This window comes from Fervidobacterium nodosum Rt17-B1, from assembly GCF_000017545.1.
GTDB classification, from domain to species: Bacteria; Thermotogota; Thermotogae; order Thermotogales; family Fervidobacteriaceae; genus Fervidobacterium; species Fervidobacterium nodosum.
Window position 1 is genome coordinate 1268771 of the sequence record NC_009718.1, and the last position, 57671, is coordinate 1326441.

Consider the following 57671-nt stretch of genomic DNA (forward strand, 5'->3'; position numbering starts at 1 on the left):
ATTAAAATTATCTTTGTACGATAACACTATTTTTGGTTCCACAAATGACCCAATTGAAACTTACAAAATTGATAGTGGTAAAAACGGTATAGAGATAGAATATTCTTCTTTCAAATTTGTGCTTTTTAACAATTTTGATTTGATGTACGTTTCCTCAAATTTATCAGATTACTACATTGTTATAGGTAAGCGGGGTAAGATCTTTGATACAGCATTATCTTATTCATCAAAGTTTTTAAATAACGATTTAAAAGCTGAAGTTGCCGTAAAAGATATAGCAAATTTTGACGTAAAAAATGCACTCTTATTTGGCCAACTTGCAGACGGAAGTTACAATTGGGGGATAACATATAAATTCATAGGTTCTGACGAAAAGCAGAATGCTGTAAATTTGTGGTATAAGTTCGGGAACATACCTTCATTCAATACATATTTAAATACTCAATTTGGAATAGATAATCTTACACAAGATTTACTAAGCAATGCAGAAGTTGGGATTGATGTTAATTTGAATCAGTTCAATTTAAGCTTGAAAAAGATGAATTTAACAACCTTTTCTGGATTAATGCCAACTCAGTGGGGAGAGTTTTCAATATCCTTTGGCACGAAATTTTCTTTAGCTGAATTTAACGGAAGCTTGAAATATACTTTTGGTAAACCAATTCATAGTTCTGTCAACACTATAGGTGAAATATTCTATGGTGAGATTGGGAGGAACCTTGGAAATATTTCACTCTTTGCAAAGTACCAGAAGATTATAGGTTACTATGAAGAGAAAGATTTTCTTTACTCCGAAGTTAAGTTTACTGGTTTTTCTTTGGGTGAAGTCAAATTCTGGATCGGTAATGGTGAATTTGATAAGAATAACCCATTTACCCCTATTCTTGGCGTAGAATTGAATCTCTGGTGGTAAATCCATATTTAATTATTAGCAAAATAATCAGGAGGTGCTGTGGATGAAAGGTTATAAGCTACTCATAGTTTTAGTTATTTCAGTTTTGCTAATATCTGTTACTTCAATCTTTGCGGGTGTAAAGTTTGTAAATGGCAAAGTTGTCTTTACTTTCAAAGCCGAAGCCAACGTTGTATATCTGGCAGGTAACTTTAACAATTGGAATCCAACCGCTTGGCCTATGAAACTTACCGATGGTGTTTGGACTTACGAAGTTGAACTTAAACCTGGTAGTTATCAGTATAAATACGTAATAGATGGCAAAACTTGGAAAGAAGATCCTGAAGCTCCTGCGTATGTGGACGACGGGTTTGGTGGAAAAAATGGAGCATTCACATTGACAGCTGATGGAAAAATCCTTGGTGAACAAGGTACACAACAATCCCAAGGCAAGAAATACGAATTGAATGAAAAACGAGAGAACACAATATTCGTTGACCCAGATGGATACGTTGTGATAAGGATAAATGCACCAGGTGCCAAGCATGTTTTCATAGCAGGTTCATTCAATAATTGGAACGATAAAGATACCGAATGTTATTATGTCGATGCTGGTTGGTGGGAAGCAGTTTTAGAATTGTCACCTGGAATTTACGAATATAAGTTTATAATCGATGGAAATTGGACAGTAGATCCAAATGCGTTTGGGTATACAGATGATGGTTTTGGTGGAAAAAATGCTGTCCTCGAAGTTGCGAAAGAAGGCGGAAAATTAATCGTTAGAGCTCCTCAAAATGCTACAAAATCTGAAGGAGCAAAGGAGGAAAAAACACAAGAGCAAGTAACTACAGCTGAAACAGTAAAACCAGGATTATCTATAGATGGAAATAAAGTTATCTTCGCCGTTAAAAAAGAAAATGCCCAAGAAGCTTATCTTGCAGGTTCATTCAACAGTTGGAATCCAAAAGCATTGAAAATGCAACTTGTAAACGGATACTGGGTTGCCAGCTTAGTATTACAACCAGGAACTTACGAGTATAAATACGTCTTTTTAATTGGTGGAAACTATGTATGGGAAGAAGATCCAAATGCACCAGGTTATAAATCAGACGGTTACGGCGGAAAAAATGGAATTTTCAAACTTGTCCAAAAAGATGGAAAGATTTCTATAGAAGAACTACAGCAAACAGCGGGTGGTTTACCCGTAAAAGGAGAATACAAATTCAAATACGAATTCAAAACCGACAGCACAAAATTCTTAGTTGGCAGTGCATTTTCTAATACACTAACATTATTATTCCAACCAAACGAGGAAATTTCTCTTGGAATTACTTACGATGGTGCAAATATATCAAATGCAAATGTCAAATTATACAAAGATAACTACGGTTTTGAATTATTCTACAAATCTCCTTTTGCTTATGTATCAGATGATTCGCTTTATTCAATTGGAAAAAATACAGGTGCTCTTTTTAAATACTCTCTTGGCGATTATTTACTTATAACAGGTGTGGGATACGAAAGTGGAAAACTCCCATGGATAGTAGGTATAGATGGCAAGATGTATAAATTATACGTGTCGCAAGACTATTTCTCAAGTGATGTAGCTATTGTTGGAGAAATTTCACTACCAGAGACATTCGGACTTTCAATTTGCGGAATGTACAGTTTGGATCAAACATTCTTTGTAAGTACCACATTTTCACTTAACGCATTTGGGATTTATGCATCATTTGATGGAACAAACATATACGGTAAGATAAGAACAACATTAGGAAAAGATACAATTTCACTAGATGGAAGATACGATATAAGTTATTCAAGTATAAATGTATCAGCAACCTACGCAACGGAAGGAATAGAATATTACATTGGTACAGACCTTTCAAATGTAGATGCAAAAGTAACATTTATTATGAAAGATAAAAAGTTATCACTTGGACTAAAAACTGATATTAGTGATTTCATTAATAGAACTTATTTATCTCTCTCCGGAGAAGTTAATTTCTAAATTATCAATCTAAACAAAAACTCCTCCCTAAGATTCTTTGGGAGGAGTTTTTTATTTTATTTATCTTTTCCTTGCTTTGCCACTGACGTATTCTATCTCAATTTTTATAACCCCAGTTGCTTTTCCAGAATCATTAATTTCCTTCTCTATCTTTTCCAAATTATTTGAATACTTCATGCCAAGAGTTCTCAGCACGGTTATTTTTTCTTCTCCTTCGATTAAGCTTGCTTTACCAAAAACAATAGCGCTTTGGTAAGCTGTACTAAGCTCATCTGGTAAAATTTCATAGTTTTTAACAACTGTAAAACAAACTTTTGGATGTTTTTTTATATTTTCTATCTTGTGGCCCTCAAGTGCACAGTGAATATATATAGCTTTACCGTCAAAAACATAGTTCACAGGAACTCCATAAGGGTATTCACCATTGTAAGTAGAAAGCACTCCATAATCAGCAGATTTTAAAATTTCATAAGCCTCTTCCTCGCTTAACTCTCTATCTTTTCTGCGCATACTCGGAAAATTTGGCGAATTATTCATCGTCTTTTCACTCCTTTTGTTTTTCTATACTTAAAAAAAGAAAGTCACTCCCTCGAATTAAGGAAGTGACTTTTCGATTGTATTATTATCTTCCGTTGTATTTCTTAATACCTTCACCAAGTATTTTTACAGCATCAGCTAATTTATCAGCTTCGAGTACATATGCTATCCTTATTTCACTCATTCCCGCACCGGGTGTCGCATAGAATCCGCTGAGTGGTGATACCATCGTTGTTTTTCCATCAACGTTGAATTCTTTGAGCATCCATATGATAAAATCTTCGGCATTTTCTACAGGCAATTTAGCTGATAGATAGAATGCACCTTCTGGTTTGTGAACAACAACACCTGGTATTTCTTTCATAGCATTGTATGTTGCATCTCTTCTTTTTTGGTATTCATCTCTTACCTCGTCTGTGTATTCCTTACCTAGCGTTAATAATCCAATAGCACCAAATTGCGTGGTTTCCGCAGGACAAAGTCTTGCTTGAGCGAATTTCAGAGCGTTTTTATAAAATTCTTTATTTTTTGTAACGAACGTACCAATTCTTGCGCCACAGGCACTGTAACGTTTTGAAATACTATCAACCATTATCAATTGTTCTTCTATGCCTTCGAAATGGAATGCGGAGATGTGCTTTCTACCATCGAATGTAAATTCCCTATAAACCTCATCAGAAATAATAACAAGATTGTGTTTTTTTGCAAAATCAACAATCTGTTTCATTTCCTCATAAGTATAAACCGTACCTGTTGGATTTGATGGATTAGAGAATAATATCGCCCTTGTCTTAGGTGAAACTACTTTTTCAAACGCCTCCATAGGTGGAAGTCTGTATCCATCTTCCGGATGAGCTGTAACTGGCACAAGTTTGATGTTCAAATATGAGGCAAATCCCATGTAATTTGCATAAAACGGCTCTATAGTTATAACCTCATCACCTGGGTCACAGACAACACCGAGCGCAAACATTATAGCTTCGCTACCACCATTTGTAACCATTATTTCATCAGGGGTTACGTTAATGTTGTGTTGAGCATAGTATTTAGAGAAAGCTTCCCTCAACTCGAGTAAACCTTGAGAATGTGTATATGCAACCACTTCTGGCTTGAATTTTTCTATATATTCGTACCATACCTTTGGAGTCTTTATATCTGGTTGCCCAATGTTCAAATAATAAATTTTAATACCACGTTTCTTTGCTTCATCTGCGTACGGAACAAGTCTTCTAATAGGACTCGCTGGTGTTTCAATAGCTCTTTTGGAAATCATTTCTGTATGCCTCCTTTTTAAATATAATTACTCAATTCAAAACTTATATGTACACTTCCTCTGTGCTTTCAACTTCACTTATATCTAATGGTTTATCATAAATTACCTCAAGATAAGCATAAGCTTCGGTGTACGAAATATCAAGTATGGTCACTCCCATATAAATGAGTTGTTGCATTTTCTTACCATATGAAGAAAAATCTATCTTCAATTTTTGCTTGTATGCTCTTTTTTTCACGACTATGCTTTTCATATCAACCGCTTTGTCAATAACTTCTTGAACTGCTTGTGAATAAGCATCTATTAAACCGCGCACGCCAAGTTTTACACCACCGAAATATCTAGTAACTACAACGGCTACGTTGAGAAGCTCATTTTTCCTGAGTGTATTAAGCATTGGTAACCCAGCTGTTCCGGAAGGCTCTCCCGCATCTGAAGAAAATTCCAATATATTACCATTTTCTATAACTCTGTAGGCAGGGCAGTTGTGCGTCGCATCTTTATATCTTTTAGATATTTCTGATATAAATTCTTTTGCTTTTCTTTCGTCTTCAACATATGAAAGCGTAGCGATAAATATAGAGCGTTCTATATTTATTTTGGTTTCAATTACTCCTTTAACAGTTTTGAATCTTTCAATGTCCATTTTCCCTCCATGTACACCTGCCCGTTGTCTAAATTGTAAAACTCCGCACTGAATGTATTATCCTTGACTTCTATTACCATCACACTTCTTGGAGTGTCACCTTTTGGAAGAGAAGTGCTTCCCGGATTAAGAATGTATTTTCCATCGATTTCTTCTATCTTTGATATATGTGTATGCCCATGAATAAGAAAATGGACATTTTTATCCTTAAGAAAATCCTTAACATCATTTTCTTCGAGTATCTCTCCATGAATGAGTAAAAGAGAGAAATCACCGAAATATTCCATAACCATCTTTGGCATTTCTTGAACCTCAAGCACTTTCAAATCAACATCCGCATCGCAATTCCCTCTTATGTATTTTATATCGTATTTTTTTAACATATCAATTAATGTCTTCGGATCATATGCATCAGGTAATTTATTTCGCGGACCATGATAAAGTACATCTCCAAGATGAAAAATATCGTCAAATTCATCAAGTTTAAAAAGCTTTTCAATATCTTCCCAAGCCTTAGCAGATCCGTGAGTATCACTAACAAACAAAAATTTCATACTTTCTTCCTCCCTGGGGTTTAAAAAATTTTCAGAAATGTTCAAATATATCAAAGTGTATCAAAACTATCCAAGATTATCTAAGAGATTCCTATACTTATTCACTGTTCTTCTTGAAATATTTATTCCAAGAGATTTTAAAAGTATCACCAACTGCTTATCTGTTAATTTGCTGTCTATTTTAAGTAATTCTTTTATCTCATTCATCACAAGTTTTGGGTTCAACAATCTTCCAAAGAATATTCTGAGTGGTAATACCCCTATCGGTGTGTTAACGTATTTTCTATTTACTGCTCGACTAACCGTTGAGACATGTAAACCTACCAAATTAGCAACGTATTTCATAGTCACTACGTGTGGATATTTTCGATAGCCTCTTAGAAATGGTTCATTTATCTTTCTAACAATCTCACATATTTTTCTTAACGTTTCTTCTCTCATTTCTATCGCTTTCATAACGACAGGATCTTTTACCTCAATCTTTCTAACTTCGACGTAATCAGGCATTATTGCAACATCCGGAAGGATGTAATTTTCTTCATCTTCTGAAGATAATTGATTAATCTCATCTGAAAATGCTTCGTAGATAGTATCTATTATCTCTCGTGCTTTCTCAACTGATACACCAAATTTTTGAGCAACTTCTTGCGCCGAAACTCTCAATTTTCCTTTGCTATCTATGTTGTATATAACATATTCAGCTATTTTTTCGTCTTCATCCTCTAATCCTAAAAAAGGAATCATCATCTCAAGTCGTTGATGCAAGTCCTCATGTATAGGATAATAACTATCTTCGATTTCAATGCTTATTTCCCTCTGTCCGTACTTTTCAAATAACAAATAAATAGGTGCTTCGAGCACCTCGATATAGATTTTTTCTTTAGGCTCTATAATAAATATTGGGGTGGGTAAAAAGGAAAAAATATAGCACTTATTCTGAATGCCTGCTATAATAAAAACTGTTTTATGACAAAAAAAACACTCAAAAAGAAAGGAGGCATCCAGAATAAGTGCTCAAATCTAATTATATCACTGAACTTTTAAAATCGAAAGATATTATTCTTCACCAAATGAATGAGAATGAAAGTGAAATAGAACTTCACATAAGTCAGGTACAAAAGCCCCACAAATGTCCTAAATGTGGTAATATTACAAGTAAGGTACATGATTATCACACACAGAAGGTAAAAGACGTACCTATAATGGGCAAGAAAACATATTTGATTATAAGAAAGAGAAGATATGTCTGCAAAGCATGTGGGAAGAAGTTTTTTGAACACATAAGTTTTTTAGGCAAATCTCAAAGGATGACAAATAGACTTGCAGCATATATTATAAGTCAACTTGGAAGTTTAACAAGTATGAAGGAGGTAGCAAAATACACAAATGTTTCAGTGACAACAGTTATGAGATTGTTTGATAAAGTAAATCCAGGTCAAACTGTAGATGAGTTTTCTTCTGAAGCAATATGTGTAGACGAGTTTAAAGGCAATGCAGGTGGAGCAAAATATCAATGTATATTTGTAGATCCTGTAAAAGGGCAAATAATCGAGATTTTGAAAGATAGAAAGCAAAATATTTTAATTGAGTATTTTAAGAGGCTGAAAGGTAGAGATAAAGTAAAATATTTTATCTGTGATATGTGGAGACCATTTGTAGAGGTAGCAAAAACATATTTTAAAAACGCTAAAATAGTGATAGACAAATTTCATTTTACCCGATACGTTTATTGGGCTTTAGAAAATGTGAGGAAAAGGGTACAAAAGGAATTAGGAAGTAATTTGAGGAGATATTTTAAGAGGAGTAGGAAGTTGTTATTGAAGAATTATGAAGAACTTGAGCCTGAGCAAAGAGAAGAATTAGAAGTAATGTTTTGGTATAGTCAAGATTTGAGGAAAGCCCATCAACTCAAAGAAGAATTTAAGAGAGTGTTAAAGAGCAGTAATTCTGAAGAAGCAAGACTCGTATTAAAAAAGTGGATAGAGAGAGCAGAGCAAAGTGGACTTTCTGAATTTATGAGATGTGTAAAGGTTTTTAGGAGCTGGTTTTCTGAGATAGTAAATGCATTTGATGTTCCATATACGAATAGTACGACAGAGGGTTTTAACAACAAGATAAAAGTATTAAAGAGGAATGGATTTGGATACAGGAATTTTGAAAGATTCAGGAAGAGGATTTTGTACAGTTGTGGTAGATAAGTTGAAAAAGTTGAATATTTAAAAACCCACTATATGAGTGGGCAAAAGTGGTATTAGTTTTTTTAGATTTGATTGCCTATAATATACATTAATAACATTTAATGTATGCTTGAAAAAGCTAAAAAGGTGGGCATTCAGAATACCCACCCCACTACTTGACAAAGAGCCTTTCTTTATTTGTTAGAATAAGTTTTTGCTCTATTTTAGGTTTTAAGCCATTGTCTTTAGACTTTTTGCTATCTGGCATGCTAAAAGTACGTTATTTTTGAGCAGTTCTATATTTGAAGTCAATGTTTTCCCATTACTTAGTTGTGCAATTCTTGAAAGAAGATAAGGAGTTACAGCTTTGCCTGTTATTCCTTTTTCAAAGCATTCACTCAATGCTTGCTTCATATACCCATCGACTTCCTGTTCTGATATGACAAATTCCTGTGGGATTGGATTTGCAACAAGTAACGCTCCTTCAATACCCAATGATTTTTTAGCTCTAAATATCTTTGCAATATCTTCAGGGCTATCAACACGATGCTCTAAGTTAAAGTCTGATAATCCTTCGTAAAAAATTGGAAACTTATTTGTTTTATACCCAACAACAGTTACCTGGAAAGTTTCAAGGAATTCTATAGTTTTTTTCACATCAAGGATGGATTTACACCCAGCGCTAACTACAATAACATCGCTTTTTGCCATCTCGGTAATATCTTGGGAAACGTCCCAGTCACCGATATGCACACCACCAATACCACCCGTTGCAAAAACATCAATTCCTGCAATTTTTGCAATTCTCATCGTAGCACTAACGGTAGTTGCAGCGCTCTTTTTCATACCGACTGCGTATGGGATTTCCCTTGTTCCGATCTTCAAGGGTTCGTCAGCTAGCATCTCGTTTATTTGTTCTTGAGACATTCCAACAATAATTTCACCTTTTAAAATGCCAATTGTTGCTGGGACCACTCCGTTTTCTAAAGCCATCTCCTCAAGCATTTTAGCTGTTTCCACGTTATGTGGATACGGTAAGCCATGCGCAATCACTGTACTTTCCAACGCAATTACTGGAATACCATCCTCAAGTGCCTTTTTCACTTTTTCTGAAATAATCATAGTAACACCTTCTCTAAATTCAATTTATTTAACTTTTAACGTGGAGATGAACTCTCCTAAATCTTCTATATTAACATAGATATCGTATTCTCCAACTGGAAGTTTTCCAAGTGAAATAGTTTTTGAAGGTGTCGTAAACGCTTGAGTTACCATATCTCCTTTACCCGGTCTATAGAATTTACCTGTAATCGTTATTTTACCACGTTTTCCAGTGATTGGAAATACGATATCTGGCTCATTCAACTCTAATCTATAACCACCTGTTGGGAAAGTACCAGCAATAATTTGGATGAATATTTCTTCGTCTTTCGAGGCAAAATCATTCTCGGAAATTTCTCTATATCCACTTCCCGCTCTTTGTAATACTTTCATTACTGCGCCTCCTAAATCTCCAGTTTGCACTGGGAGGATTATTTCTTCGCTCTTAGTTTTTTCCTCTGGAATGAGTTCATTGTTTATAAATATCTTCATACTACTTGGGCATAGTACAAATACTGGTTTTAGTCTAAAATATGACTTATCCTTTATACCTTGAAATTCGTAAACGTACTCTTTCTTATTTTTTTCATCCACAAGCCTCACTTTAAATTTGAAAACTCCACTGGTTACACTACTTGGTTGAAAATACCAAGCTTTAATTATGTAAGCTTTTGCTTCGTTATCGGAGAAAAGCTTTAAATACTGAATATTGAATGTTTTACTCCCCGTTGACTTAAAAAGTGAATCTGGCAATGAAGCATCTATTGGTTTAACTAAGATTTGAACTGTTTGAGCGAACGAAAGAACAATTAATACCGTAACAAATAAAAATCCAAACACCTTTTTCATAGTTTTCCCCTCCTTCTTCTTTCTTTCATTTCATACATAACCTTATCCGCCTGTGCATAAGCTTCATCAAAATTTGTGAAAGCCGCAAAACCGTAAGAAAAACCTAAACCCAGCTCATTTCTTGAAGCATTGTATATCCTTTCCATCATACCTTTAATATCTACTGATTTTGTTATTATACAAAACTCATCTCCGCCGAGCCTTATAAAATAATCTTCGCCACTTCTAATATTTTGCTTTACAATATCCGCAAAACGTTTTAATATTTTATCACCGTGGATGTGACCATAAATATCGTTAACCTCTTTAAAGTTATCTAAATCAAGTATAACAAGAATTCCTTCTGGTTTTATATACTCTATTATCTTACGATTGTACGCACCAGTTAACTTGTCAATAAGATTTTCTTGCTCTAAAATTCTTTTAATTTCCGATATATTTTTGAATTTCTTGATAGTTAACGTACCAATGTAAATTGAAAATACAATTCGACCATAAACTATCATTAACTCACCTGGTAGCTGATTAACCAGAACATACAAAGTTTGAAGTGCGGTTGTTGTAAGAAAGAGTATTGGAAAATAATATTCCTTCATTTGGTAACGAACTATCAAGAACAGTGTTAAAAAAACCATCAAAAACGAATAAAGCTCTACAAGGCTTACTAAATTATTATACATCGAAATTCTGTTAAAAGAAAAAATTGGAATAGTAAGTAAAATAGGAGTAAAAATTAAAACATTCTTCCAGAATAATTTAATTTCTCGCTTAACTAATGAATTTAATCCAAAATATATAAATGTTATACCAAACAACGGAGAAATTGTACTCAATTTTTCTAATATTAAATACATAAATTGACTACCAGAAGTTTCCCTGTAAATGAATTGTATAAGGGATAGAATTGTGAAAAAAATTGAATATCCAATGTTTAAATACAATTTCTTATCGGCAAAATCTAATAAAGAATAACTAAAAAGAAGTATATACACAATTATCATCGCGCTTCCCATTGCAATTAAAGCTATATTGTTCCTTAATAAAGTAATCCAATACGCTGTTTTTCTTGCTATATTTGCTTCGGTTATGTACGGATTATACGAAATGCCATATCCAACAGTTCCATAAATTACTAATTTCAATGTATTCTCTTCTTTCAAAACCTCTTTTGGTAATTCTTGAACAATCGCGCTAGGCCATAAATTACCACTTTTCGCGTCCCCAAAAGCATTTATAAATTTATCATTAACGTATATTTCTAACCTATTTACAATTGCTTTCTGAAAAACAATAGCCAAATCTTTTTTTAAGTTGTTTTCGTCAATTCTAAAATGTCCTGCAAGTTCTAACTTACCAGGATTATCAATTCTTTCATAAAACGGAATAGTATGGTTCCAGTTTGAGATTAATATACCTCTTGGCTTATTAAGTAAATGCATAAAAAAATCTAAGATGGCAAATATGGAAATACAAATTAATAAAACAATAAATAAAGGTAATACCAAACTAAATTTTTCCTTTATTTTCATAACTAAAATCACCCACCACATGAATAAGTTCGCAATATAAACAAAAATCAATAGAAAACTACTATTTAAATTATATCACTAAGCATGTTTAAGATGTAAAATTAACAAAATATTTACACAATTAAACTTTCTACTACAACAAATTGTATGAGAATTGAAAAATATTCAGAACAAACAAAAACAAAAACCCCCTGAATCGAAATGATTCAGGGGGTGAGGATTTAAGAAATCCTGGGCACTACCTACTCTCGCAAGCGGTCGCCCGCTTACTACCATCGGCCCACGGTGGCTTAGCGGCCAGGTTCGGAATGGTTCTGGGCGTTTCCCACCGTAGTATCGGCACCCAGGTCATTCAAAAGTGCATAGGGCTTAAAGGTGAAGGTTTCGGCCTATTAGTACCGGTTGGCTCCACGCCTCTCGGCGCTTCCACCACCAGCCTATCTAGGTCCTCTTCTCGGACCGGCCTTATGGAGGCCTCATCTCGGAGCGCGCTTCCCGCTTAGATGCTTTCAGCGGTTATCGCTCAGGAGCGTAGCTACCCAGCGTATGCACTTGGCAGTACAGCTGGTACACCAGTGGCTCCCTCACCCTGGTCCTCTCGTACAAAGGGCGACCCTCCTCAAGCCTCCTACGCCCGCAGCAGATAGGGACCGACCTGTCTCACGACGGTCTGAACCCAGCTCACGTACCCCTTTAATAGGCGAACAGCCTAACCCTTGGGACCTGCTTCAGCCCCAGGATGGGATGAGCCGACATCGAGGTGCCGAGCCTAGCCGTCGATGTGAACTCTCGGGCTAGACTAGCCTGTTATCCCCGGGGTAACTTTTGTCCGTTGATCGACGACCCTTCCACTCGGAGTCGCCGGGTCACTAGGACCGGGTTTCCCCTCTGCTCGACCCGTCGGTCTCGCAGTCAGCCCGGCTTTTGCCCTTGCACTCAACGGTGGATTTCCAACCCACCTGAGCCGAGCTTTGCGCGCCTCCGTTACTCTTTAGGAGGCGACCGCCCCAGTCAAACTGCCCACCTGGCACTGTCCCTCGCATGCTCTCCACATGCGTAGGTTAGAACTCCGCTGCAACGAGGGTGGTATCCCACCGCCGGCTCCACGTGCCCTGGCGAGCACGCTTCTTCGCCTCCCACCTATCCTGTACACGCCGCAACAGAGCACAATACCAGGTTACAGTAAAGCTCCACGGGGTCTTTCCGTCTAGCTGCGGGTACTGGGCATCTTCACCCAGACTGAAATTTCACCGGGTCCCCTGCCGAGACAGTGCCCCAGTCGTTACGCCATTCATGCAGGTCGGAACTTACCCGACAAGGAATTTCGCTACCTTAGGACCGTTATAGTTACGGCCGCCGTTTACCGGGGCTTCGGTTCGGAGCTTGCACCCCTCCCCTTAACCTTCCGGCACCGGGCAGGCGTCAGTCCCTATACTTCCTCTCATCGAGTTGGCAGAGACCTGTGTTTTTGGTAAACAGTCGCCAGGGCCATTTCTCTGCGACCACCTCGGCCTCCGTCAGTTTCCACCTCGCGGCTTCCCCTGACTTCAACCTACCGTGGCACCCCTTCTCCCGAAGTTACGGGGTCAATTTGCCGAGTTCCTTGGCAAGGGTTATCCCGCTCCCCTTAGCTTTTTCAGCCCGCCTACCTGTGTCGGTTTGCGGAACGGGCACCTGCTAACCACTACACGCGGCTTTTCTTGGCAGTGTGGCGTCAGCTCCGTTGACCCCTTTCGGAGTCTCCCCTTCACGGCTCAGCTCAGACTGCGGACTTACCTACAGCCCTCTTCGCCTAACCGCTTGGAGGGATTTGCCACTTATCCCCAGAGCTTAGCCTCCTGCGTCCCCGCTTGCAGTATCGGTTAGCCGGTGGTACCGGAATATTAACCGGTTTCCCATCGGATACCCCTTTCGGGTTTTCCTTAGGTCCCGACTTACCCTGGGCGGACGACCCTTCCCCAGGTACCCTTAGGCTTTCGGGGGGATGGATTCTCACCATCCTCTCGTATACTCATGCCTGGATTCTCACTTCCGCTTCGTCCAGTAGCTCTCTCGAGTCTACCTTCTCCCTACCGCGGAACGCTCCCCTACCAATCTACCTAACGGTAGATTCCGTGGCTTCGGGGGGTGGCTTCAGCCCCGCACATTTTCGGCGCAGTGCGGCTCGACCGGTGAGCTGTTACGCACTCTTTAAATGATGGCTGCTTCTAAGCCAACATCCCGGTTGTCTGGGCCACACCACATCCTTCCTCTTCACACTTAGCCACCTCTCCGGGCCCTTAGCCGACGGTCTGGGTTGTTCCCCTCTCGTCCGTGAAGCTTATCCCTCACGGGCTCACTCCCAGGATCTCGTGTGGCGGCATTCGGAGTTTGACAGGGTTCGCAGGTTACCCCACTAGCCCTACCAGCGCTCTACCTCCACCACAGAACTCCTGAGGCTGCACCTCAATGCATTTCGGGGAGAACCAGCTATCACCGAGTTCGGTTAGCTTTTCACTCCTACCCACAGGTCATCCGAGGATTTTTCACGATCCACCGGTTCGGACCTCCAGTGGGTTTTACCCCACCTTCATCCTGCCCATGGGTAGCTCACCCGGCTTCGGGTCTATCGCTACTGACTCGCGCCCTATTCGGACTCGCTTTCGCTCCGGCTCCGCCTTTATCGGCTTAACCTCGCCAGCAGCGATAACTCCCAGGCTCATTAATCAAAAGGCACATCGTCACCCTCGCGGGCTCCGACTTCTTGTAGGCATGCAGTTTCAGGTCTCTTTCACTCCCCTTCCGGGGGGCTTTTCACCTTTCCCTCACGGTACTGGTTGCGCTATCGGTCGGCGAGGAGTATTTAGCCTTGGAGGGTGGTCCCCCCTGATTCACGCGGGATTCCTCGAGTCCCGCGCTACTCGGGATCACAGTCACTCCTTCATCACTCATTTCGCCTACGGGACTGTCACCCTCTTCGGTCAGCCTTCCCAGACTGTTCAGCTATGAGTGATTACGGAGCGGACTCAGCCTAACTGTGTCCCACAACCCCAGCCTTTCGGCTGGTTTAGGCTCCTCCCCTTTCGATCGCCTCTACTCAGGGAATCTCGTTTGATTTCTTTTCCTCCGGGTACTGAGATGTTTCACTTCCCCGGGTCTCGCGCCTCTCGGCGTGCACGCTTTCACGTGCACAGGTTGCCCCATTCGGGTATCCCGGGATCAACGCTCGCTTGCAGCTCCCCCGGGCTTTTCGCAGCTTGCCACGCCCTTCTTCGCCTCTCGCCGCCTAGGCATCCACTGCATGCCCTTACTACCTTCACCTTCTTCCCTATGCACTTTTCAATGACCTGTCCCATTGGTGGAGACAAGGGGATTCGAACCCCTGACCCCCTGCTTGCAAAGCAGGTGCTCTCCCAGCTGAGCTATGTCCCCACCCATGGTGGGCTCGGGAGGAATCGAACCTCCGACCTCACGCTTATCAGGCGTGCGCTCTGACCTTCTGAGCTACGAGCCCAATCACTCAAATACGAATAGCAGCCACCTGTCTCTCCTTAGAAAGGAGGTGATCCAGGCGCACCTTCCGGTACACCTACCTTGTTACGACTTAGCCCCCCTCACCACGTTCACCCTCAACGGTATGCCTAAGCATTACCGTCTTCGGGTGCCCGCAACTCGGGTGGCTTGACGGGCGGTGTGTACAAGGCCCGGGAACGTATTCACCGCGGCGTGGCTGATCCGCGATTACTAGCGATTCCGGCTTCATGTGGGCGGGTTTCAGCCCACAATCTGAACTGGGGGACGGTTTGAGGGTTTTGCTCACCATCACTGGCTCGCTTCCCGCTGTCCGCCCCATTGTAGCGCGTGTGTCGCCCAGGACATAAGGGGCACGAGTATCTGACGTCATCCCCTCCTTCCTCCGGCTCGTCGCCGGCAGTCCCCTTAGAGTGCCCACCTTTCGTGCTGGCAACTAAGGGCAGGGGTTGCGCTCGTTGCGGGACTTAACCCAACACCTCACGGCACGAGCTGACGACGACCGTGCACCACCTGTGCTGGCTCACTACCTTACGGTAGCGTCCCTCACCTTTCGGCTCGGTACCACCAGCATGTCAAGCCCTGGTAAGGTTCTTGGCTTAGCTTCCAATTAAACCACACGCTCCACCGCTTGTGCGGGCCCCCGTCAATTCCTTTGAGTTTCACCCTTGCGGGCATACTCCCCAGGCGGCTCACTTATCGCGTTAGCTTCAGCACGGAGCCTTCCGGCCCCACACCTAGTGAGCATCGTTTACGGCTAGGACTACCCGGGTATCTAATCCGGTTCGCTCCCCTAGCTTTCGTGCCTCAGCGTCGGTTACGGCCCAGCAGACCGACTTCTCCACCGGCGTTCCTGCTGATATCTACGGATTTCACCCCTACACCAGCAGTTCCATCTGCCTCTGCCGCACCCAAGCCCTGCAGTTTCCAGCGCAATCCCACAGTTGAGCCGTGGTATTTAACGCCAGACACACAGGGCCACCTACGCACCCTTTACGCCCAGTGATTCCGGGTAACGCTCGCCCCCTACGTATTACCGCGGCTGCTGGCACGTAGTTAGCCGGGGCTTATTCGCTAGGTACCATCAGTACTTTTTCCCTAGCAAAAGGAGTTTACACCCCGAAGGGCTTCGTCCTCCACGCGGCGTCGCTGGATCAGGCTTTCGCCCATTGTCCAATATCCCCCACTGCTGCCTCCCGTAGGAGTAGGGCCCGTGTCTCAGTGCCCTTGTGGCCGACCATCCTCTCAGATCGGCTACCCGTCGTCGGCTTGGTAGGCCGTTACCCTACCAACTACCTGATGGGCCGCAGGCCGCTCCCCTGGCGCCTTCCGGCCTTTACTCTCCCGAGTCTATGGCGGATTACCTACAGTTTCCCGTAGCTATCCGCCTCCAGGGGGCACGTTCCTACGTGTTACGCACCCGTCCGCCGCTATGCAGCCTTCAACCGAAGTCTCCAGCTGCACCGCTCGACTTGCATGTGTTAGGCACGCCGCCAGCGTTCACCCTGAGCCAGGATCAAACCCTCCAAGCTAATCTTCAGGTTCAACCCTGCTCTTTATCTTTTTTTCGGTGGCTGCTATTCATATTTCAATGACCGGACTCTTTCCTTCACTTCATCGTGTCAATCTTTTATCGCGCGTTTCATACTTTACCACGTTCGCTTATTTTTGTCAAGGGGTATTTTTATTCGTTTTTTCATTTCGCTTTTTTCTCAAGCGTTTCTTAATTTACCACATTCACTTGTTTTTGTCAACTGACTTTTTTATTTTTTTGTTTTTCTTTTTCTTGCGCTTTGCTTTTTCGCAGCGCGAGTTTCATTCTACACCATCTTTTGTTAACTGTAAAGCCTTCTCGCGTAACAACTATACTCATTTATTTGTTACAAATTGCATTATATTTCCTACTACTCAGGCGTTTAATAAATCTTTAAAGCTTATGGATAAAAGAAAAATAAAATTTTACACACCTAAAAGTTTCAGAAAAAGATTAACGAATACGGGTACTAAAATTGAAACTACAAACCCATGGCCAAACGAAATAAGTGCTGTTTCTCTATCGCTATACATAGAAATAATTCCTAATAAGGTATCCATTGATGTAGCACCAGCAACGGATATAGTACCATATCTGCTTTTTTTCAAAGCAAACGGCGAAATGATTATAGCTATCAATTCCCTAAGTACATTCGCAAAGAAAGAAATGCTCCCAATATACGCACTGTATGTACTGGTAATTATAACCGCTGATAAGCTATACCAACCAAAGCCAGATGCCGCAAGAAGTGTTTCAAGCTTTTTCAGTGGTAAAAATAGCGAAAGTATAAATGCGAATATTAGAGTCCCCACTATTGTCGAAATTATTGTCATGAGTATACCTTTTAAAAATCTCTTCTCTATTTTTTCTTTACTTAAATCAAGACCAACTAAAAAAACAAGCGCATAAAGAATTATTTCAACCGCTTTACCATGTAATTCAAAATGAGTTAGTCTTCCTATAAAAAGACCTGATATAACTGATAAAATTAGGAATAAAGCACTCATTTTTTCCGCCCTGCCTTTTCAAAAAGTTTTTCGGAAATGTAACCAAATAAAAAGCTCCCGATACTTCCAAATAAAGCTATAAGAAATGCATAAAGAAATATCTCATCAATCTTTTTGAAAAGCTCATCGTTGGCACCTATCTCAAGACCTAATGAAAACAGCAAGAGCATAGTCAAAATTATAACGACTTTGAATTTGCTTATCCATTCAGTTTTGATGAATTTCCCTATAAAGAAACCTGCAAAGAATACTATCAAAACATACCATATCATTTTTCTCACCTTTTTCAGTTATTTTTTGAGCGCTTGTAACTATTCTGGATAGTCAATTTTTTCCCAAATTTTGCCAGTTTCAGTTATTGTACAAAACTAATTAAATTTTATCATTTTTGAACTGTTTTGAAAATATATTTTTTCATGATATAATATATACAAAAGTATACTTGGAGGGGTTGGTATGACGCTTGAAGAAAAATTGAGTATTCTTTCTGCTGCTGCAAAATATGATGTTTCATGCTCTTTTGGGGAAAGAAGAAAAAATTTTGTATATTACAGCGCAGCAAACGGTAAATACATTCCCATACTAAAGATATTACTTTCAAATGCGTGCATATATGACTGTGCGTACTGTATAAACAGAAAATCAAATAACATAAGACGAGCAACGTTTACAGTCGATGAGGTGGTAAAATTAACTCTAGATCTTTACAAAAGGAATTATATAGAAGGTCTTTTTTTGAGTTCGGCAATAATAAGGGACCCAAATTACACTATGGAACAAATGATTAAAGTTGCAAAAAAACTCAAGGAAGAAGAAAAATTTCCTGGATATATCCACTTAAAGATAATTCCTGGCGCAGATGAAAAATTGATTGAAAAAGCAGGAATGTTTGCAGACAGGGTAAGTATAAATGTTGAATTTTTGAAAAAAGAGGCGTTTTTCAATCTCACACCTGAAAAAAAACCGGAAGAAATACAAAGGCCTTTACATATTTCCTCAATTAAATATCTTCAATACGTTGAAGAAAAAAAGAGGCACCCACATGTAAATCCATATTCTCCTCTCGGACAAACAACACAAATAATAGTTGGTGCAACTAACGAATCAGATAAAAAAATAATAGAGTTTTCAAATAAGCTCTATAAAGTGTATAAACTTAAGAGGGTATACTATTCAGGATATGTTGCTATAAATAACGATGAAAGACTTCCTCAAAAGAGCGAAAATCCCTTAAGAGAACATAGACTATACCAAGCAGACTTTCTCATAAGATTTTACAATTACTCTATAGAAGAAATTTTTGATAATTCGGAAAATCTAGACTTAAATATTGATCCGAAAACGCTTTGGGCATTAAAACATCCAGAGCTCTTTCCAATAGATATATCAAGAGCAAAATTTGATGAATTAATAAGGATTCCAGGGATTGGTTTGAAATCTGCCAGAAAAATAATTGAACTAAGAAAGTACGGAACACTTAACCTTGATGCTCTAGAAAAAATAGGAGTTTCGCTAAAAAGAGCTAAAGACTTTATAACCGTTAAAGGTAAAACATTTAAGGATTTAAAAACTTATATGCCTTTGTTTGAATTTTCTCAAAATGAGTACGATTCGTAATTGTTTAATATTTATATTAAAAAAACCCGTTTCTAGTTCGCTACTACTAGAAACGGGGTTATTAAAAATTTGGCTTATAGTTATTAAGGATGGACTCTGTACAACGTTCTTGCAAATGGTATGGCTTCTCTTATGTGTTCTAAACTAGCAATCCATGCAATTGTCCTCTCAACACCAAGACCAAATCCACTGTGAGGAACACTTCCGAACTTTCGTAAGTCTAAGTACCAGTCGTATTTTTCAACAGGCAAATTGTTTTCTTTCAGTCTTTCAACCATAAGATCGTAATCGTGTATACGTTGCGATGCGCCTATAATTTCTCCATAGCCTTCCGGTGCCAATAAGTCATCGCACAACACAACTTCTGGGTTGTTAGGATCAGGTTGCATATAAAATGCTTTTGCTTGCCTTGGATAATGAGTTACAAATAATGGGCTGTCAAATTGTTTTGCCAACACCGTTTCTTCATCTCCTCCAAAATCATCGCCCCATTTTATATCAAAACCTTGCTTCTGAAGGAATTTAACAGCTTCCGTGTAAGTCATCCTTGGGAATGGCTTTTGGACTTTTTCAAGCTTTGATACATCTCTTCCAATTGCGACCAAATCGTCGTATACATTATTTAGAACGTACTGGACTATATAGTAAACAAGATCTTCCTGGAGTTTGACATTATCTTCATGTTCATAGTAAGCGACTTCTGCTTCGTTCATCCAAAATTCGATAAGATGTCTTCGCGTTTTGGACTTTTCTGCCCTGAATGTTGGGCCAAGGTTGAATACTTTACCCAAAGCCATACAAGCGGCCTCAAGATAAAGTTGACCAGTTTGTGTAAGATAAACTTTTCCATAATCGAAGTAATCTACTTCAAACAAATTACCAGCTGTTTCACCTATCGCGCCTGTAAATATAGGCGTATCAACTTGGACAAAATCCCTTTCCCAATAGAATTTCCTTATAGCTTTTATAACCGCATCCCTTATTCTCAGTATGTGGAATTGTCTTTTGGCTCTAAGCCATAGGTGTCTGTGTTCCATCAAGTATTCTATACTGTGATCTGGTTTTTGAATTGGGAAATCCTCAGTCGGTATTTGAACAGGAACAACTTCATTAGCAAGAATCTCAACACCATTAGGTGCTCTTTCATCACTTCTTACCTTACCACGAACAATTAAAGATGATTCTAGTCTAAGTTTATCTGCTTTCTCAAAATTTTCGTCACCAACTATTGATTTTTCAATTACTACTTGAACAAAGCCCGTTCCATCTCTCATTTCAACAAAAGTAATTTTTCCACTCGATCTTTTCCTTCTAACCCAACCTCTTAGCTCGATATCTTGACCTATATAATTCTTAAGATCCTTGATGTAAACCCATTCCATCTCATCAAACCTCCTTAACCAGCGCGGATTATAAATTAAAAACTAAATTGATTATACCATAATCAGATGACAAAATACACAGGGTTTTTAAAATTTTTGTGATATAATATTTTTTAGTTAAATGCTGAAATATCGAAAAATCAAGGAGGAACAATTTTTATGAGAAGATTTAATGTGATAGCGACTATTAGTCTATTAGTTATATTTACTATATCATCATTTTCTTTCACTACAAGAGAATTAACAAATTCTGAAATTGAGCAAATATTCAATATACTTTCAAAACTGAAAGGTACTCCATATGTCTGGGGTGGAACAAGCGAATCCGGAATAGACTGTAGCGGCCTCATCATATTTCTGCTTAATCAAATTGGTTTTAAAAAAATGATATACAAACAAACACTAGTATACGATGTGACAGCTGATAACTTTTACAAATATAACACCAAACCTATCCAAAACATAAAAGAGCTAAAAAAAGGGGATTTAATATTTTTTGATATGAACGAAGATAGTGTTTTCGACCACGTTGTTATATTCGAAATGATTGACCCATACGGTAAAATATGGGTATGGGACGCAGCCGAGATGCCAGATGGTATCCATCAAAATAAAGTCGATAGGCGCCCACTTTCTTTAATTAATGCAAGGAAATATGCTTTTGGAAGAATTATCGTAGCAATTGAATAAAGGCTAATTTGGAATTAAAGGCGATAAAATTATGGAAAAATTATATTACTATGTCAGGCGTATATTTGACAAAGCTATCAATTTCCTTAATTTAATAATCAAAAAGAAGAATCATCGAAAAGTTATAACACTTGCAATTATACATTTCGATGGTATGGATTTGAAAAGGCTTATAAATGAGTTTAGAGCTGAGTTAAAATCGGCAGATATAATCATCGGTAAAAACTTGAAATCAGCCGAATTGAAGAAAAATAGTATCCAATTAAAGGGCAAAAATTTTATTTTTCTAAATAAAGATTCAAAAGAAATGGAAGTATCAGGTCAAATGGTAGATTTTATTGATAACTTTGATGTAAAAAAATTACGCTCGTTTGAAAGACGTGGTGTAAAGGTTGTGACCGTAAATGATAAAAAAACTGCATGGATGATAAGCCAAATGTTCGCTTTTTATTGCGTAGTTCCTTCCGAACCATTCCAAGAGTGTGTGATAACTTCCCCTATCCCTCTCACGCGTAACTCCGACGGATACTATTTTACTAAGATTGCATATAGAAACCAAGTAACTTTAGTAGATTTGAATATCGAAATTCTAAATGATTTTAGAAATCCTCAACAACAAGAGTAACGAGTTGAAAACATTTCCACAAAACCACATAAAAAATGTATAGAAAACTTTCTTATTTTTCAATCCTTTCCTAATACGCCTCTATCTTTTCATTTGCTTTTCATTTTTTCTATTTTATATAAGTATGCTCAACATTGTAACATTTTTATTAATCGTAAATGGGTGGTAAAATTCTTGTATGAACTTTTGATGCTGTTAACTAGTAGTGATGATGGAAGCTAAAGCTGTAATCATCTCATTTTCGTTCTCATATAACTTGCATAGGTTCCTTACTACACAAAAACCATTTACATAGTACCGTATGTTGCTAAATTTCTTGAAGCTCCTTTTCGCTCTAACAAACATCTTAAATAACGAAAATTTCGATTCACATTCGTTGTTTTTACCTAGTCTTACTTCTCTGTGCTCAACATTATCAAAATTTAGTTTCACTGCTATCTCGTACGCTTTTAGTCCATCGGTTATTAACTCTATTTGTGTGTTTTGTTTTCTTTGACTAAAGTATTTATCTAACAATATCTTAACTTGTGACATATCACGATATCTTGATACATGCCAAGCTACTATTAAATTCGTACCATGCTCAACTAATAGCCACACATAGTACTTTTTGTCTCGAAATACAATAACTGTTTCATCACCGTGAACTTTAAATACATTCTCAAACTCAAAAAGCGAAATAACAGAAGATAACTTGATAATCCATTTGTAAATAGCAACATGAGAGACATTGATATTCAAGCAAGCTTTAATAGCACGAAGAGAAAGGTTGTATTTGAAGTACAAGATGAAAGCTTTGAGAATGATATAGATAGGGAAACGAAAGAATTTGAAGGGATGAAAGTTGAAAGGTACAGGCTGAGGAAGAGAAAGCGGAACAGAAGTTTTGAAGTTGCACTTTCTGCATCTGAAACGAACGAAATAACGGCGGATTTTGTAAATTTCCATGACATGGTTACAATGAACACAACGAGGGTAAGGGAAAGAGAAGAGTTTGTGTTTTTTGGTAAAAGAAAGTTTAAAGTAACGCTTGCAGTCTTTGCAAAAGAAGATTTGGTTTTTGAACTTATCATGACCGTTTTTGATGAAGTTAGAAGAGCCACAATGAGGGCATTTGAGTTGGACATTAACCATATCGGGATACCTCCTTATTGAGAGTATATTGGGGGGTGTCCCCTATTTAAGAAGATAATATGGTTTTTGAAATTTATCAATACCTTTGGTTAACAAAATCTAATAATCTTTGGGAGTGATTTTTATGGAAAATATCAGAAAAGCAAATGTTTCAGATTCTGATGTTGTCGCAACACTTATTTTGGAGACCGGGTTTCGATTTTTACCTCTGATTTTTGGACCACATGTTAAATTAATACTTGGAAGATTAATTAAAACTCCAGGAACAGTGTATTACTTAGATAACATATACGTTCTTGAATTAGACGAAAGTAAAGTTGTTGGAGTTATAGTTTGTTATCCTGGAGGGGTTATAAGAAAAAGAGCACTAAAGACCGCGGCGGTTTTATTTCAGTTAATGGGGTTCGAACTTATAAAACGTTTAGGAATTTTCAGATTAGTTTGGACGAGAAACAAAGTAAGCAAAAATGAATTTTACATATCTAACGTAGCTGTAGATAAAAACCATCGCGGTATGGGTTATGGTAAGAAGTTGATGCTTTACGCCGAAAAACTTGCACATGAAAATGGGTTTTCAAAAATCACATTAGATGTGGAAAATACAAATACGGCAGCGATAGATTTATATAAGCGAATCGGTTACGTTGGAAAAAGTGTCAAAAGGATAAATATAAAAGGGAATAAATTTGTTTTTGTAAGAATGGAAAAGAAATTATCGTAAAAAATACCGAAGAAAATTATTGCGAGGTGCTGTAATGAGCAAAGCATTTCAAACGATTGAAAAATGTCCAGGATGTGGCTCAAAAATTCAACACGATAAACCAGGAAAGCCTGGTTTTATACCAGCTGATGTTTATGAAAGACGCTTAAAAGAAGGAAAAGAAATACTTTGCCAAAGATGCTTTAAATTAAAACATTACGGTATGCTTGTTGGAGAAGTTGACGAAGATGAAATAATAGATTTTTTAAGAAAAACCGTTACAAAATTCCGTAATTTTATGTACGTTTTAGACATATTTGATTTCGAGGGAACTTATAGACCCGAGATTAATGAGATGATTAAAGATAAGAATGTAATCTACGTTGTAAATAAATTCGACATATTACCAAAATCCGTTAGCGGCGCACAGCTCAAAAAATGGTTAACAGATAGAATAAATAACGCAAATAGTGATAATATATTTATAACGAGCACAAAAAACGAATTCGGAATTAGTAAATTAAAAAAGTACCTTGAAAATCTCCGTGGCGAGATGTTAGTTTTAGGCGTAACAAACGTTGGAAAGTCTTCTTTGCTTAAAAAATTAACAAATTCGAAGGTAACAGTTTCGCCATATCCTGGGACAACCATAGGAATAGTAAAACATAAGTTGAAAAATTTGAAAGTTTACGATACCCCAGGTATAATTGTTAATGATAGAATGATAGATTTATTTGACGCAGAGTGCCAAGCAAAAATTCTTGCAAAAGGTGAAGTTAACAGAAAAACATTTAAACCTTATCCAGAAGAGGTTATTTTTATCGGTGGTCTGTGTAAGATAAGTGCCAAAATGAAAAATGAAGAAAGTCTGAGACCTATATTTCAAATATTTGCTCCAGAAAATGTATCATTCCACAAAACCAAGAACAAAAATTTCATAGATAACTTTCCAAAATACTTTGGAAAAGAACTTGTTCCACCATGCAAAAAGATGGATATAAGCGGTTTGAATTTTAAAAATTTAAGTATAGAAGTTAATGAAGGGTTTGAATTATCAATCCCCGGATTGTGTTGGATAAATATTAAGCGTGGGCCAGTTCAATTCGATGTGTACTTGCCAGAAAACGTTTCAGTATACATACGTCCTTCATTAATACAACCGAAAAGAAAATTTAAAAATAGTTAACATTAATATCCCATTAGATTTCAGAGAGGAGGAGTATCATATGAAAAAGAAGGAGATGCCCATTGTTGCAGGGGTAAGTAACAGACATGTTCACCTTTCAAGAGAAGATGTTGAAATTCTCTTTGGAAAAGATTATCAACTCACGCCAATAAAAGATTTAGGTCAACCAGGACAATTCGCATGTAAAGAAACAGTAATTATCGCTGGACCGAAAGGTACAATCGAAGGCGTAAGGGTCCTTGGACCAGAAAGAAAGGAAACACAGGTTGAAATTTCCCTTACTGACGCTTTTAAACTTGGTGTAATGCCGCCTGTCAGAGATAGTGGTGATTTAGAAGGCACCCCTGGAATAACAATTATTGGTCCAAAAGGTACCGTTGTTAAAAACAAGGGAGTTATAATCGCTAAAAGACACATACACATGCATACAAGCGATGCGGAAAAGTTTGGAGTAAAAGATAAGGATATAGTTAAGGTTATAGTCGAAAAGGGCGATAGAAAATTAATATTCGACGATGTACTTATAAGAGTTAGTGAAAAGTTTGCTCTCGAATTCCATGTTGATACGGATGAAGCGAATGCTGCTATGCTTAAAACAGGAGATTACGTTTATATCGTAGAAGAATAAATATATTTAAGTTTAATTATTTGCCTATGCCTTCGAGGTGATTTATCTGAAAGTGTACTATGAGTTTAAAGTTTATGAATTCGAGGAATCTTTTAGAGGATATGAATTATTGAAACGTCTGAATTTAAATAAAGAAGAACACTTAATTGTTGTAGATGGAGAGCTTTACACAGAAGATAGGGTTATAAAGAAGGATAAAGAAGTTAAAATCGTTAAAGTAACAAGCAGTGGATAATTCCATTCTAAAATAAAAATTCATCCAGGAGGTTTAGCAGTGGACATTTTTCTAACAACTATTGCAATTAGTTCTGCGTCTTTAAACATATTTTTGCTTTTTTGGATGAGAAAGAAGAATAAGAAAATAAAATACCTATCTTCTCAACTTCAAAAATTCAGAGATTTATCAACCAAGTTTAGAGATATAGTTGTACAGAGGGAAGAGTTATTCTACAAAAACATACATGAAGTATCTCTAAGTTTTGTCAATGATGTAGAAAACAGTTGTTTAGTTACGTTCGAAGGTGAAAATGGTAAGATCGTTTCATATAAAGGAAAAATTTTCAACCCATCTATAATTTCTTCTAAAAAAGTTAAAAAAACCGATTTCCCTTACTCTGCCGAAAGGGTTTATGTAACAGATAGAAAGAAATTTGCAGATATTTTCGATAATTCAACAAACTCAGATTCCAAAGTGTTGGTATCAGATATACATAGTTTATAGCAACGCATACTTATCTTTCAAACCAAGGAAGATTTCAAAAAGACATGATAATAACTATGATAAGAATCCTCGAGTACCACGATCCTTATACAAAAGGTCATTCAAAAAATGTCGCTAATTTAGCTTCTTTACTTGCGGAAAAATTAGGTTTGAGTGATGAGATAATTAAAAAAACTTATTGGGCTGCACTGGTTCATGATATTGGAAAAATTGTTATACCATCTTCTATACTAAATAAAGAAGGAAAGCTAACAATCGAGGAATTTGAAGTAATAAAAAAACATCCAGTTTATGGTCATGACTTTTTATCAACTTCTGATGAATTAAAAGAACTCGGAAAATATGTTTTACACCATCATGAAAGATGGGATGGAAAAGGATACCCCGCAGGTCTTTCGAAAGAAGATATACCATTGATATCCAGAATTATATCCGTTGTAGATGCTTGGGATGCTATGAGAAGTGATAGACCTTACAGAAAAGGTTTACCTGAAGAAATAGCAAAAAAAGAATTAATAGAACATTCTGGGGTTCAATTTGATCCAAATATTGTGAAAGCATTTTTGGAAATTGTATAAAGATAAATTGTAAGTTGTGAATGAAAGGGGGACAAGTAATGTTGAAGTTCACTGTCAGTAAATCGGAAATTGAAAAGAAAATCTCAATTGCTTCTTCAGCAATCGGTTCACGAACGGTTGATCCTATTCTCCAATGTTTACTTTTTAAACCATTAAATGGGCATATAAATATATACGCAACGGACTTGCAAACTTCTGTTATTTCTCAGGTTCAAGTTGGAGAATATGAAGGTAATGATGCTTTTGCAGTAGATGCTGAATTAGTTGATGATATTGTCCGAAATTTGCCAGAAGATGAGTTTATATTCGAATATAGCAATGGGAAATTGTTGGTTAGAAGCGGGAAGGCAAAATATAATATTACAACGGTTTCAGATATAGAAAGATTTCCTATAGTCGACACAGATGAAAGTGGAATAAAATTTTCCGTAGAAACTTCCATACTTGAGGAAATGTTGGATAAAGTCAGTTTTTGTGCTTCGAGCGAGAGCGCAATGAGGGCTTTGAATGGTGTGTATTGGGAAATTCACGGTGGATTTTTGAGGTTGGTAGCAAGTGATGGTTACAGATTAGGGTTAGCAGAGCAAAAATTAAACTTAGAAAACGAATTTGATTTTATAATCGCACTCAAAAGTATAAAAGAGTTGGAAAAGCTTTTATCCAGTACAACAGAACCGGTAATAAATATAACGTACGATCATTCTCTTGTATCATTTAACGCAGGTGATGTAACAACTATCGTTAGAACCGTTGAAGAAACATTCCCAGATTACAAACGCGTATTGCCAAAGGCGTTTAAGACCAGAGTGATTTTAAATTTAGATGATTTTTCAGAGGCACTAAAACGTGTAATGGTAATATCAAAGAGAGGAAACGAGAAAGTTCAACTAAAAATAACAGACGATTTAATGGAACTTACAAGCCAAAGTTCTGACTTTGGGGAGGCTGTTGAAAGTATTCCAATAACAAAAGATGGAGAAGATCTTATAGTTAACTTCAACCCCAAATTCCTAAATGAGCCGTTAAAGCATATCGATGAGAAAGAAATCGAATTTAACTTTGTTGACAATCTTAGCCCACTTCAGATAAATCCAAGAAATGTAGGAGGTTATATATACATTGTTCTACCGGTAAGAGCATAGTCTATTGATTTAAGAAGGTGAGAGCATTGAAAAAAGGGTTTACACTCATCGAATTGTTAATAGTTCTTTCAATAATCGCTGCACTGATGTCGGTAGCAACACCTGTAGGTATTAATGCTCTTGCCCAAGCAAAAGCAACAAATGTTGCTGGAAATTTTAGAACACTCTATCAAGCTGTTGTTCAAATGTTAATGTTAGAACAAAATCCACCCACAAGTGGTGATATATTAGATTATCTTGTAAAGAATAATTACATATCAACTAAACCGAATGGATTTGAAATAACTTATAAAGTTGAGAATGGTAAAGAATTTTATAGGATACGTTACATAAATTCAGACGTAGATGTGCTTAAGGTAAAATCCGTAAACACAATGATAAGCTTGGATGAATCCAATAAACTTATAATAGATATACCGAGAAAGTAAATAAAATTAAAGGGGATAAATAAAAACGTATGCTTAAATTAATAAACCTATCGAAAGAATTTCTGGATGAAAACGGACAAAAGAAAATAGCTTTAAAAAATATAAATGCCGAGTTTGATTATGGAAATGTTGTTGCTGTAATAGGCGAAAATGGTAGTGGTAAAAGTACACTATTAAATATTATTGCTACTTTTTTAAAACCATCAAATGGTTTGGTTCTTTTAAATGAAAAAAATATATTTGAAGATATTAAGAAGTACAGAGAAATGGTATCATACGTCTCTGAAAAAGGCACATTCATAACTGAACTTAGTGTTGAAGATAATCTCATTTATTTCAGTAAAATCTTTAAATCAAATGCAAATATTAAAGATATATTAGAAAGAGTTGGAATCACCCATATTTTGAAAAACAAACCAAGTAGTCTTTCAAAAGGACAGCGGCAAAGACTTTCTCTTGCAATTAGTATGTTGAAAAATCCAAAAATCGTTTTATTAGATGAACCGGCTGAAGGACTTGACGTAGAAACCAAAGAGGTTGTAAAATCTTTAGTTAGCGAGTATAAAAACACAGGTAAGTTGGTATTTTACGTCACACACGATGAAGATGAAATAGAAGATGTTTGTGACAAAATTCTTGTTTTAAAATCTGGTGAAAGCTTATTTTGCGGTAGCGTAGAAGATTTTTGGAGAGAATATGAAAAATTCTATAGAGTTACTTATATCTTTGGTGGAGAAAAGAGAACAAAGATAATGAACCTTCAAGAATTGAACAAAATTAGTGGTCAATTGAATATCGTTCATGTGCGCAATTTAGGCTTGAGAGAAATAATCAATTTGGATGAAAAAAATAATTAGAAGGGAGCTTCATAATGATTATTAAAGGAAAAATTTCAAAAATAAGGCCTCTTGAAATAGGTGATTCGAAAATACTCGTTGAATACCTAAATAATGAGGAAGTAAAAGAATACCTAAGTCTTGTCTTCCCAATTAACAACTTCTTGGAAGAAGAGTGGATAAAAAGAAACGCCATTTCACATAATAACTTGACATTCGCGATAGAAGCTGACAATAAAATTATTGGAACAGTTGGATTCAAGGATATAGATTGGATAGCCCGTAGTGCGGAATATGGCATAGCTATATATACACCGGAATATTGGAACAAAGGTATAGGCACCGAAGTTACACAATTGATGCTTAGATATGGTTTCGAATACTTAAATCTCAATCGAATTTGGTTGAGAGTTTTTGAAAATAATCCAAGAGCTCAAAGGGTCTATGAAAAATGTGGTTTTATCCAAGAAGGAAGGGAAAGACAAGGCAGATACTATAAAGGGCATTACTGGGACGTAATTCGTATGAGCATACTTGCTGAAGAGTATTGGAGAATAATGAGTGAGTATTAAGAGAATAAAACATAAATTCTTCTAGGAGGTGAAACTGTATGTTCTTTTTCGATCCAACGTTTATACTTTTAATTCCAGCTTTACTACTTGCATTGTGGGCACAAATTATGGTTCAGTCTAATTTTTCAAAATATTCTAACGTGCGTTCACGAATAGGTATGACTGGTTCTGAATTAGCAAGATTTATATTAGACTCCGCGGGCCTTTACGATGTAAGAATTGAAAGCATACCGGGGACGTTAACCGACCACTATGATCCAAGAACAAAGGTTGTAAGGTTATCACAATCAACTTACAATAGTTATTCTGTTGCTGCTTTAGGTGTTGTAGCCCACGAAATCGGGCACGCTATTCAACATGCGAATCACTACGTACCATTGGTTGTAAGAAATGCTATAGCCCCTGTCGCAAGTTTTTCATCAAATCTTGCTTGGATATTCTTCATAATTGGTATATTTACAGGTGCAATGGGGCTCGCGCAATTTGGAATACTTCTCTTCCTAGCGGTTGTATTATTTTCCATAATAACACTACCTGTTGAATTCAATGCAAGTAGTAGAGCTCTGAAAATTCTTGAGAGAAACCTGCTCATGTCAAAAGATGAGTTAAAGGGTGTTAAAGCTGTACTCTCGGCAGCAGCAATGACATATGTGGCAGATACACTAATGGCCATTATGCAGCTTATAAGAATGTTATTAATAGCTAGAAATAGAGATTGAAAGAAAGATAAAAACAAAAGACCGCTGAGATTTTCAGCGGTCTTTTGTTTTTGTTCATCTTGTTTTAAGAAACTTTACCAGTTCTTGCTTGTTTTTTTCGATGTCAATTTTCAACACCCATAAATTGGTGTTTTCACGTTCGATGAATTCAGTTGTTTCTTCAAAAAAACCACTGACTGGTATTCTGAATGTTTCAAGCTTATAATTTGTAATGTTTATTAGTGCAAGAGAAAGTAATTCCGAAGGTCTTATGTTTGTTTCAATATTTTCAAAAATTATTTCGATTAAATACATCTTTTTATCAATCGGCAAAGTCTTGACTTTTTCAAATATCTTTGACAACAAATACCTTTGACGTGACGTTCTTTCGAAATCACCATTTCCAGCATAACGAATTCTTGCGTAGGCAAGCGCTTGCCTTCCATTTAAACGATAAACTCCGGGTTCCTGTATTGTTTCAGCTGGTACTCCTCCGTTTACTCTATTAAGTTCCCTTGTGCTAATATTAAATTGTTCAACCTCGTAATCTTTTATTTCTACATCTACCCCACCAATTGAATCGACAATTTTTTCGAATGTTTTAAAATCAATAGAAACATATTTCGTTATACTCAGTCCAAGTATTTTGTTTAGGACTGTAATAGCCAATTTGGGTCCTCCAAGTGCGTATGCGCTATTCAATTTTTCCTTACCGTAATTCGGTATTTCAACGAGAATGTCTCTCATAACAGATACAATTTTTATCGTTTTATTTTTTTGATCTAAGGCAACAATCATTATAGTATCACTTCTTGGTATTTCGTAACCAATTCTTTTATCTACGCCAAAGACTGCGACCATTAACTGCTGTGAGTTACTAATTTTTCGTTTATCTATTTCAGAGGTTACCCCGTATATTTTACTATTTTGAGTATTTTGTACACCAACATCTTCTGGTGAAAAGGTATTTGTGAATTTTATCTTAGAGAACAGATAATTAAGATAGATAATACCAACCAAGGTCGCAACACCAACACTTATCAAGATACCTGTAAAAACTTTCCTCACTTACTCACCTCCAAATGATATTTTATCGTTGTTATTATAACATTAGTAATTAAAAAAGCGTAGGGAAATTTTTAAATCTCCCTACGCTTGGTTGCTTGTTAAATTTAAAACTTATTCAGCAGATGAGCCAGTTTGGCCTTGTGCTTGTTGTTTGTAGAGATATTCTCCAATTTTCATGCTCTCTCTTTGTAAATCATCGTAAAGCATTTTAATCTTCGCAATATCGTCTTTGTTTATAGCATCCCTAAGGTCTCTAATTATTTCTTCAAGTCTTGATTTCGTGTCAACTGGTATCTTGTCTTCGTTTTCTTTTATGATTTTCTCAATATGGTAAGCTGTGTCATCAGCTCTGTTCTTGAGTTCAACCTCTTCTCTCTTCCTCTTATCTTGTTCTTCGTACATCTGAGCTTCTTTAATCATTCTTTCGATATCTTCATTGTTGAGTTGATGTCTTCCCGTCACAACCATCGATTGTTCTTTTCCAGTACCGAGATCTTTAGCTGAAACGTGTACTATACCGTCTGAGTCTATATCAAAGGTAACTTCGATTTGTGGCACACCTCTTGGTGCTGGTGGAATACCTACAAGTTGGAAGCTTCCAAGGAATATGTTGTCCCTCGCCATCGCACGTTCACCTTGGTAAACCCTAACTTCAACACTTGTCTGACCATCTTCCGCAGTTGTGAATATCTTACTCTTCTTAACAGGAATAGTTGTATTTCTTGGAATAATCGGTTCAAGCAATCCACCCTTTACTTCCACACCAAGTGTTAAAGGTGTTACATCAACAAGTACAACATCCTTATCCTTTGCACCTTCTGTACCACCAAGAATAGCCGCTTGAATAGCTGCACCTATTGCAACCGCTTCGTCTGGGTTAACGTTCTTATTTGGATCTTTTCCAAATATATCTTTTATGAATTTCTGTACCATTGGAACTCTTGTCATACCACCAACAAGTATTATTTCATCGATATCTTGCGGTTTAAGTTTGGCATCGTTCAAGGCTCTTTCTATAGGTTCTCTTGTTTTTTCAACAAGATCCCTTGTTAACGATTCAAACATCGCTCTTGTTAATTTCATTTCTAAGTGAAGTGGTCCTTCGGCTGTTGCTGTAATGTATGGTAAGCTTATATCCGTTTCTAGTTTTGAAGAAAGTTCGATCTTCGCTTTTTCTGCTGCATCTCTCAATCTTTGGAGAGCTTGCTTATCGTTTCTTAAATCAATACCATATTGTTTTTTAAACTCCTCCGCTAAGTAATCTATAATCCTCTGGTCAAAATCATCTCCACCAAGGTGGTTGTTACCGCTCGTTGCTATAACTTGTATTACGCCTCCACCTATTTCAAGAATAGAAACGTCGAATGTACCACCACCAAGGTCGTAAACAAGTACTTTTCTTTCACCTTCCATCTTATCCAAACCATACGCAAGAGCTGCGGCAGTTGGCTCGTTTATAATTCTTAAAACTTCAAGCCCAGCTATGATACCAGCTTCTTTTGTTGCTTGTCGTTGAGCGTCGTTGAAGTAAGCTGGACAAGTAATAACTGCCTTTTTAATTTCACCACCGAGATATTCTTCCGCGTCTTTTTTGAGCTTTTTGAGTATGTACGCACTGATTTCTTGGGGAGTGTACTCTTTGTCATCGATCCTCACCTTATAATCTGATCCCATCTTTCTTTTGATAGATTTTATAGTTCTATCTGAGTTAAGAATAAGTTGTCTCTTGGCTGGTTCACCAACAAGAATTTCACCGGATTTTGTGAACGAAACAATGGAAGGGGTTGTTCTACTACCTTCTGCATTTGGAATAACCTCCACACTTCCATCTGGCTTCATCCATGCTATAACCGAGTTTGTCGTACCAAGGTCAATACCAACTACAAACTCTTTCTTTGACATATATCTTCACCTCCAAAAAATTTTTATTTTTTTAGTCCAGTTATATTTTACAAGATTAGCAATCATTTGTCAAGAGTGATAATTAAAAAATCAAAAAATTTTTCGGAGATGAAAAAGTCAGCCTAAATGATTAAATGGCTGACTTGATATGATTTATTAAATTTAATAAATCAATTTAAATAATTTAAATGATACCAAACTTAAAAACAGAACGATGCTTATAAATTTCTCCCGGTCTTAGCACCGTGTTTGGGAAGTTTTCATGGTTTGGTGAATCTGGAAAATGTTGTGTTTCAAGACAAAATCCCGTATGTGCATCGTAATTCTGTCCTCTTTTTCCATTTAATCCCGGCAAATAATTACCTGTATAGAATTGAAGACCTGGCTGAGTCGTGTAGAGTTCCATTGATATACCAGTTGATGGTTCATATACTTTCGCGGCAAATTCAGAATTCAATACGAAGTTGTTGTCGTAACCTTTAGCATTTGAATTTTTCAATTTTTCTATTGCGTCTCCAAGCCTTGTTTCCTTCCTCAAATCGTATAAAGTATCTTCAACAGGCATAATATCACCAGTTGGAATTAGATTTTCATTAACAGGCGTGTATTTATCGGCATTCAAAACAACAATATGATCGTATATTTTTCCACCACCAGCTAAGTTAAAATAGGTATGTTGGGTGAGATTAACTATCGTAGGTCTATTTGTTGTGGCCGTGTAATCAATTTTAAGCTCGTTCTCGTTTGTTAGTGTGTAAGTAACAGAAACATCTAAGTCCCCTGGGAAGCCTTCGTCACCATCATGGCTAAAATATTTCAAAGTTAGGATTGGGCCGTTTGGCGTTATCTCATCAAAAGCTTTCCAAACTTTTTTATTGAATCCCTTATATCCGCCGTGTAAAGCGTTTGGCCTTCCTTTATCGTTCAAAGCCAATTGATAAGTTACGCCATCTATTTCAAATTTTCCGTAAGCTATTCTATTTGCGAATCTTCCTATTAAAGCCCCAAGATAACCTGGATTTCTTTCGTATTCTTCTAAAGAATCGAATCCAAGGACTATATCCACAAAATTCCCATTTTTATCTGGAACCCATAGTTCCCTTATGATTCCTCCGTATGTTAAGACCTTCATCATAACTCCGTTTTTATTCACTAATGTATATTCCTGCACGGCTATACCTTCGGTAGTTGCACCGAATTCTCTTTTGTCTATTGAGCCAAAGAACATTTCAACTCACTCCTTCGCTTGAAGCGTTATATGTTATTTTTTATTTTTAAATTTTTCTATCTCTTCTTCTACCTCTTTAGCACCTTCTTCGTAAAATTTTTCTTCTTCTGGGTCTAACTCTTTCAGAAGTCTTAGGAATTCCCCAGCGTGAACCCTCTCTTCGTTTGCGATATCGATCAGAACTTCTTTAGCTAACTCATTATCTGTAGATTCAGCTAATTGCATGTAAAGTTGAATTGCCTCATACTCAGCCGCAATCATAAAGCGAATTGCCCTTATTAATTCTTCATGAGTTAATTTTCTTTCAGATTTTAATCCAGAAAACGCATTAGAAAATTCTGGCATTTTTTCACCTCCGCATTTTTGCATATATTTTTATATTTCACTCAAATCTTACAAATTCGTCTACAGCTTTTTCTATTACTGAGAGTGAGTTTTTCCAAAATTCCTCTTTTTGAATATCTATTCCAACGCTCATCGCAACTTCTTCCGCTGTTCCCTTACCAGTTGAAGAAAGAAGTTTCTTATACATTTCAAAGAAGTTAGGATTATCTTTCATACTGTACACACCCAATCCAAAGAGCATTCCGAATGTATACGGGAAATTGTAAAAATGGAATGTCGGAGAGTAATAATGAGGTTTAACAAGCCACATGTATGGATGCATGTAATTTTCGTCTAACCCTTCACCGTATGCTTCTTTTTGTGCTTTAAGCATTATTTCTTTAAATTCTTCAACACTTATAGGTCTAGATTTCCTTCTTTCGAATACTTCACTCTCAAATAAAAATCTGCTGTATATGTCTATAATTATCTGTACGGCATCCGAAAGTTCTTTGTCGAGGAGTGCTAATTTTTCATCCTTTAAGGTTGCTTCATTTTTTATTTGGTTCATCAGCAAAGTCTCGTTGAATATAGATGCTGTCTCCGCTAGTGTAGCTGGAGTTGTACTGTTCAAAGGCGTTTCATCCTTTAAGCAGTAGTTATGGAATGCATGACCTAGTTCGTGAGCCAATGTTAAGACATTATCTAACGTCCCATCAAAGCTCATTAGTATTCTCGACTCTTTGAGCGCTTTCACCGATGAGCAGAAAGCCCCTCCGCGTTTCCCAGGACGTGTTTCAGCATCAATCCAATGATTTTCAAAAGCATTGTCTATAAATTTCCCAAGCTCATCCGAAAAGTTCGAAAGTTTTTCCACAATGAATTTCCTTGCCTCATCAAATGACCATTTCTTATTGTATCCTCCTATAGGAGCGAAAAGGTCGTACCATGGAAGGCCGTTCTTGTGGCCAAGTAACTCGGCTTTTTTTCTAAGATACTTCCTAAGTATAGGCATACTTCCTTTAACTGCACTCATCATCGCATCAAAAGTTTCTTTGGATATCCTATTTTCCATGAGCATTGGTTCAAGAGGTGATGAATATCCTCTAAGGTTCACTTCCGTTAAAAACTCTCCTTTTATGCTATTTAAACATTGTGCAACAACTTGCGAAGCATTTTCACAAGCTTTTAACTCTGCCTCGTAGGCTTTCTTTCTAATTTCAGCTGATTCGTCATAAGCCATGTTTCTAACGCGCATCAATGGCAGTTTTTTCAATTCGCCGTTTATTTCAACTTCACAAAGAAGATTTGATGTCGTCTTTTCATATAGATTGTTCCAAGCGTTGCCTCCGGTAAGTCTCATAAGGCTGATTATTTTTTCTTCATTTTCTGAAAGAAGGTATTTAGAGAGTATTTTTTGTTCTTCAATAAAAAATTTATGAGATTTAAGCGTCTCTGATTTTAAATTTGAAAAGTCTATCTCTACGTTCTTCAAAAATTTTCTCAATTTTGTCCTTGCCAATGAAAGATTTACAAATTTGCTCCTGATAATATCAAGATACTTTGCTGCAGTTTCATCGTTTGCATTAGCACTTAAAGTTAAGCTTGCATAATTATATAACTTCCCAGCGAGCAAGGACAATTCATTGAGTTTGTTTATAACATATTCCAATTTGGCTTCCAACCCATTGCCTTCGTTTATTAAGTTTTCATCCATCCAATTAAGAAAACCAGAAAGTTCTTTATCGATTCTTTGCAAATCATTTTTGAAACTCTCAGAATCAAAAGAAGGATAAATATTGCTCAAATTCCACCTCATTCTATAATCCCCCCAATCTGTAAGTAGTGCTAACATTCAATAACATTATACCACAATTGTGGTATAATTATAAAATAATGAAATCATTTGGAATTGAAGCACTATTGGAGGTGAAATTTATGATTAATACAAAAAAGATAATAGATATGAAAGGAAAAGAACCAATAACTATGATAACTGCATACGACTATCCAACCGCAAGAATCGCTAGTGAAGCAGGAATAGATATAATCCTTGTTGGCGATTCGTTGGGTAACGTTATACTTGGTTACGATAGTACTATCCCAGTAACGATGGAAGATATGTTAATGCACATAAAAGCTGTGAGAAGAGGCGCGCCAGATGCGTTTATAGTTGGTGATATGCCGTTTTTATCCTACGAAATTAGTCCAGAAAAAGCTGTTGAAAATGCTGGCTTAATGTTAAAAGCTGGTGCAAATGCTATAAAGTTGGAAGGCGGAGAGCCATATGCTGAAACGATAAGGCGTATAATCAATGCTGGAATACCCGTAATGGGGCATTTAGGCTTCACGCCCCAATCTGTAAATTTATTAGGTGGACATAAAGTTCAAGGAAAGACTCCCGAGAGCCGTGAAAAACTCTTAAAAGATGCAAAAATACTCGAAGAAGTGGGGTGTTTTTCGATAGTACTCGAGCTTGTTGTAGAACAAGTAGCAAAAGAGATTACAGAAAATGTAAAAATACCTACCATAGGCATAGGAGCTGGTAGGCACTGTGATGGACAAGTATTGGTATTCCACGATATTGTTGGATTAACCACCATGGATTTAAAATTTGTAAAAAGATACGCAAATACATACGAGATAATGCTAAACGCGGTTAAATCTTACAAAACCGAAGTCAAAAACAAGGTTTTCCCGAGTAAAGATAATATATTTGAATGATTAACGAAAAGACGTTGAATTTTCTAAATTTCCAGTTCATTTTTTACAAATTCATTCCACAGTGTAACAAAGAATATAGCGACCGGCACTGCAAAAAATGTTCCAACAAGCCCGTATAAAATTCCAACTAAGAAAATAAATATAAGCATCAAAACCGGATTTATATCCGCGCGTTTTTTCATTATAAAGATAAAGAACAAAAATGCGCCTAAGTGTATGAGCATAACAACAATGTTTACAATTATGAAATTTTTCAATCCAAGTCCAAGACTAACAATCAATATTGGAATCCATTCGATAACAACACCAACAATGGGTATAAAGTTTGTAACAAACCCCCAAAAAGCGAGTAAGATTTTGTATTCAGGCAAATAAAAACTAAATAGTATGTAGAATGCTATCGAAACTATAAATGCTCCAAGTAGCAAAACATCAACGTAACTTGACAAAGCAATGCCAAGTTTTTTTAGAAAATCTTCAACAAGTCCCCTGACTTTTTTTGGAAATAATCCAGGTAACGATTTTGTAGTCCAATTAGTATATATAGTTATGTAAACGGTAAAAAGTATGCTATAAAATATTACCACTAAGAAATTAGGAACACTTTTAGCAAGATTTACAGCCAACGTAGTGATTAGTTCGTTTATTTTTGGACTAGCCCATTCGGCAATTTTTCCAATTATCTCAGATAGCTCTGGATTATCAACTAAATAATTCTCCCAGTATTTCGAATCTAATATATTTTTCATAAACTCATAAAAAGAATTCACCTGCTTAAAAACAGGAGGAATAATGTTTACAAATGCATATATCAGCACGCCAAAATATATCAACAATGAAAGCGTTACAGCAATTGGATAAGGAACTTTTATTCTCATTAAAACTCTAAGCAAGAAATTGACCACTAATACAGAAACAAGAGAAAATACAAAAACATGAAGCAGAGTTTTAAATGCCGCAAAAGCAATAAACATTATGAGAGCGTATATTAGTATAATTAACAAAGCTTGTTGTCTAATGCTCAATTTCATTCACCGGACCTCCTATGTGTTTTTCAAAATGTTTTCTTACCTCTTCTAAATTATTTGTTTTTCCAAGTACAACCATCAATTTTATCCTTGCTTTTTGAGCCAATGGGTGTTCACTCAATATAGCGCCTCTTTTTCGTAAATCTGCCCCTCCTCCAGTATAGCCATATATAGGATAAACTCTTCCTTTAAAACATCTTGATGTAACAATGATTGGCACACCATTCTTAGTAATTTCTTCAACCACATCGGAAAGTTGAGGAGGTACATTTCCTCTTCCAAACCCCTCAAGAACAATGCCTTTGTAACCCATATTATAAACCGCTCTTAGAATTGAGCCATCATCACCGGTAAATGTCTTAACAATCGCAACTTTTTCTTCTATTTTATCCGTTATTATCTTTTCTCTTGTAAGTGATTTTCTAATGTAGATAACGTTATTTTCGTCAACTATTCCCAGTGGTCCGTAACCTGGAGAGTCAAATGTCGCAACGTTGCTCGTATAAGTTTTTGTTACTTCCCTTGCTGCATGTATCTCATCGTTAAGGCATACAACAACACCCATACCGTACGATTCGTCACAAGCCGCAACCATCACTGATGAGAGAACGTTCCTTGGCCCATCTGTGCTAAGTTCACCTATATTTCTCATCGATGCTGTTAAAACAACCGGTTTTTCAGTTTTTAATACTAAGTCAAGAAAATAAGCTGTTTCTTCTAATGTATCCGTACCGTGAGTTACAACCACTCCATCGTAACCTTTTTCTTCAAGAAATTCGTCTATTTTTTTTGCAAGTTCCCACATGGTATTTGGAGTCATATAAGGACTCGGTACATTAGAAAATTCGTAAACTTCTATATCTGCTATATCATAAAGTTCTGGTATATCTGTCACAAGTGCGTTCCCTTTATCAAAAGGTACAACTGTCCTCCCCTTTTTTATCATCGCAATTGTTCCACCGGTGCTAACAATAACGATTTTCTTCCTCTTTGCGTTTCCCATAATTTTTGCTCCCTTCCATATTTATTTTTGCAATCCATTTTAGTACCAATATCTTTTCTTTCTAACTCTCATACCTACTATCACACCGTATATAAAACCTCCTGCATGTGCCCAATAAGCAACCCCTGTACCTGTCACGTCAGCTAGCAAACCATTCAACACTTGTATTATAAACCAATATGGAAGGTAAATAAAAGCTGGAATTTCAACGATAAACGGCAAAATCAAAAAGACAAGAGAAACTATTCTTGAATAATAAAATAATACAAAATAAGCCCCCATTACAGCTGAGATTGCACCAGATGCACCAACAAGTGGATATGGTGAGAATGGGTTAAAAATTACATGGAAGAAGAGAGCAAAAAGCCCACCGGTGATGTAAAAAATAAAAAACTTGAAATGACCCATTGCGTCTTCAACATTGTCACCAAATATCTTCAAAAACCACATATTACCAATTATGTGAGACCAACCACCATGAACAAACATGTGTGTAAACATCGCAACAATTGGAAAAGCGTAAAACATCTTTTCTGGGACAAAACCAAATGTGCGAAAAAATCCTTCTAATACTTCCCCAGACCAATCCATACTCGAAATCATGAGTTCATAAGCAAAAACGATTACGTTCACAATTATTATCATTATGTTCACAAAAGGCTTACGTATACTAGGGATAGTATCGTACAGCGGAAACATCTAATTCCCTCCCTTCATTTTAAAACTTAATTATTTAGCATATAACAACTTGTACTGTATCATCCCAAATAATTCATGGGAAAAATTGCAAAGTGAATAAAACGCATTAGCAGATGGTATATAATCGAGATAAGAATTTCTAAAATCAACCGGCACATCTGCGCTTACAAAACTTACATCTTTAAAAAACTTTCTAAAAACAAAAAGGCTTCTTTTCATATGTATTGTACTTGTCACTAAAGTTATCGGTACATCACCGATAAGTTCGAATGTACACTTACCGTTTTCGAATGTATTCCTTGCTTTTGATCCTAAAATTATATCCTCTTCGGGTACTCCAAAATTTAAAAGTACATTTTTCATAATAAGAGCTTCGGGAACCCCTTTATCGATTATTCCACCAGTAACGATTATTTTTCTTGGTCTATTTTTGTATAACTCCAAAGCTTTGTACAGTCGTCTTAAAGTATGCTTACCTATCTCAACATTATTTGAAAATTCGTCAACACCGCCTCCTAAAACAACTATAAATATACCTTTATCTTCGGTGTCTTTTAAAACAAAAGTTTTTGAAATTAAATAGGCAAACAAATTAGATGTTAGAAAATAAAAAACCAAAGCAAATGATAAAAATAAAAAAGCCAATTTTTTTCTCTTTTTAAAGTAAAGTGCAAACAATAATAAAAACACAGTTACGAATAACCCCGGAAGAGTAATAAAAGAGCTAATTATTTTAAATAGGTGAATCAAAGCATTTACCCCCTTGTATTATCGATATTTCTGAAGTATTTTTGCAACGCAACTTCGTCTATAGTTGCTCTTTCTTTCCTATCGTTTTCAAAGCTTTGCTTTTCGATATAGCGCTCTTTCAACTTTTCAAAACTTTTCCTTTCAGTTCGCTTTTCTAAAAACTTTCTAAGTATCTCTTCTTCTTCAAGTCTTAGATTTTCAAGCTTTTTTTTAAGAGTAAGAATGTAATCATTGTACATCCTTAATAAGTATAGTAAAAAACCAAGCTGCGCACCGGTTTGCGTACCAGTACGCAACTGACTTTCTACATCGTTTTTGGATTTTTTAACCTTATCAATTTCATCTTCAACTTCTCTTATCAATAACCTTATCCTATTTAATTCTTCCTTTATACTTTCTTCCTCTTTTTTTCTTAACGTTAAAATTTTTTCGAGTCGAAAAGGCATAAAATCCTCTATACTCTTTATTTTTTACTTTCTCAAAAACGCTGAGAGAATCTCAACAAAAACTTGGAGCAACTTTTTGCTTGCTTCTGAAAATCTTTTCCCTTCAAAGTTGTCCAAAGAAATAATCACAAGTCTCTTATCACCTATTTTTACACTCCCGACAAGAGGTATAAAGTTTGGTTCCGTAACTCCCGCCTTAATCCACAAATCCCTTTGCGGACTCTCTAGATTAAGCTTGTAAGCTTCATCAAGTTCAACAACTTTGTTTTCTCCAATCGCAGGTCCATAATTGTCTTCGTCCGCTCTAAAGACTGTGTTTTTTATTTCATCATCGTAGTTATAAACAGCCACACATTTGTATATATCACCATCAAGCATCCAAATGGAGGCTTTTTGTGCTTCGGGTACTAATTTCACAAGTTCATTAAGCATTGATTGGAGATACTCTTCCAAAGATGTTGATTTTTCCCAAAGAGATACAAGTTTTGACAGACTTTCAAAGCTTGTTACCATTTCTTTGTAGATTTTCTGTGTTTGCAAAAATCTAATAGCCGCAAGAGCCTGAGAAGACAAAAAAGAAGATATCGCTTTTGATATGTCAGTGTATTCTTCCGGAACGTGAATGATAAATTTATAATTTTCCACAGGTATCACCATGTAATGCTTTTTCTCGACAGTAAAACTCTTTAATTCGTTTAACCCTTTTGCTTTTTCTAAAACTTTTTCATCCTCCTTACCAACAACATAATCATTATCTTTAAGTAAAGCATAAGCTATTTCCGGATATTCTGCGTGGAACTTCATCCCGAGTTCGACTGCAAATTTTGTTGGATCACCTTCGGAATTACTTAAAGCTTCAATGATTATCTTTTCAACAAACGATTGAAGCTTATAAAGTGATTGCTCTAAAACCTTTTCGGTCATATCAAACATTACTCCTGCGACACCATAAGAACCATCACCAAGCCTAATCGGCATCCTATGGATACTAAAATACCTTCCGTTTATAACTTTTTCATGAATCTGATTCCTTCTTGTTCTCATAACTTTTCTATCAATATTGTTTATCTCTTCATCTCCCAGTATTTCTGATTCGAGCTTGCCAATTAGTTTTCCTTCAGGTAATTGGAGTACGTTTTCTAGCTCTTTATTTATCCAGATAAATCTAAATCTATTATCTTTGATAAAAGCCGGTGCCGGGAGCCTTTCAAAGAATTGTTGTAAAAAGTATAGATATCTCACGCTGTTACCTCCTCCATCTTAACTTGTAATATCTTAGAAATACCATCTACCATGGTTACTCCATGAACTATGTCTCCAGCCTCCATTATGAGTTTATTGTGTGTGATAACTATAAATTGTGAATGCTCTTGTTCCAATAAACGTCTAAATTTCTCAGAATTGTAATCATCAAGCGGAGCGTCAACTTCGTCAAGCACGTAAAAAACTCCTTTATTAGCTTCAAGCATTGCCATTATTAATGCTATACCAACAAGCGCTTTTTCTCCGCCAGATAATAATTGAAGTCTTTGAACCCTTTTACCAGCTTTAGAAATCGTTATTTCTATACCCGATTCCAATATATCACCATCGTCTAAAATTCTCATTCCGCCAGTTCCTCCGTAAAATAGGTTTTCTATATACGTTCTAAAAGCACTATTTATTTGATTAAATACCCTTAAAAATTGTTCACGTGCTTGTGCGTTTGTTTGCTCAATAAGTTCTTCCAGTTTCTTTTTTGCATCTTCTAAGTCTTGTTTCTGCTTTAATAGCTCGTTGTATTCTTGCTCAATGGCTTTGTATTCATCTATCGCTGTTAAGTCTACTGCACCTAACATTTTGAGTTTGTTTTCTAGATCCTTAATTTCATTAGCAAGTTCGTCTAATTTTTCTGGTTCCACATCGATAGGTGTTCTATATTCTTCAGGAATATTTGATATTCTAAACGATATTTCTTGAAGTCTCATTTCTGTTTCGTGAATGCGTTCTTTTATAGATTCTATTTCTGTCTTCTGGTCTCGTAACTCTTTCTCAAGTTGTTCAAGCTTTTGAAGCTTCTCTTCTTTCCCTGCTTTCTTTTCGCGTATGCCAGAAAATAACTCTTGAGAGGTATTTCTCAACGTTTCTAACTCTTTTTCATTTTCCAAGAGAAACTTTTTCGTTTCATCAATATCTTCTTCAAGTTTTGATATAACAGACTTTGCATTTATAAGCTCATCCTTAATCTCTTCTATCCTTGAATTTATCCTATCACTTTCTGCGTTGTATTGTAATTTTCTCTCAAACAAATTCTTTACTTCCGCACGGTAAGTAGCTATAGATTCATTGAGTTGCTCTAATTTTTTCCTATGTTCATCAAGTCCCTTTGAAAATTCATTAACACTATTTTGAAGATTTTTCCTCTTTTCATCGAGTTCTTTTGATTGATTTTCCAAAACTTCTATTCTTGCTATGTTCCCCTCGTATTTTGCGTTGTACTCTGCTTCAAGTTTAACAAGGTCAGAAATTTCATTTGTGATTTCCTTGTAGGCTTTTTGTAGTTCCTCTAATACTCTTTTCGAAGATAAAGATCGGCTTGAAACGGTTGCAAGTTCTTCCCTAACTATATTCATATTGTTTTGCAACTCGTTGATTTCCTTATTTATAACCGAAATTTCATTTTCTGTATTTTCCTTTTCATGTTCGATTTGCTCTATATTTTCTTCCAAAGTTTTCAACCTAACTCTTCTGGCAATTATCGAATTGGCGTAATCTTCTTTTGACCTTCCACCACTCATTGCTCCTCTTCCGGAGATGAGTTCTCCATCTAGCGTAACTATCCTTGAACGGATGTTATACTTTCTCTTTATCTCTATCGCATTGTCGATGTCTTTAACTATTATATCGTTCCCGAAAAGAAAGTACGGAAGCGCTTCGTACTCTTTTGAGACGTTCACAAGTTTGGCTGCATAGCCAATGAATCCTTCTTCTTTTTCTACACCCTTTATCTCCGAAAATGATGAATCGATTAAATCTAAAGGAATAAACGTTGCCCTACCATATTCTCCGGCTTTTAGAAATTCTATTATTTTCTTTCCATCTTCTGCTGTTTTCACAACAACATTTTGAACAGCTCCGCCGAGAAGAACTTCATACGCGGTCGATAAAGACTTGTCAAAATCGATAAGATTAGCGACAACGTCTATCAACCCATCAAAAATATCTTTGTTCTCAAATATTTTTCTTATAGAGTGACCAAATCCCTGGTACTCTGAAATTTGCCTCTTTATTACGTCTATCTCTGCTTTGACTTCTTTCTCGCGTTTCACTAACTTCTCTAGTAATAAACTTTTTTCCTCTTTTTTCTTTCTATACTCTTCTATTGACGATTTTATACTTTCGAGTTCTTTAACAAGCTCGTTTTCTTTTTCAACTATGTCAAGTAGATGTTTCTCTAAATCTGATATTTCGTCTTCTAATTCTTGCTTTCGATCTTCCTTATTTACCCTTTGACTTTGTATCATCTCAAGGCGGTGTTTTATATCTTGATTGTTCTCATTTAATCTTATAATTTCATTATGAATTTTTGAAAGATTTTTTTCTATTTCTTCGTATTCCTGCTTTTTCTTTAATATTTCCTTTTCTTGTTCGGTGTATTGGGTAAAAATTTTGGATTTCTCATCTTCAAGTTCCGAGAGAACTTTTTCTTTTTCGTTAAGCTCTTCCAAAATTTTCGCCAAAATTAATTTTATTTCTTCATTCCTATTTTTTAGAGTGTTCGTTTCTTCATTGAGCATATCAACACGGGTTGTTATTTCTATATATTTATTTTCAAGTTCGCTCAGTTTCTTTGAAAATTTTTCTTTTATTTCAAGTAGTTGATTTTCTCTTGTCTTAAATTCTTCTAATGTCTTTGTATAGCTTTCCATTTCAACATCTATCTGATTGAACTCGTCTTTTAAATTTGACCATTCCATTTCTAGTTGAGCCAAATGTCTTAATTTTTCTTTAAGGCTTACATTAAGTTCACTATGGTAATTTTCCATATCGGATAATCTTTGCTTTTCTATTTTGTAAACTCCACCAAAATATTCTTTTTTGAGTGTTTCAAGCTTCTCAGAATATTCAATATACCTTTCTGCACGCTTGACCTTTAAATACAATGATTTTCTGTTTTTATCCATTTCAAACAATATGTCACTAATTCTGTTAAGATTTATTTGCGTAGTTTCAAGCTTTGAGAGAGCTTCTTTCTTCTTTTCCCTGTATATTCCTATTCCTGCTATCTCTTCTATCATAGTTCTAAGATTTTCCGGTGTAGATGACACTATTCTATCTATTTGACCTTGGCCAATAATAGAATAAGGGTTTTTCCCATAACCATGCTGCATTAAGAAATCTCTTATATCTTTTAACCTTGCAATATCGCCATTCAACAAATACTTACCTGTACCATCACGTGACAACTCACGTGCGATTGAAACACGTTCGTTCCCATTTTCAAAAACCAATTCAACGTACGCAAATTGAGCAGGTGGTTTCTTTTCGTTCCCCCAAAATACAACATCTTCTCTTTCCTGAGCCCTTATCTCTTTCATCGACTGTTCACCGAGAACCCATCTTATAGCGTCAACAACGTTGGACTTCCCTGAACCGTTTGGTCCAACGATAGCGGTGACTCTATTTGAAATTTCAAGTCTAACAGGCTCAGCAAAAGATTTGAAGCCTTTTATAAATATTTCCTTAAGTATCACTACTTTCCCCCCGATTCCCGCTTGCAGTATTTAGCCCTGCAACTATTTCGCGCGAAATGTTGTATATATTACCAGCACCAACAAACATGTAAACAGCGTTATCTTGTAGTTCGATGTTCTTTAAATCTTCTATTTTTTCTACAAATATTGCTTTGGCTATTTCGCTGACTATATTCTTTGCCGTAACACCATTTTTAGTTTCAAACGCGCCATATATTTCCGTTATGTATATTTCATCAGCACTTTGGAGAATTCTTTTAAATCTTTCCGCTTCCCTTTTGAATCGTGTGTACCTGTGCGGTTGGAAGATTAAAACGATTTTCCTCTCCGGGTAGACTTCTCTTGAGGTTTTTAAAAGAACTTCTATTTCATCAGCAGTATGTGCGTAATCATCGACAATTGTTATTTTTCTTGAAGGATTGTCGTAACTTACATTGAATCTCCTACCTGGCAGTCTAAAATCTTCGAAAGAATCTAGTACTTTATCTATGTTGTATCCTATACTCGAAAGAAGTGAAATAACAGCCAATGCGTTGAGTGCGTTATGATAACCTGGAACTGGTAAGAAAAATTTTCTTTCGCCATACGGAGTAAAAATTGTCACCGTTTGATAAAATCCTTCTTGTTTTCTTTCCACAAGCTTAAAATCTCCAGAATAAACTCCGAAAGTTACATTACCTTTGAATTTTTTCTCATCAGCAAATGTAACTACAAATTTGGAATTTTTAATCAAAGTTTCAAAACTGCTATAGTAATGTTCCAGACTCTGGTAATTTTCTACATGATCCTCTCTAATATTTGTAATTATCAGAAATTCAGGTCTAAAAAGTTCGTACCCAGGTTGACTCTCATCCAATTCGTAAACAGCTATATCGCTCTTACCATGTCGATAATTACCGTGCTCAAGCTTATTGTGGAGTGCGCCAAGAAAAACGTAAGGGTCTGCCCCAAGATCTATAAGACTGTTTGCCAGCATCGAAGTTGTTGTAGATTTTCCATCGGTACCAGTTACAGCAAAACCGCGAAATGGTTCTAATATCCTCCTAAAATGATCAATACGCATTGTTATGGGTATTCCCAGTTCTTGAGCCTTTACATATTCCGGGTTAGTCTTTGAAATCGCGGGTGTAACTATTACTTCATCAACATTTTCCACATTTTTTTCTTCATGTGAATGAAAAACCTTAACTCCAATACTTTCAAGGTGCTTTGTTGTATCTGAACTATATGGGTCGCTGCCAGAGACGATATTTCCGTTAAAATGCTCATGCATTGCTTGAGCGCTCATTCCAATGCCACCGACACCAACAAAGTGTATCTTTTTCTTTATCTGAATATTTTCCATCTTTTCCATACACTCCTTCTTTACTTTTCTTGTTTTAAATTTTAAACTTATAAGCCTAAAACAGAACTTATCGATTCAACAATTTTAATAGCGGGATTTGTTCGTTCTTCGAATTTTCTACCTTTATTTATTATACCTCTAAGTGCTTGAACAAATTTTTCTTTATTGTACTCATTCTCCCTTATCATAACACCAAGTTGTTCTTTTTCAATTATCTTTGCGTTAAGAATTTGATGAGATTCTGTCGAACCTTCCCATGGAACAACAATTGCCGGAACGTTGAAGTATATCAATTCTGATATTGTTGTTGCCCCACCTCTTGTAATTGCAGCATCAACACTTCTCCAATACGCGTACATGTTGTCTATATAATCTTTTACTTGAACGTTATTAGGAACCGTACCATCCAATTTTTTTCCACCAGAAGAGAGAATAAAATTGACATCCGGCATTTCTAAAGCAATTTCAAGTGTTATTTTATTCAAAAACTCGCTTCCCCCACTCCCGCCAATTACTATAACTGTTGGATGCGGGAGTTCTACTTTCCCATCTCTTGCCCATATTGGATTTCCAACAACTTCTATTTTATTATGAATTTTTTTTGGAAATCTTTGGATCGATTCTTCAAAAGATAAAAAAACGCGCTTTGCAAATTTTGAAATGGCTATATTTGCCTTACCAGGTAATGTGTTTTGCTCTTGAACGAAAACAGGTATACCAAGCCTTTTCGCAGCTTTTGCAACGGGATAACTAACGTATCCTCCAGATACATAAACAAAATCCGGTGAAAATTTCTTCAATTCTTCTTGAATCTTTTTCGAATTTGAAATTAACTTGGAAAATCTAATAATATTTTCCGGATGGAAAACAGGTCTCCTCAAACCTTTTACATTAATCGTGTACCTTTTAAACTCCGGATGAACAACCGGAAGCAATCTTTCCTCAATTTTCCCACTTACACAAAAGTAAAGTATCTCAATATCGTATCTTTTTTGAAATTCTTCCAATACAGCGATGTTTGGATAAAGGTGTCCACCGGTCACACCACCTGCTGCGGCTATTTTCAATTTCTTCAATCTAATTCACTCCTTGTATTTATCTTTGTATATAATATTCTTTTATGTTTGTTTTTTCGCCAGTATCTTCACCTTGTTTTTGAGTCAACCCAGACATTATTATTCCAAATCCAATTAGTAATGAAATTATAGAACTTCCGCCTGTACTGATGAATGGTAATGGTACACCTGTTACTGGGAAAAATCCAGAAAAAACTCCGAAATTAATTACTACATGCAACATAATTACCGTTGCGTAAGACCATGTGAAAACCCTTACCGCTACATCTTTTATATAACTTGCAGCCCTCATAAGAGCATAAGTTAAAAAGAAATACATTACACCAACAATTAAAATTCCAAAAAATCCAAGATCCTCACCTATCACTGAAAGCACAAAGTCACTTTCCGCTTCAGGAACATAAACTTTCAACCATCCATTACCAATGCCAAGTCCTGTAGCATTGGAGTTTTTCAAAGTTTTTAATGCTATATCAACTTGTGGGGCCATTGTTCCACTGAAAAAGTATCTTAACCTTCCCAATTGATATGGATGCAGCAATCCGGCCGAGGAAGCAATTACTATGAATGTTACAGCAGCCACAAAAGAAAATATAAAATATGACAACTTGGTACCACCATAGTACATTGCAACAATTGCTATGATGAAAGTCAATAAAGATGTACTCAGATTAGGTTCTATAATAATTAGAGCGACGTATACTATAGAATAAAGTAATGGAACAACAAAGCCTTTTGTGAATTTCTCCATTTCTTTATAATTATTCTTCGCATAAATAGATAAGAAAAGTATCAAAATAATCTTTGCAAACTCTGATGATTGTAGTGTAAAACCACGAATATTTATCCATCTGTGTGCTCCGTTGACAGGTGGAAAAACAAAAACAATAAGCAAAAGCAAAATACCTAAAAAGTAAAAAAGTTTTACATGTTTTTCGTAAAAGGAGAAAGGTATGTTCATAGCAACATAAAAAGCAATAAGACCAACAAATATGTTGAACAAATGTTTAACAAAAAAATTACTTGAAGTCCCAAGGACTCTTTCTCGTGCGATATCAAGGCTATACATAGCCAGTGCGCCAATTATGAATAATATCAAATAAGAAACAACAATTATAGTTATCTCTTGTCTCATCTAAAGTATTCCTCCCAAAAACTAAGTAGAGTAACGAAGAAAAGATTGCTGAAATCCATGCCTTTTTCTGAAAGTTTTTTTCCATCAAAGAAATCGAATTTGTTTTTTAACGCATCCATAACGGGGGAAATGTCTATATTTGTTTTTTCTTTAATATATTCTTTATCTACTCCCAACATTGTACGTAAGTTCATAAAAGTTGTTTCTAGAGCCTCGCGTTCGGGAGTATTTAAAGATTCGTAAGCCCTTGGGAATTTCCCTTCGGATATAGAAATAAAATAATCTGAAAAACTCTCATGGTTGTTGTACCTCAAAAAACCAATATGCCCACCAGCTGAGATACCTAAACCAACGTAATCTGTATTTGCCCAATATTTCAAATTATGTTTGCAATATTTGCCGTTCAAAGCAAAGTTAGATATTTCATACCTTTCGTAACCAAAACCACTAATTGCGTTCAAAAAATCATCGTATCTCTGGAAAGTTTGGTCATCTGGTTTTTTTAAAACGCTGTTGTTTTTATCATTATGAACTTCAAGCATATAAACTGAAATATGATCTGGTAAAAAATCACTAATGAACTGAACATTTTTTCCAATTGTACTCCAACTCTCACCAGGAAGGCCTATTATAAAATCAACATTTATATTATCAAAATATCTTTTGGCAATATCAAATTTCCTTATAAAGGTCTCGAAATCATAGAGCCGCCCAGACTTTTTCAAAACAACATCATCGGCACTTTGAAGACCCATACTTATTCTATTTACACCTATTTTTTTGTAAAATTGCGCGTTCTCTTTTGTGAAGCTTTCTGGATTTACTTCTATCGTTATTTCTGCGTTATTTGAAATATAAGGTTCTAATTTTTCAAAAATTTTACTGATGTTTTTTATGGGGAAAATACTTGGAGTCCCACCACCAATGTAAAGTGTGTCAATTCCAGAATTTAAATACTCTTTGTACAAATCAATTTCATTTAAAAGATATTCTGTATATTCATCAAAATTATTCTCAACATAGCTTACAAAATCACAATAAATACATCTTTTCTTACAAAACGGTATATGAACGTACAAGCCTAATTTAAAATTTTTTATGTCGTCCAACTTGTTCATCCCCGCTATCAAATTTTATTTTTCTTAAAAAATATCGGCCATCTTAATCTTGAAGTATCCAACGTTATTTTGGATAATCAAATCTCCCTGAATAGGGGAAAGAAATCTGAACCAAATACCGTATTTTACATTCTCCGATGATGGAATGTACGTCCCATAAGCCGAGAAAAAGAATCTAAAATCCCACAAGTCTATAAATATTCTTCCGCCAAGCACACCTACTATTCTTCTTTCGTCAAAATCCCAACCAAGGTTCACCGTAGCGCCTTGTTCGAGAGATTTATCAGAAAACACATAAAATCCAAGTGAGTATATATTACCAATCTGAACAAAACTTAGCTGAAGGGTGTCAACATTTGCAAATCCCCTTTTCATATTAATTGATATATGCGGATTACTTATACCCAGTCTAGATAAAGAAAATCCTTCGTAATTAAGTGCAAAAGGTCCTATGGTTGTTTCACCAACAGGTAGGGCAGGTATTGAAAACCAAGTTTTTGAGTATTCTGCTAAAATAGATTGCGTAGATGAGATATAATAAGTCCTTTCGTAACCTGTTGTTGGTATAGAATAATTCTCATATCCAATTGTCAAAACTACACCGTATGATTGACCTACGAAAGTTAATAAATTAAAATAGCTCTTATCAATTTGCCTTTTCATTGTAACAAAACCAAGTTTGTAAGATTCACTTCTCATTGATTCATCAAAGATTCTCAATCCTGCAGCATACTTATTGTTTTCCACAACCAAAGCTAAGTTCCATAAGTCAAGAGAGAAAGAATTGTATATTCCCTGAATTTCTGGGATAATGTCATAGCTAAAAGCATTGGAAAAAACAACAATAAGAATCATTAAAACTATGAACTTTAAAATTTTAAAAGATTTCATTTTCATAACCCCCCTCCTATATCTACAAAAAAGTATAAATGCTTTGTCAATATCCTATCCACGGAGTAATTTGTTGAGTATATCATTGACAGTTTTTGGATTTGCCTTACCTTTTGTTTCTTTCATGACCTGACCAACGAAAAATCCAAAAAGTCCTTCTTTGCCTTTTTTAAATGCTTCTACCTGCTGCGGATTACTTTCAATGACTTTTTTTGCTATTTCTTCAATCAAAGCTACGTCATCAACTTGCTTTAAACCCTTCTGTTCAACTAATTCACTTGGCAATTTACCACTTAAAGCGCACTCTGAAAACACTTCTTTAGCGATGTTTCTTGAAATGGTTCCATTCTTTATCAAATCAAAGAGTTCAACAAAATGTTCCGGTTGAACTTTTACTTTTTCTTTCCCATGTTCGGAGTACAAACGGAATAGTTCTGTTAAAAACCAATTAGCAGTCTCTTTCGGCTCTTTTGTTTTAGCAACAACTACTTCATAAAAATCAGCAATTTCCTTATCCTCAACAAAAACCCAAGCATCTTTCTCAGATAGTTGATATTCTCTAACAAATCTTTTCAAGCGTTCATCTGGTAATTCTGATAATGTACCTCTTATTTTCTCAATATACTCCTTGGTTAAAACGATGGGAGGTATATCCGGTTCAGGGAAATACCTATAATCGTGAGCTTCTTCTTTACTTCTCATACTGACAGTAGATTTTGTACTTAAATTCCATCCTCTTGTTTCTCTTTCCACTTCTTTTCCTTCTTTCATCAACGATACAATTCTTTCGAATTCATACTCAAGAGCCTTTTCAACAAATTTGAAAGAGTTCATATTTTTCACTTCGACTTTATTACTCTGCTTTCCTGTTTGAACATCAATAACCGATATATTCGCATCACACCTCATTGCACCTTTTTCCATATCACCACTACTAACTTCTAAGTATCTAAGTAATGTCCTAAGTTTTTCCATAAATATTCTTGCCTCTTCTGGAGACTCAATGTCTGGTTCTGTAACAATTTCAGCAAGAGGTATTCCACAGCGGTTCATATCAACTAAAGAATAGTCAGCTTCGGTAATACTGTCTCCAGAATGGAGTAGTTTACCAGCATCCTCTTCGAGATGAATCCTTCTTATCCTGATTTTTTTACCTTTAACTTCAAGATAACCATATTCTGCCAGCGGGTAAAAAAACTGTGTTATTTGATAACCCTTTGGAAGATCTGGATAAAAGTAATTTTTTCTATCAAATCTTGTATATTCGTTTATCTTACAATTTAACGCTAATGCAAGCTTCGTACCTAAATCGTACATTTCTTGCGAAGGAACAGGTAATGCACCTGGTTGACCCGTACAGACAGGGCATATAGCTGTATTTGGTTCTAAATCAAAAACGTCTGCACTACAATTACAAAAAGCTTTCGTCTTAGTGTTTAATTGAACGTGTATTTCAAGGCCTATTACAGGACGGTATCTATCAAATTGGGACATTAAAACACCTCCTAATCATTTTCATATATTTTTCGTATCTTTGAGAAATTTTATGATTTTCCCAGATTTCTCTCTACCCAATCAGCGAAACCAAGTAATTTTGCATCTGAGAACCTCGGTCCCATGATTTGTATACCAACGGGAAGATTTTCGCTCTTTCCATATGGAATACTTATCGCAGGTATACCAGCCAAATTAGCAGGGATGGTAAATATATCCATCATATAGTAAACCAGCGGGTCATTCACCGATTTCACCTTAAATGCAACAACTGGGGAGGTTGGAGTTACTATAAAATCGTATTTTTCGAATACACTATACAACTTATTCGCTATAACCCTTCTAACCTTTTGGGCTTTTTCAAAGTAGGCATCGTAATACGCTGCACTTAAATTAAACGTTCCTATAAGTATCCTCCTTCTTACCTCTTCCCCAAAGCCTAAACCTCTTGTTTTTTCATACATTTCACGAAGAGAATCAGAGGATATCCTAAGACCGTACTTTACACCATCAAACCTTGAAAGGTTTGAGCTTACTTCAGATGGGGCAATTATATAGTACGTAGCAACAGAATATTTAATTTCATCTATATCAACGACATCAACATCATGACCATGCCTTGATAGTTCTTGTACAAATTCATTTACTCTATTTTTTATACCTTCTTCAACACCTTCACCAAAAGATTGTTTTGCAACAGCAATTTTCATTTTTGGTATCTGCTTACCTACAAATTGCGTAAAATCAATATTTCTATCAACAGTTGTGGCATCGTTTTCATCTTTTCCCGCTATTATATTCATAAGAATTGCACTATCTTCCACTGTCTTCGTTATTGGTCCAATCTGATCTAAAGATGAAGCAAAAGCAACCAATCCGTATCTTGAGACAAGACCATAAGTTGGTTTAAAACCTACCACTCCACAAAAGGCAGCTGGTTGTCTTATAGAACCTCCCGTATCACTACCAAGTGCGGCAATTACCTCACCAGATGCAACGGCAGCTGCAGACCCTCCGCTACTTCCACCAGCTACTCTTTCAACATCATGTGGGTTTCTCGTCGGGCCAAATGCGGAATACTCTGTACTTGCACCCATCGCAAATTCATCAAGATTAGTTTTACCAACGAAAGCATATCCACATACTCTTAATTTTTTAATAACAGTTGCATCATAAGGGGCGACATACCCTTCTAATATCTTCGAAGCACATGTAGTTTTCATACCCTTAACATTTATATTGTCCTTTATACCAATCGGTATACCCTTTTCAATCTCATTTTTGACAGTTATAAATGCATTAAGCCTTTTTTCTTCATCACTTATCACTTCAAGTGATCTCTCAACGAGTTCAGTTGATTCTGGATGAGTGTTTAGATATTCAATGGCAGCTTTAAGTGTCATTCCCTTGAAATTGTTTTTGTCTATAAACTTATCCAACTCAAACACCTCCTCTACTTCAGAAAAATTATACCACATTGTTGGTAAAATTGACAGTTTATGTTAGAATATATTTGATAATTTTTAAATAATTAGCAAAGCTTAAGAGGTGAATGCGAGGTGAATATGTATGATATTTGTTGAAAAGAGTGGAAAATATTACTTTCATTACCCTTTTCCGGTCGCAATAGTGGGTTCAAAGTATAATAATTCGATAAACTTTATGTCAGCAGCATGGCACACACAAATATCGTTTGATCCTCCATTATACGGAGTAGCAATCTCTCCAAAAAGGTTCACAAAAGAACTTATTGAAAAATCTGGAGTGTTCTCACTAAACTTTATTAAATACGATGATTACAAGATATCTGGATTTGTTGGAAGAACTTCTGGAAAAGATTTGGATAAAATTAATTTTTTTGGTATAAAATATATAAAAGGCAAAAAATTAGATGTTCCTATTTTAGAAAATGCTGTTGCTTGCTATGAATGTAAATTAATAGATAGTAAAACTTATGGTGACCACATACTCTATGTTGGCGAGATTGTTGGTATTCATTACAATGAAAATGAGTACAAAGATGGTATCTCTGATGGTTTGCTTTTATACGCTGGTAACGATATGTACACAAAATCTGAAAATACATATCTAGTAAAATTCGGTAAAGAAGAAGTAAAAAAAGAAATTGATAAAAGAAAGAAGTTATAAAATCAAATTTTTTATATCGAGAGGTGCGATTATGAAAATATTTCTTGATACTGCAAATATTGACGAGATAAGGCAAGGAGTTGAATGGGGCATCGTTGATGGGGTTACAACCAACCCAACGCTTATATCAAAAGAAGGTGCAGATTTTGAAAAAAGAATAAAAGAAATCTGTGAACTTGTTCAAGGTCCAGTTTCTGCGGAAGTTATATCTTTAAAATGGGATGAAATGGTAGAGGAAGCAAGAAAACTTGCTTCAATAGATGATTTTGTCGTTGTTAAAATTCCCATGACTCCAGACGGTATTAAGGCGGTTAAAATACTATCAGCCGAAGGAATTAAAACAAACGTTACACTTGTATTTAGTGCAAATCAGGCATTGCTTGCCGCAAAAGCCGGCGCAACATATGTTAGTCCATTTATAGGAAGGATTGATGATAATGGCAATGATGGTTTGAGATTACTAGAGGAAATTATGCAAATATACACAAACTATGGTTTTGAGACAGAAGTAATCGCTGCAAGTGTAAGGCATCCAATGCATGTGGTAGAAGCTGCAATGATAGGTGTTGATATAGCAACTATTCCTTTTGATGTACTTAAAAAGATGTTCTTACATCCTCTTACAGATGTTGGAATAAAAAGATTCTTACAAGATTGGGAAGAATACAAGAAAAATAAAAAATGAAATATTTTGGCAAAAGCTAAAGGAGGTTAGTAAATGTATAGAACACATACGTGCGGAGAACTAAGGGGAACAGATGAAGGTAAAAATGTAATATTGTCAGGTTGGATTGAACGCATAAGAGACCTCGGTGGTGTAAAATTCATAGTTTTGAGAGATAGATACGGAAAAACTCAAGTTGTCGTTAACCCTGATTCACCAGTTTATCCTATTGTTAACAATATTTCTAGAGAATATGTTATTCAAGTTGAAGGTATTGTCAGAAAAAGACCTGCAGAGGCAATTACACCTGAACCAACAGGTGAAATAGAAATCGTTGCATCTGAGCTAAAAATATTATCAAAATCCGAACTTCCACCATTCTATCCCGGTGATGATGTTTCGGAAGAAATGAGATTAAAGTACAGATATTTGGATATACGAAATCCAAAAATGATGAACAACCTTATTTTAAGACACAAACTTGCCTTTGCAACAAGAGAATACCTCTCAAATAATAATTTTCTTGAGGTAGAAACTCCATACCTTACAAAAAGTACCCCGGAAGGTGCAAGAGACTTTTTAGTACCGTCAAGGCTTAAAAAAGGAAATTTCTATGCTCTTCCTCAAAGTCCTCAGCTTTTCAAACAAATACTCATGATATCTGGTATAGATAGGTATTTCCAAATCGTTAGATGCTTTAGAGACGAAGACTTAAGAGCTGACAGACAACCCGAGTTTACACAAATAGACATAGAAATGTCTTTTGTACATATGGAAGATGTCATAAACCTTGCGGAAAACCTCATAAGATACATTTACAAAGCTATAGGTATAGAGCTTCCAGAAAAATTCGACAGAATAACATACGAGGAAGCCATGGAAAAATATGGCTCAGATAAACCTGATAGACGTTATGGAATGGAAATGGTTGATTTAACCGAATTTTTCAAAAACTCAGATTTTAAGATTATCAAAGAGGTTTTAGAAAGAGGCGGTTCAGTAAAAGGCTTTAAAGCTAATATTCCAATGAGTAGGAAAATCGCAGATGAATATTCAGAATTTGTAAAAGGATTCGGCCTTGGCGGAGTTTTGTGGTTTAAGCTTGAAAATGGCCAAATTACATCAACTACAGCAAAATACCTTGAAAATGAATACAAAGCTATAGCCGAAAAATACAACATGAACGAAGGAGAAGTTTTTATTATAGCTGCTCACGACAACAGAGAAAGAATGAACGAAGCCTTAGGAGCTTTAAGACTGAAAGTCGGTAAGCAATATGTAAAGGTCAGTGGTTTTGATGCACTCTGGGTTGTTGACTTTCCATTCTTAGAATGGAGC

The 57671-nt window shown here is 36.2% G+C and carries 52 protein-coding genes, 2 tRNA genes and 3 rRNA genes (2 of these 57 running past the window's edge); 21 read left to right on the forward strand and 36 right to left on the reverse strand.

The window, feature by feature from the left end:
- Window positions 1-913, forward strand: the 3' portion of a protein-coding gene (locus tag FNOD_RS06175; protein WP_011994338.1) for a hypothetical protein. The gene continues 254 nt to the left of window position 1, outside the view; 913 of the gene's 1167 nt are visible here — the last part of the coding sequence; the start codon falls outside the window, past its left edge; its stop codon occupies window positions 911-913.
- Between the two features lie 43 nt (window positions 914-956).
- Window positions 957-2903, forward strand: a complete 1947-nt coding sequence (locus tag FNOD_RS06180) for an early set domain-containing protein (protein ID WP_011994339.1) — start codon at window positions 957-959, stop codon at window positions 2901-2903.
- A 60-nt stretch (window positions 2904-2963) separates the two neighbouring features.
- Here FNOD_RS06180 and FNOD_RS06185 read toward each other — a convergent pair whose 3' ends face one another.
- The 5 genes from FNOD_RS06185 to FNOD_RS06205 all read right to left on the reverse strand — a co-directional run bounded on the left by FNOD_RS06185 (window position 2964) and on the right by FNOD_RS06205 (window position 6753).
- A complete protein-coding gene (locus FNOD_RS06185) occupies window positions 2964-3440 on the reverse strand; it encodes a pyridoxamine 5'-phosphate oxidase family protein (protein ID WP_011994340.1) in 477 nt (158 codons plus the stop codon).
- Window positions 3441-3525: 85 nt separating this feature from the next.
- Complete coding sequence (locus tag FNOD_RS06190) at window positions 3526-4713, reverse strand: pyridoxal phosphate-dependent aminotransferase (protein ID WP_011994341.1); 1188 nt, start codon at window positions 4711-4713, stop codon at window positions 3526-3528.
- A 43-nt stretch (window positions 4714-4756) separates the two neighbouring features.
- Window positions 4757-5359, reverse strand: a complete 603-nt coding sequence (locus FNOD_RS06195) for an IMPACT family protein (RefSeq protein ID WP_011994342.1) — start codon at window positions 5357-5359, stop codon at window positions 4757-4759.
- Entirely contained in the window at window positions 5323-5913 is a 591-nt protein-coding gene (gene yfcE / locus FNOD_RS06200; RefSeq protein ID WP_011994343.1) for a phosphodiesterase, read from the reverse strand. Before yfcE ends, FNOD_RS06195 begins: the two co-directional genes overlap by 37 nt.
- Before the next feature lie 66 nt (window positions 5914-5979).
- Window positions 5980-6753: an RNA polymerase factor sigma-54 gene (locus FNOD_RS06205; RefSeq protein ID WP_187146481.1), complete on the reverse strand. Its 774-nt coding sequence runs from the start codon at window positions 6751-6753 to the stop codon at window positions 5980-5982.
- Window positions 6754-6923: 170 nt separating this feature from the next.
- Between FNOD_RS06205 and FNOD_RS06210 the strand changes: the two genes are divergently transcribed.
- On the forward strand, window positions 6924-8111 hold the full coding sequence (locus tag FNOD_RS06210) for an ISL3 family transposase (RefSeq protein ID WP_011993536.1): 1188 nt from the start codon (window positions 6924-6926) through the stop codon (window positions 8109-8111).
- Window positions 8112-8321: 210 nt separating this feature from the next.
- Here FNOD_RS06210 and FNOD_RS06215 read toward each other — a convergent pair whose 3' ends face one another.
- From FNOD_RS06215 to FNOD_RS06260, 10 genes are all read right to left on the reverse strand, one after another.
- Window positions 8322-9212, reverse strand: coding sequence for a pseudouridine-5'-phosphate glycosidase (locus FNOD_RS06215; protein WP_011994345.1), 891 nt, complete (start codon window positions 9210-9212; stop codon window positions 8322-8324).
- A gap of 24 nt (window positions 9213-9236) precedes the next feature.
- Entirely contained in the window at window positions 9237-10040 is an 804-nt protein-coding gene (locus tag FNOD_RS06220) for a protease complex subunit PrcB family protein (RefSeq protein WP_011994346.1), read from the reverse strand.
- The gene (locus FNOD_RS06225) at window positions 10037-11569 is read right to left on the reverse strand and encodes a GGDEF domain-containing protein (RefSeq protein WP_011994347.1); all 1533 of its coding nucleotides are present in this window, start codon (window positions 11567-11569) and stop codon (window positions 10037-10039) included. Before FNOD_RS06225 ends, FNOD_RS06220 begins: the two co-directional genes overlap by 4 nt.
- A gap of 230 nt (window positions 11570-11799) precedes the next feature.
- Window positions 11800-11916: ribosomal RNA gene (rrf, locus tag FNOD_RS06230) — 5S ribosomal RNA — on the reverse strand.
- A gap of 25 nt (window positions 11917-11941) precedes the next feature.
- A 23S ribosomal RNA gene (locus FNOD_RS06235) occupies window positions 11942-14869 on the reverse strand.
- Between the two features lie 35 nt (window positions 14870-14904).
- Window positions 14905-14980 (reverse strand) — tRNA-Ala (locus FNOD_RS06240).
- A gap of 5 nt (window positions 14981-14985) precedes the next feature.
- A tRNA-Ile gene (locus tag FNOD_RS06245) sits at window positions 14986-15062 on the reverse strand.
- 41 nt (window positions 15063-15103) lie between these two features.
- Window positions 15104-16611, reverse strand: a 16S ribosomal RNA gene (locus FNOD_RS06250).
- The 16S, 23S and 5S rRNA genes sit together here with 2 tRNA genes alongside, the layout of an rRNA operon.
- 427 nt (window positions 16612-17038) lie before the next feature.
- Window positions 17039-17620, reverse strand: a complete 582-nt coding sequence (locus FNOD_RS06255; protein ID WP_011994348.1) for a LysO family transporter — start codon at window positions 17618-17620, stop codon at window positions 17039-17041.
- Entirely contained in the window at window positions 17617-17892 is a 276-nt protein-coding gene (locus FNOD_RS06260; protein WP_041256941.1) for a LysO family transporter, read from the reverse strand. The genes FNOD_RS06255 and FNOD_RS06260 overlap by 4 nt, the downstream gene beginning before the upstream one ends.
- A gap of 184 nt (window positions 17893-18076) precedes the next feature.
- Between FNOD_RS06260 and FNOD_RS06265 the strand changes: the two genes are divergently transcribed.
- Window positions 18077-19237, forward strand: a complete 1161-nt coding sequence (locus FNOD_RS06265; RefSeq protein ID WP_011994350.1) for a putative DNA modification/repair radical SAM protein — start codon at window positions 18077-18079, stop codon at window positions 19235-19237.
- A gap of 83 nt (window positions 19238-19320) precedes the next feature.
- Here FNOD_RS06265 and asnS read toward each other — a convergent pair whose 3' ends face one another.
- Window positions 19321-20619, reverse strand: a complete 1299-nt coding sequence (gene asnS / locus FNOD_RS06270) for an asparagine--tRNA ligase (RefSeq protein WP_011994351.1) — start codon at window positions 20617-20619, stop codon at window positions 19321-19323.
- Between the two features lie 159 nt (window positions 20620-20778).
- On the opposite strand from asnS, the gene FNOD_RS06275 reads away from it, so the two are divergent.
- Together FNOD_RS06275 and FNOD_RS06280 are read left to right on the forward strand one after the other, a co-directional pair.
- Window positions 20779-21309: an NlpC/P60 family protein gene (locus FNOD_RS06275; RefSeq protein ID WP_011994352.1), complete on the forward strand. Its 531-nt coding sequence runs from the start codon at window positions 20779-20781 to the stop codon at window positions 21307-21309.
- Window positions 21310-21340: 31 nt separating this feature from the next.
- Window positions 21341-21934: a hypothetical protein gene (locus FNOD_RS06280; RefSeq protein ID WP_011994353.1), complete on the forward strand. Its 594-nt coding sequence runs from the start codon at window positions 21341-21343 to the stop codon at window positions 21932-21934.
- Window positions 21935-22129: 195 nt separating this feature from the next.
- Here FNOD_RS06280 and FNOD_RS09705 read toward each other — a convergent pair whose 3' ends face one another.
- Complete coding sequence (locus tag FNOD_RS09705) at window positions 22130-23068, reverse strand: DDE-type integrase/transposase/recombinase (RefSeq protein WP_011993268.1); 939 nt, start codon at window positions 23066-23068, stop codon at window positions 22130-22132.
- A gap of 124 nt (window positions 23069-23192) precedes the next feature.
- On the opposite strand from FNOD_RS09705, the gene FNOD_RS06290 reads away from it, so the two are divergent.
- From FNOD_RS06290 to FNOD_RS06340, 11 genes are read left to right on the forward strand one after another with little or no spacing between them, the layout of a single operon-like run.
- Entirely contained in the window at window positions 23193-23789 is a 597-nt protein-coding gene (locus FNOD_RS06290) for a GNAT family N-acetyltransferase (RefSeq protein ID WP_011994354.1), read from the forward strand.
- A 34-nt stretch (window positions 23790-23823) separates the two neighbouring features.
- On the forward strand, window positions 23824-24954 hold the full coding sequence (gene yqeH / locus FNOD_RS06295) for a ribosome biogenesis GTPase YqeH (protein WP_011994355.1): 1131 nt from the start codon (window positions 23824-23826) through the stop codon (window positions 24952-24954).
- A 40-nt stretch (window positions 24955-24994) separates the two neighbouring features.
- Window positions 24995-25582, forward strand: coding sequence for a phosphate propanoyltransferase (pduL, locus tag FNOD_RS06300; protein ID WP_011994356.1), 588 nt, complete (start codon window positions 24995-24997; stop codon window positions 25580-25582).
- A gap of 52 nt (window positions 25583-25634) precedes the next feature.
- Window positions 25635-25817 (forward strand): ubiquitin family protein, encoded by a 183-nt coding sequence (locus FNOD_RS06305; protein ID WP_011994357.1) that lies wholly within the window; start codon window positions 25635-25637, stop codon window positions 25815-25817.
- 39 nt (window positions 25818-25856) lie between these two features.
- Window positions 25857-26303, forward strand: a complete 447-nt coding sequence (locus FNOD_RS06310; RefSeq protein ID WP_011994358.1) for a hypothetical protein — start codon at window positions 25857-25859, stop codon at window positions 26301-26303.
- 44 nt (window positions 26304-26347) lie between these two features.
- Window positions 26348-26881, forward strand: a complete 534-nt coding sequence (locus FNOD_RS06315) for an HD-GYP domain-containing protein (protein WP_011994359.1) — start codon at window positions 26348-26350, stop codon at window positions 26879-26881.
- A gap of 38 nt (window positions 26882-26919) precedes the next feature.
- Window positions 26920-28023 (forward strand): DNA polymerase III subunit beta, encoded by a 1104-nt coding sequence (gene dnaN, locus FNOD_RS06320; protein ID WP_011994360.1) that lies wholly within the window; start codon window positions 26920-26922, stop codon window positions 28021-28023.
- Window positions 28024-28040: 17 nt separating this feature from the next.
- A complete protein-coding gene (locus FNOD_RS06325) occupies window positions 28041-28451 on the forward strand; it encodes a type II secretion system protein (RefSeq protein ID WP_420794716.1) in 411 nt (136 codons plus the stop codon).
- Between the two features lie 29 nt (window positions 28452-28480).
- Window positions 28481-29308 carry an ABC transporter ATP-binding protein gene (locus FNOD_RS06330; RefSeq protein WP_011994362.1) on the forward strand — a complete coding sequence of 276 codons (828 nt, stop codon included), beginning with the start codon at window positions 28481-28483 and terminating at the stop codon, window positions 29306-29308.
- A gap of 14 nt (window positions 29309-29322) precedes the next feature.
- Entirely contained in the window at window positions 29323-29859 is a 537-nt protein-coding gene (locus tag FNOD_RS06335; protein ID WP_011994363.1) for a GNAT family N-acetyltransferase, read from the forward strand.
- Window positions 29860-29897: 38 nt separating this feature from the next.
- Window positions 29898-30578 carry a zinc metallopeptidase gene (locus FNOD_RS06340; RefSeq protein WP_011994364.1) on the forward strand — a complete coding sequence of 227 codons (681 nt, stop codon included), beginning with the start codon at window positions 29898-29900 and terminating at the stop codon, window positions 30576-30578.
- A 54-nt stretch (window positions 30579-30632) separates the two neighbouring features.
- Here the strand turns inward: FNOD_RS06340 and FNOD_RS06345 are convergent, their stop codons facing one another.
- The 5 genes from FNOD_RS06345 to FNOD_RS06365 all read right to left on the reverse strand — a co-directional run bounded on the left by FNOD_RS06345 (window position 30633) and on the right by FNOD_RS06365 (window position 36898).
- Complete coding sequence (locus FNOD_RS06345; protein ID WP_011994365.1) at window positions 30633-31625, reverse strand: LCP family protein; 993 nt, start codon at window positions 31623-31625, stop codon at window positions 30633-30635.
- Window positions 31626-31736: 111 nt separating this feature from the next.
- On the reverse strand, window positions 31737-33527 hold the full coding sequence (dnaK, locus tag FNOD_RS06350; RefSeq protein ID WP_011994366.1) for a molecular chaperone DnaK: 1791 nt from the start codon (window positions 33525-33527) through the stop codon (window positions 31737-31739).
- A gap of 184 nt (window positions 33528-33711) precedes the next feature.
- Window positions 33712-34755 carry an aldose epimerase family protein gene (locus FNOD_RS06355; RefSeq protein ID WP_011994367.1) on the reverse strand — a complete coding sequence of 348 codons (1044 nt, stop codon included), beginning with the start codon at window positions 34753-34755 and terminating at the stop codon, window positions 33712-33714.
- 33 nt (window positions 34756-34788) lie between these two features.
- On the reverse strand, window positions 34789-35100 hold the full coding sequence (locus tag FNOD_RS06360) for a ferritin family protein (protein ID WP_011994368.1): 312 nt from the start codon (window positions 35098-35100) through the stop codon (window positions 34789-34791).
- A gap of 37 nt (window positions 35101-35137) precedes the next feature.
- Window positions 35138-36898 carry a M3 family oligoendopeptidase gene (locus FNOD_RS06365; RefSeq protein WP_011994369.1) on the reverse strand — a complete coding sequence of 587 codons (1761 nt, stop codon included), beginning with the start codon at window positions 36896-36898 and terminating at the stop codon, window positions 35138-35140.
- 122 nt (window positions 36899-37020) lie between these two features.
- On the opposite strand from FNOD_RS06365, the gene panB reads away from it, so the two are divergent.
- A complete protein-coding gene (gene panB / locus FNOD_RS06370; RefSeq protein WP_041257186.1) occupies window positions 37021-37803 on the forward strand; it encodes a 3-methyl-2-oxobutanoate hydroxymethyltransferase in 783 nt (260 codons plus the stop codon).
- A 23-nt stretch (window positions 37804-37826) separates the two neighbouring features.
- On the opposite strand, the gene FNOD_RS06375 is transcribed toward panB, so the two are convergent.
- From FNOD_RS06375 to gatA, 14 genes are all read right to left on the reverse strand, one after another.
- On the reverse strand, window positions 37827-38834 hold the full coding sequence (locus tag FNOD_RS06375) for an AI-2E family transporter (protein ID WP_011994371.1): 1008 nt from the start codon (window positions 38832-38834) through the stop codon (window positions 37827-37829).
- The gene (locus FNOD_RS06380; protein ID WP_011994372.1) at window positions 38818-39834 is read right to left on the reverse strand and encodes an asparaginase; all 1017 of its coding nucleotides are present in this window, start codon (window positions 39832-39834) and stop codon (window positions 38818-38820) included. The genes FNOD_RS06375 and FNOD_RS06380 overlap by 17 nt, the downstream gene beginning before the upstream one ends.
- Window positions 39835-39873: 39 nt before the next feature.
- Complete coding sequence (locus tag FNOD_RS06385) at window positions 39874-40533, reverse strand: rhomboid family intramembrane serine protease (RefSeq protein ID WP_011994373.1); 660 nt, start codon at window positions 40531-40533, stop codon at window positions 39874-39876.
- A gap of 30 nt (window positions 40534-40563) precedes the next feature.
- A complete protein-coding gene (locus FNOD_RS06390) occupies window positions 40564-41223 on the reverse strand; it encodes a YdcF family protein (protein ID WP_011994374.1) in 660 nt (219 codons plus the stop codon).
- Between the two features lie 65 nt (window positions 41224-41288).
- Window positions 41289-41729 (reverse strand): flagellar export protein FliJ, encoded by a 441-nt coding sequence (fliJ, locus tag FNOD_RS06395; protein WP_011994375.1) that lies wholly within the window; start codon window positions 41727-41729, stop codon window positions 41289-41291.
- A gap of 24 nt (window positions 41730-41753) precedes the next feature.
- Window positions 41754-42971, reverse strand: a complete 1218-nt coding sequence (locus FNOD_RS06400; RefSeq protein WP_011994376.1) for a PAS domain-containing protein — start codon at window positions 42969-42971, stop codon at window positions 41754-41756.
- Window positions 42968-46462 (reverse strand): chromosome segregation protein SMC, encoded by a 3495-nt coding sequence (gene smc / locus FNOD_RS06405; RefSeq protein ID WP_011994377.1) that lies wholly within the window; start codon window positions 46460-46462, stop codon window positions 42968-42970. The genes FNOD_RS06400 and smc overlap by 4 nt, the downstream gene beginning before the upstream one ends.
- Entirely contained in the window at window positions 46452-47816 is a 1365-nt protein-coding gene (murC, locus tag FNOD_RS06410) for a UDP-N-acetylmuramate--L-alanine ligase (protein WP_187146482.1), read from the reverse strand. Before murC ends, smc begins: the two co-directional genes overlap by 11 nt.
- A gap of 38 nt (window positions 47817-47854) precedes the next feature.
- Window positions 47855-48883 (reverse strand): UDP-N-acetylglucosamine--N-acetylmuramyl-(pentapeptide) pyrophosphoryl-undecaprenol N-acetylglucosamine transferase, encoded by a 1029-nt coding sequence (locus FNOD_RS06415; protein WP_011994379.1) that lies wholly within the window; start codon window positions 48881-48883, stop codon window positions 47855-47857.
- 19 nt (window positions 48884-48902) lie between these two features.
- Entirely contained in the window at window positions 48903-50018 is a 1116-nt protein-coding gene (locus tag FNOD_RS06420) for an FtsW/RodA/SpoVE family cell cycle protein (protein ID WP_011994380.1), read from the reverse strand.
- On the reverse strand, window positions 50015-51127 hold the full coding sequence (gene hemW, locus FNOD_RS06425) for a radical SAM family heme chaperone HemW (protein ID WP_011994381.1): 1113 nt from the start codon (window positions 51125-51127) through the stop codon (window positions 50015-50017). Before hemW ends, FNOD_RS06420 begins: the two co-directional genes overlap by 4 nt.
- A 33-nt stretch (window positions 51128-51160) precedes the next feature.
- Window positions 51161-52027: a hypothetical protein gene (locus FNOD_RS06430; protein WP_011994382.1), complete on the reverse strand. Its 867-nt coding sequence runs from the start codon at window positions 52025-52027 to the stop codon at window positions 51161-51163.
- A 54-nt stretch (window positions 52028-52081) separates the two neighbouring features.
- On the reverse strand, window positions 52082-53521 hold the full coding sequence (gatB, locus tag FNOD_RS06435; protein ID WP_011994383.1) for an Asp-tRNA(Asn)/Glu-tRNA(Gln) amidotransferase subunit GatB: 1440 nt from the start codon (window positions 53519-53521) through the stop codon (window positions 52082-52084).
- A 50-nt stretch (window positions 53522-53571) separates the two neighbouring features.
- Entirely contained in the window at window positions 53572-54924 is a 1353-nt protein-coding gene (gene gatA, locus FNOD_RS06440) for an Asp-tRNA(Asn)/Glu-tRNA(Gln) amidotransferase subunit GatA (RefSeq protein ID WP_041257189.1), read from the reverse strand.
- Window positions 54925-55090: 166 nt separating this feature from the next.
- Here gatA and FNOD_RS06445 point away from each other — a divergent pair, with 166 nt between their 5' ends.
- The 3 genes in view from FNOD_RS06445 to aspS are tightly spaced (at most 33 nt apart) and all read left to right on the forward strand, a layout consistent with a single transcriptional unit that may run on beyond the window.
- Window positions 55091-55669: a flavin reductase family protein gene (locus FNOD_RS06445; protein WP_011994385.1), complete on the forward strand. Its 579-nt coding sequence runs from the start codon at window positions 55091-55093 to the stop codon at window positions 55667-55669.
- Between the two features lie 31 nt (window positions 55670-55700).
- Window positions 55701-56354 (forward strand): fructose-6-phosphate aldolase, encoded by a 654-nt coding sequence (gene fsa, locus FNOD_RS06450; RefSeq protein WP_011994386.1) that lies wholly within the window; start codon window positions 55701-55703, stop codon window positions 56352-56354.
- Between the two features lie 33 nt (window positions 56355-56387).
- Window positions 56388-57671, forward strand: partial view of an aspartate--tRNA ligase gene (gene aspS, locus FNOD_RS06455; protein ID WP_011994387.1) — the 5' portion only. Its footprint extends 447 nt past the window's final position; 1284 of the gene's 1731 nt are visible here — the first part of the coding sequence; it begins with the start codon at window positions 56388-56390; the stop codon falls past the right edge of the window.

What these genes read in the sequence shown, in the direction of transcription:
- FNOD_RS06340 (WP_011994364.1), top strand. Translation starts at nt 29,898, where the DNA reads ATGTTCTTTTTCGATCCAACGTTTATACTTTTAATTCCAGCTTTACTA.
- FNOD_RS06190 (WP_011994341.1), bottom strand. Translation starts at nt 4,713, where the DNA reads ATGATTTCCAAAAGAGCTATTGAAACACCAGCGAGTCCTATTAGAAGA.
- fsa (WP_011994386.1), top strand. Translation starts at nt 55,701, where the DNA reads ATGAAAATATTTCTTGATACTGCAAATATTGACGAGATAAGGCAAGGA.
- FNOD_RS06330 (WP_011994362.1), top strand. Translation starts at nt 28,481, where the DNA reads ATGCTTAAATTAATAAACCTATCGAAAGAATTTCTGGATGAAAACGGA.
- FNOD_RS06335 (WP_011994363.1), top strand. Translation starts at nt 29,323, where the DNA reads ATGATTATTAAAGGAAAAATTTCAAAAATAAGGCCTCTTGAAATAGGT.
- FNOD_RS06365 (WP_011994369.1), bottom strand. Translation starts at nt 36,898, where the DNA reads ATGAGGTGGAATTTGAGCAATATTTATCCTTCTTTTGATTCTGAGAGT.
- gatA (WP_041257189.1), bottom strand. Translation starts at nt 54,924, where the DNA reads ATGACACTTAAAGCTGCCATTGAATATCTAAACACTCATCCAGAATCA.
- FNOD_RS06380 (WP_011994372.1), bottom strand. Translation starts at nt 39,834, where the DNA reads ATGGGAAACGCAAAGAGGAAGAAAATCGTTATTGTTAGCACCGGTGGA.
- FNOD_RS06360 (WP_011994368.1), bottom strand. Translation starts at nt 35,100, where the DNA reads ATGCCAGAATTTTCTAATGCGTTTTCTGGATTAAAATCTGAAAGAAAA.
- FNOD_RS06430 (WP_011994382.1), bottom strand. Translation starts at nt 52,027, where the DNA reads ATGAAATCTTTTAAAATTTTAAAGTTCATAGTTTTAATGATTCTTATT.
- FNOD_RS06280 (WP_011994353.1), top strand. Translation starts at nt 21,341, where the DNA reads ATGGAAAAATTATATTACTATGTCAGGCGTATATTTGACAAAGCTATC.
- FNOD_RS06220 (WP_011994346.1), bottom strand. Translation starts at nt 10,040, where the DNA reads ATGAAAAAGGTGTTTGGATTTTTATTTGTTACGGTATTAATTGTTCTT.
- murC (WP_187146482.1), bottom strand. Translation starts at nt 47,816, where the DNA reads ATGGAAAAGATGGAAAATATTCAGATAAAGAAAAAGATACACTTTGTT.
- FNOD_RS06385 (WP_011994373.1), bottom strand. Translation starts at nt 40,533, where the DNA reads ATGTTTCCGCTGTACGATACTATCCCTAGTATACGTAAGCCTTTTGTG.
- pduL (WP_011994356.1), top strand. Translation starts at nt 24,995, where the DNA reads ATGAAAAAGAAGGAGATGCCCATTGTTGCAGGGGTAAGTAACAGACAT.
- yfcE (WP_011994343.1), bottom strand. Translation starts at nt 5,913, where the DNA reads ATGAAATTTTTGTTTGTTAGTGATACTCACGGATCTGCTAAGGCTTGG.
- FNOD_RS06375 (WP_011994371.1), bottom strand. Translation starts at nt 38,834, where the DNA reads ATGAAATTGAGCATTAGACAACAAGCTTTGTTAATTATACTAATATAC.
- yqeH (WP_011994355.1), top strand. Translation starts at nt 23,824, where the DNA reads ATGAGCAAAGCATTTCAAACGATTGAAAAATGTCCAGGATGTGGCTCA.
- FNOD_RS06260 (WP_041256941.1), bottom strand. Translation starts at nt 17,892, where the DNA reads ATGATATGGTATGTTTTGATAGTATTCTTTGCAGGTTTCTTTATAGGG.
- FNOD_RS06265 (WP_011994350.1), top strand. Translation starts at nt 18,077, where the DNA reads ATGACGCTTGAAGAAAAATTGAGTATTCTTTCTGCTGCTGCAAAATAT.
- FNOD_RS06420 (WP_011994380.1), bottom strand. Translation starts at nt 50,018, where the DNA reads ATGAGACAAGAGATAACTATAATTGTTGTTTCTTATTTGATATTATTC.
- FNOD_RS06180 (WP_011994339.1), top strand. Translation starts at nt 957, where the DNA reads ATGAAAGGTTATAAGCTACTCATAGTTTTAGTTATTTCAGTTTTGCTA.
- FNOD_RS06275 (WP_011994352.1), top strand. Translation starts at nt 20,779, where the DNA reads ATGAGAAGATTTAATGTGATAGCGACTATTAGTCTATTAGTTATATTT.
- FNOD_RS06215 (WP_011994345.1), bottom strand. Translation starts at nt 9,212, where the DNA reads ATGATTATTTCAGAAAAAGTGAAAAAGGCACTTGAGGATGGTATTCCA.
- fliJ (WP_011994375.1), bottom strand. Translation starts at nt 41,729, where the DNA reads ATGCCTTTTCGACTCGAAAAAATTTTAACGTTAAGAAAAAAAGAGGAA.
- dnaN (WP_011994360.1), top strand. Translation starts at nt 26,920, where the DNA reads ATGTTGAAGTTCACTGTCAGTAAATCGGAAATTGAAAAGAAAATCTCA.
- gatB (WP_011994383.1), bottom strand. Translation starts at nt 53,521, where the DNA reads ATGTCCCAATTTGATAGATACCGTCCTGTAATAGGCCTTGAAATACAC.
- FNOD_RS06315 (WP_011994359.1), top strand. Translation starts at nt 26,348, where the DNA reads ATGATAATAACTATGATAAGAATCCTCGAGTACCACGATCCTTATACA.
- FNOD_RS09705 (WP_011993268.1), bottom strand. Translation starts at nt 23,068, where the DNA reads ATGGTTAATGTCCAACTCAAATGCCCTCATTGTGGCTCTTCTAACTTC.
- FNOD_RS06290 (WP_011994354.1), top strand. Translation starts at nt 23,193, where the DNA reads ATGGAAAATATCAGAAAAGCAAATGTTTCAGATTCTGATGTTGTCGCA.
- FNOD_RS06185 (WP_011994340.1), bottom strand. Translation starts at nt 3,440, where the DNA reads ATGAATAATTCGCCAAATTTTCCGAGTATGCGCAGAAAAGATAGAGAG.
- dnaK (WP_011994366.1), bottom strand. Translation starts at nt 33,527, where the DNA reads ATGTCAAAGAAAGAGTTTGTAGTTGGTATTGACCTTGGTACGACAAAC.
- FNOD_RS06225 (WP_011994347.1), bottom strand. Translation starts at nt 11,569, where the DNA reads ATGAAAATAAAGGAAAAATTTAGTTTGGTATTACCTTTATTTATTGTT.
- FNOD_RS06445 (WP_011994385.1), top strand. Translation starts at nt 55,091, where the DNA reads ATGATATTTGTTGAAAAGAGTGGAAAATATTACTTTCATTACCCTTTT.
- asnS (WP_011994351.1), bottom strand. Translation starts at nt 20,619, where the DNA reads ATGGAATGGGTTTACATCAAGGATCTTAAGAATTATATAGGTCAAGAT.
- FNOD_RS06355 (WP_011994367.1), bottom strand. Translation starts at nt 34,755, where the DNA reads ATGTTCTTTGGCTCAATAGACAAAAGAGAATTCGGTGCAACTACCGAA.
- FNOD_RS06255 (WP_011994348.1), bottom strand. Translation starts at nt 17,620, where the DNA reads ATGAGTGCTTTATTCCTAATTTTATCAGTTATATCAGGTCTTTTTATA.
- FNOD_RS06195 (WP_011994342.1), bottom strand. Translation starts at nt 5,359, where the DNA reads ATGGACATTGAAAGATTCAAAACTGTTAAAGGAGTAATTGAAACCAAA.